Source organism: Flammeovirga sp. OC4 (genome assembly GCF_000812565.1).
Classification (GTDB): Bacteria; Bacteroidota; Bacteroidia; order Cytophagales; family Flammeovirgaceae; genus Flammeovirga.
Genome location: NZ_JTAM01000031.1, coordinates 1 through 57,671 on the forward strand (window position 1 = coordinate 1; position 57,671 = coordinate 57,671).

Genomic DNA, 57,671 nt, shown 5'->3' on the forward strand with positions numbered 1-57,671 from the left:
TCAATTATGAGACAGCCTCTTTTTTTATGAAAATTTTTTAGAGTAAGGTAAATACACTATTCCGTATATTACTGTAAAAACCATAGCTCGTGTTGTAAAACCTGATAAAGTAAGTTCGCTTGATTCAACTACTAAGTATTCTAGTAAGAATGATAGTAAAAAAAGCATTAGCAAATTGGACATGAACGTATTGACTTGTTGGATCATTGAATTAGGGTAAAATTGACGTTAATTAAATATTCATTAATTTATATTTTTTATTGGAAAAAAACAAATAAAAAGCCCCTTCTTACTACATTGTGTTACAAGAAGGGGTTTTATTGATAATGTGATTTTGGAACAGTTAATAGTAGATAGATCTCTCAACTTCTATCTATTTTGTGCGACTCATTCACTAAAATGAAGAATTGTAAATAAAAAAATAGTCGCACGCTTAACTATCTTTAATAATAGAAAATAGACTTTAAATAATGGGTGGTTTAAATTAATTCCAAAATGCTGTTTGTAAAGGACCCTTACTTTGATTTAGTAAAGGCCCTTATATATTATCTAACTACAGCCAATTATTGTCTTGACGCTTTGTATTCGATATCTGTTTCTGAAGATTCAGAGACATTTAAGTTAGTTACTGTGAAATCATCAGCATCACCGTTGTAAGTATTATCAACGTGCTTTAATGTAACATCATGCTCAATAGATACACCAGTAGGGAAACCTTTCACGATTACGTTTTCCATAGTTACTTTAGAACCTACACGGATTTTGAAACCTTGTGAATCAGAACCGTTTTCCTCAGCAATCACAGTGATGTTTTTCAAAGTAGGGTGAGAGTAAGGCGTAGCTTCATGGTTTTGTGAGTTGTTGTCTCCTTCAAAACCACGGTCACAACCTTCTGCTACATGAGCGTAAGCATTTTCTAAAGTACCAGTCCAACCTTCAGTCCAATCAAATTGATCATCTTTGTTATCTGTAGAAACTAAGAAAGAAGCGTTGGCAGTACCACCGAACCACTCAAATCCATCGTCGTCACCTTTGTGAGCTTGTAAGTGATGACACTCAGTTTGGTTACCCACACCGTTAAATGTAAAACCGTTGTGTTCTTTATCTGTAGTGATTTCGTTACCACCAAACTCTAAACGGATATATGATAATGAACCAGAGTCATCGCTAGGGTTATCTCCACCGTACCATAATTCTTCACCATCGATACCAGTACCTACTTCAGGATGTGCCTTACCACCTTCTACATTGATTGGAGCAAGTCCATTGATGATGATACCACCCCATGAACCAGGAATCTGATCTTGAGAAGTAAATACAATCATGTTGTCAGCAGTACCGTTTGCTTCAATTTTGGCACCTTGCTCTACCATTAGGTAAGCAACATCTTCTCCTTCAAGATCTACAACTCTTACACCAGGCTCGATCGTTAACGTAGCTCCGTTTCTTACGTGAACACCACCAGAAAGAATCCATGTAGAGTTTTCTTCTAAAGTAAAATCTTCACTAATGTCTCTTGGAAGAGTACCGTCAGCATTATCTGCAGTTACATCTTCGACATTTGTACCTGGGAAATCTACAGCTACAGCCCAGTCACCTGGAGTCCATCCTGTTGCTTCACCATCGATAGCGATTGGTTGCTGCTCTGTTAATTTCGCTGCAAGGATTTCTCCTTCGCTTTGTGAAGGTCCTTCAGTAGTTTCGTCGTTGCTGTTACATGCAACAAGAACAGAGGCTAACATTGAGATAGCTGCAAATTTTTGTACAAAGTTTTTCATTTGATTGAAAGGTTTTAGAAAAAAGACTTAAAAATTATTTTTATTAAAATGTGTAAGACAATCCTACACCTAGTTCCATTCCTAGCTTATAAGCTGAGACTTGTTTTGTTGTACCACTTTCAAACTTTTGGTAACGTTCGATAGATGGATTTAATAGGTTTTTAGCAGATACATTGAAACTTAATGCGTCTTTGATTTTGTTTCTGACAATGAGGTCCAATGTACCGAATGATTTTTCATAAATATCTCCAGCTCCCATTGCTCCTGCAGCAAAAATTCTATCACCAAATGTGGTATAAGTTAAGGTGAAGATGGAGTTAATATTTCCATTGTTCCAGTCTTGTTGATAACCAATGTTGGCATTAACAATATAAGGAGAAGCACCTTGTAAAGCTCTTTGTCTGTTCGTTACAATCGTGTTGATATCATCAGCAATTGTCATTTGAGAGTACATAAAAGTACCATTCATACCAATTGTAGTATTTCTTAAAGCCTCAGAGCCGTTGTTGATGATCGAACCTAATGATTTTTCGAATTCAATCTCAATACCTGCTACCGTAGCCGTTCCGATATTATCGAAAGAATAAACATTACCTGCAGATGGTCTAGCTACTTTCTCAATCGGATTATCTAAGTATTTACCAAATAAACCTACTGAGAATAATTCACCAGAGTTAGGGAAGATTTCATATTTCAAATCGACATTATAGTTCTGAGCGTTTTTCAAATTAGGATTACCAATAATCGCTTCTCCACCAACAACAGTTTGATATTCGAAAGGAATCAACTCTCTCATTCCAGGTCTTGTGATTGTTTTGCTCGCTGCAAACCTCATATTCGACCTTTCATCCAGAGCATATTTTAAGTTAAAGGAAGGTAAGAATTCAACAGATTCATAACTATCTTCTCTGTAAGGATCAGCAATCAGGTCACCTTGCATTTTATATTTTACATACTGTTCTCCAATTTCTGTTCTTACTCCTACATTCATCTTTAATTTGTTGGGCATGATGTCATAGTCATAACCAGTATAGAAGGAATGTACATCCATTTTTGCCTGGAAGTAATTATTCGGAATTGTAAAAGGAGAGTAGAAGATGGTTTCATTTTGAATCCATTCATTGATTCTTGCATTCGGATCTTCAGAATTGATCCCTCTTACGACTGCACTACTCGATCTCATGTTCGTCTGGAACCACTCAAATTCTCTGTCTTTTGATTTCATTTGGTAACCAAACCTCAAAGTACTTCTAAAGGCATCATGTTCATTATTAAAAGCACCTAAGCCAATTGAAAAATCCGTTCTTGCTGCATATTCTACCTCGTTCATTTCACCCCAATAACGGTGGTTATCAAAAGCATTACGAGAGAATAAATTGACTTCTTTTCCATCTACAGATTTATCAGAGAATAATAATTGTCTTCTATCAGGTTCTTGTGATAGGGTAGCAGTTCTTGAAACTCCCCAAGTGAAATGGAATCGATCGTTCTCCATAAACTTATGATCACCTGAGAATTGATTTACAAATATGGTATTTTGAAGATAGGTATTTCTTCGTGCGAATAATGTTTCAGTATCTAAGTCGTTGTTGTAACCATAGTTCTCATCAACTGAGTTAAATGATTCGTTGACAACAATATTATTGAGTTTGAATTTATGTTTGTTATTAAGCTCGAAAGTGAAGTTCAATAATGCTGAAGTGTTGGTAGAGTAGATCCATTCTTCACGGTCATAATCTACATAAGGAGTGGCTTGGGCATTGTAAGCCGCAAAACGACCGTCTCTGTATTCGTATTTGTTATTGTGAGCTAACGATCCGATAATACCGAAAATACTTTCATCTCCAATATCCCATGATTTACCTCCAGAAGCATTTAAACCAATATTTAATGGTGCTGTTGCTGTTGTTGGAGACCATGATGTATTATATGCTCCTGGCTCACCGTTTGGAGTAATAGTCGGGATTCCACCTTCCGGTCGTTGTCTCGCATTGCCATTAAAGCCAAATGATTCGTATTGTCCGTCTTTGTGCGTTTTAAAATCATTGAAAGTAGCTAATGTATTAAAGGCTCCTGAAATTCCTATTGTAAAGAAAGCATCGTCAGGGTAATCTTTTAAAGTAATATCAATGTTAGCACCTGCAAAGTCTCCGTACAATTCAGGAGTTGCTGTTTTTGATACTCCAATATTTTTTACCAAGTCCGTAGGAAAGATGGATAAGGGAATTACTTTTAAATCAGGGTTAGTAGAGGGAACTGGTAAACCATTCATAGTTGCAATATTATAACGATCTCCGAGACCTCTTACATAAAGTCCTTTACCTCTTACTTTTGCTACACCTGTCATTTTTGTCATGGCACCTTCCACATCAGAAACACCTTTTACAGACATTTCTTCAGCTCCGATAGATTCAATCATGACATCGGCATTTTTACGCTGTACCATTAAAGCTTCAGCACTTTCAGTATTGGCTTTAGCTACAATTTCTACGGCATCAAGTTCTTGTGCGTCTACTTCTAAATTGAATTTTAATTGATGTTTTTGTCCTTCGACCACATTGACTGTTTTGATTACAGTTTTGTAGCCGATGAAAGTAGCTAGGATTTCTTTATGACCAGCTTCTGCTAAAAAAGAAAACTGTCCATATATATCAGTGGAAGCACCGGTGTTGGTCCCTTTGATAATTACACTTGCTCCTATAATTTCTTCGCCAGTGTCAGCATCGAAGACGGTACCTGAGATTGTACCCTTTTGTGCCCAAGATGTCAGTCCAATTGAAGTTAATAAAATTAGGAAAAAAAATTTCTTCATTTGTTAATCGGTTTTATTTACGTCGGCAAAAGTAGACGAAATAGATCTCATCGATTTATACAAAAAATGAAGAATTTATGAATTGAAAAAAATGTGTATGATGTTAATGTTAACCTGTTAAAATGTTGTGATTGTGGTAGTTGTTAATTTATATAATACATGTTAAGTCTAAAAAAAGCTAAATCAATATAACAGTGAGTACATTGATTTAGCTTGTTTTGGAGTATTATTTTACATTTTCGAATACCACTATATCTTTGCTTAATGCTTGACTAATATTACCATTTTCATCTTTGAATCTTACCCAAACATGTTGCCTTCCTCTACCTGCTAAAGTCCATTCGATCTCAGGTTGGTAATTGACCCATTGAGCAGTTGAAAAATCATTTGAGTTGGACAACTGCATTTCTACAGTATCATCGGATACTTTTGTTTTTACAGTTACCGTCAGAGATTCTGTACCCGTTGCACGGTCATTGAACTCCATGTGATGGAGAATAGGGTGGCTTGTATCTAAAATGATAGAAGCAGAAATAGGTTTTGAAACGGTACCTGCTTGATTTTTTACTTTAAAATAAACCTTGGCAACACCGTCTTGGTTATTCAGTTTCCATTTTTTGGTATGTCTGAAAGGTTCCCAAGTAGAAGGTGACGCGAAGCTATAATCGTTACAAATAATCATCTCAGTGGCATGTTCAGCATTTAGTTGGAGTGTCACTTCAACTTCTCCTGTTGATGGCTCATTATTATTAATGCTAATTTCCGTCGCCATTGGGATAGTTCTATCTAAAATGATTTCACTTCTGGTTTCAAAAGATTCATTACCTGCATAATCATAATACTTGGCATATACTGTCTTTTCACCATCACCTTCAGGTAACAACCATTTTATTCGCGAACGGTAATGTGTCCAATAGGCATTAGAGAAGTCTGCATTATTAGATATAACCATAAAATCAGCAGATTCGCAGATTGGGTTGAGTACAACTTCTCTATTGTTGGCCCTTGTATAAAAGTTTCCACCATCAATCACAAGTCTAGGTTTAGATGGAGGATCTCTATCCCAAATAATATCTCTTTTTACAATTCGTGTAACGTTGTCGTGGTTATCTTTAAACTGAATGTAAATTCTCTTCTTCCCTTCTTCGCCCACCAAAGGATAGTTGTAACTTTCTTGGTAAGGTAACCATTCTGCTCCTTCCCAATAAGGGTGATCAGATACTCTCATATAATAGGCTGAATCAACTTTGAACTCCATATCCAACGCAACATCTCTTATAAAGGTAAATTGACTTGGTACAGTAATTTGTTCAGGTAATTCAGGAACATTGATTTTTACGTTAATATCTTGTGGAGAGGTTGCATCAAAATACAGCTTCTCAACAAGAGGTTCTGATATATTTCCCACAAAATCCTTAAAGCGGACATATAAAGTTCTATAACCAATAGGACCACCTTTCACGCTCATACCATAGTAAAATGGAAGTTCAGTATAAGGTTTCCAAGAAGCAGTGTAAAAAGTTGAATCTTCAGTGATTTGCATCGCTACGGCAGTTTCAGCTTTGACTTTTACAACATAATCTTTGGTATAGTAAATACGAGATTCTGTAGGTAATACTTCAAGGTCAATAGAGGTATTTAATGGAGGAGTCTTATCCCAAATGATATGGTCTTTCACAATCTGACTCTCTGTTCCAGTTTCTGACTTAAATTTAGCATAAATAGTTTTTACACCATCTGGATCATGAAGGTAATGCGTTATCTTATTTGTATACTCTTGCCATTCTACACTTTCCAAACTTTCATCAGCACCAACTTTCATGTGAGTAGCATTCAAACAGAATAGTCCTATTTCTACTTTTCCATCTCCTCTTGTATTATATTCATTATTATTATCTAAGCTAATTCTAGGACTAAGAGGTCTTACCTCTTTATAGATAGAGTCTGCATAGATCTCAGAAACATTTCTTGCACGATCTCTAAATTGTACTTTTACTGTTCTATACCCTCCTTTGTTACCAATGAAAAGGTCAAAAGGAGCAGTAGAAAACTCTCTCCAATACGCATTGTCAAACTCCTCTGCTAACCCTACCTTCATCATAAGTGCTTCTTGGGCATTGACTCTTACTCTTACTTTATTATCGGTAGTTTTCCCTCTACCATAGATCTTAATACGACCATGTGTTGGAGGGTCCTTGTCATAGTGTATTTTAGCCATAATTGGCCTTGATTGGTTTTTGGCTCTATCTCTATATTTAATCCATACTTCACGGTCTCCACTTTCACCTTCTTCTAAAGTCCACATTTTTACCTTAGAGAAAGGTTCCCAATCACCTGCTGTATGGAAATCTTTATCATTTGAAATACGCATCTCATGACCATGAGTAGCATGTAATTGTAAACTTACATTTGTAGATTTTGTGTATTCGTCTCCATTATTAATGGCAATTCTTGGATTAATTGGAGGTTTAGTATCGATATAGATCGCAGTATTGATCAGCCCAGACTCATTTCCAGCCTTATCTCTAAATCGGATATAGACTCTTTTATACCCCTCAAATACATCATCTTCCATAGTCCAATCTTCCATGTAATCTCTGTACCTTCTCCATTTCTGCCCATAGAAGTTAGTACTATTACTGATTTTCATATACTCAGCATCTTTTGCACCCATTTCAAGTGCAACTTGTCTGTTATGGGAGTTGACATACTTAACACCTGTTTCCTTGTCTAAAATAGAGTAGTCAGGTACAATATCAATATATTGAGGAATTGGAGGTTTAGTATCTAGTTTAATATGGTCAACGTAAACTTTTGTTTCATTACCCGCATTGTCTTTAAATTTCACATGTACCTTTTTGATACCATCACCGGGTGGTAATAACCAAGTATTAAGATGCTTCCTGAAAGGTCTCCAGTTTTTTTCATTAAAAACACCTGTATTACTTAAATTCATCCAAGTTGCTTCTTCGCACTTGAAGTCAATTTCTACATTTCTATATTTGGTATAATTACCTCTTGAAAAGTTCACTCTACCTCTGTAAGGTGGTTTTGTGTCTAAATGAACAAAAGCCACAAAAGTATTGGTGGTAGTTCCATTTTTTAATTGAAACTTGAAGAAAATTTCTTTGGCTCCATCACCTTCAGAAAGTGTCCAATAATATGTTTTTTGATAGCCAATCCATTTACAATCACTGAAATCAAAGTTTTCACTGATTTTCATTTTGTAGGCTTCAGGAATATTAATATTAAGTTGAACTTTTTTCTTATTCGTTAACTCACCCTCTTCAATACTTACACCAACTTGTGCGATTGAGAAATGTTGCAGGCAAAGAGTGAGTAATAGAAATGAAAAAATATATTTAAGTTGAAATTTCATGACAATCTGGAAAATTTAATATGGCATACTGCAAATATTGGGCAAGAACTTTTTTTCCTTCCAAATCATCTAAGCAGAATCTAAAAAAACGCTATTAAAGTTTAAATCTTAACGCCGCAGCTGCGATAGAAATTGTACTTGAGTTTCCAGAAAGTGAGAAGTAAGAAAGAATATCATGTGTAGATATACCTACTTCATAAAAACCTTTTCTTGCAGAGTAGGTAACACCAATTGGAAGTTTGAATGTGTCGTTGTTTCCTCCAATGTTAAATCCAGTGGAGAATGATAATGTTTTGAAAGGCTTAAAATCACCGCCTATGGCATAAAGAGGTTTTTGTAAGTTACCAGGAGCATCATTTTGAGGTATAATAACGTCTACACCTACATGTACTAAGCGGAAGAATTCATAACTAGCACCAACTCTGATGGTTGTCGGTAAATCCACTCTTTGGTTGCCCTCTTTTTTTTCCCATTCTACAGCTGAGTTACTACCTGCTAATTGAAAAGTACCTTCATTTTGTATAAAAATATTATAGTTGTCCACACCCTGACCATTTACTCTACCTAAAGTAAGGTCACCTACTGAGTAAATTTGACCAGTCCAGTTCATTTCCCCGTAGTTATTGAGTGCTACACCAATTTTTAAATTTCTTTTGATGACAAAAGTAAGTCCAAAATCAAGTCCGAATCCTTCACCAGCAGGTTTTGGATTGACCAACTTTTCCGAAAGAGGTCTGCTGTCAAAATCATCTTCGACTAATCCATTAGTTAAAACATCAACAGGGTTTACAAAAGAAGAGGAGAATACCGGACTTTGAAATTCACCGTTTTGATTTACATCAAAATCCATAATCAATAAACCTTGTAAATAGCGAATGCCGAAACCTCCATAAATGGATAAGTCATAAGTTTCAAGTAATTGTCCACCATAAGAAAAATTGAATTCACGAATCCAAGTAGATTTCATTTTTGTACCATCCAAGACCGAAGAAAAAGATTGTTCATCGTCAGGATTTTCAAAAAAACCAGCTTGAACTTGATCTAATTGATCATCTGTCAATGTACCTCCAGTGTGTCTAGGGTTATCGATGATATCACCATTTGCCATTTTTAATTTTGGAAAGTAGCTACTTGCAGCTCCCATAAACATCAATTCGGCAGTAAATGGATTTGTTACGGTATATGTACTTACTCTGTCTCTAACGCTAAATGCTATACCTCCATATTTCTTGGGCATTCTCCAGCTAAAACCAAAGAGCATCACATTGGCATCTACGTTGGTACTATTATTACTGAATTTATTGATAGCTTCTTCTCTTTTGGCGTAATCAAAACGATCTGTTCTGAAGTTGGTCATTGCACCCAACAATTCATTCGTGTTGATGGCTTCCGAACTAAACGCAACATTTCCTTCTAATAATCCGAAAGTGAATTTTGGATCTCTATAGTTTTTTTTGATTCCGATGTTGGCAGGGTTAATACCAATAGCTTGATAGTCAGTTACGAAAGTTGTCCCCACGCCACCACGACCAGTCACTGAGTAAACACTTCCTTCACTTTGAGCGTAGATTTGATTTGAAAAGAGCAATAATAAACTGAAAGTGAGTGAAAAATATATATTTTCTTTATATGATTTCATAAAAGTCTGAAGATAGTTTTTTGGCCTATTTAATAGTAAAGTACCAAGAACACTGTGAACAGTAGTGTTAAGAAACGTAAATATAATTAATCGAGCAATATTTTTTAAACAAATGTGAAAAATATGTACTGACTGAAGTTACTTTGCACTAATTCTATCTTTATTTTGTTATTGATAATCACTTTACTACTGATAGTGGACTTACTTTTTGGATAGAACTCACAAAAAATAAAAAATAATTGGATAAAATTTATTTTTGGCTTAATACTTAATTCTATATTTCTTAACTTAAATTAGTTGATGAGTATGGAGAAATTTTTGGTAATAAAGTTTTACTTTTGAAAGATAGAGTAAATTCAAAAAATTACTGCTATTGCTATCTTCCCTTATCTATATTAAAAAGAATCATCAAAAATGAATAAAAGAAAAAAGTTTGTTGTTTTTGCGGGCATTAGTTTTCTAGCACTTTTTTTCTTTTCTTTTTCAAGTAACAAGGTTAGTAACCATTACTTTGAAATAGCGAAGAACATGAAAATATTCGCTCAATTATACCAAGAAGTCAATACCTACTATGTAGACGATGTTAACCCATCGGAGATGATGACTACCGGCATTGAAGCAATGTTGGCTACTTTGGACCCTTATACCAATTATATTCCTGAAGATAAAATTGAAGATTACCGTACAATGACTACTGGTGAATATGGTGGTCTTGGCGTTGTTGTTGGAAATAGAGGAGGCAATATTACCGTTTTACTCCCTAATGAAGGTTACCCAGCTTATGAGGCCGGTCTTCAAATTGGAGATATCATAGAAAAAGTGGACGGTGAAGACATGAAGGGTAAAGGTACTGAAGAGATCAGTAAGTATTTGAAAGGCCAAGCAGGAAGTGAAGTAGTTTTGACCATCAAAAGATATGGAAAGGAAACCTCGTTTGATGTACCAGTAAAAAGAGAAAAAATTCAAATTAATAATGTTCCTTATTATGGTATGGTAACAGATGATGTTGGATTAATTCAATTAAGTGATTTTACTAGGAATGCCAGCCAAGAGGTAGGAGATGCATTAACAGAATTAAAAGATAGAGGTGCCTCAAAAGTGATTCTAGACCTTAGAGGAAACCCTGGAGGTTTATTGAATGAAGCAGTAAACATTGTCAACTTATTTGTTCCTAAAGGTTCTGATGTAGTGTATACTAAGGGACGTATTGAGGATTGGAATAAGACATATAAAGCTATGAATGCTCCTTTAGATACAGAAATTCCAATTGCTGTTCTGATCAATGGAGGAAGTGCTTCAGCTGCAGAAATTGTTTCTGGTTCAATTCAGGATTATGACCGTGGTGTTTTGTTAGGATCAAGGTCATTTGGTAAAGGTTTAGTACAGGCTACTCGCCCATTAGATTATAATTCTAGATTGAAAGTAACGGTTGCTAAATATTACATTCCAAGTGGCAGATGTATTCAAGCTATTGATTATAGCCATAGAAATGAAGAGGGTGAAGCAATTGTAGTTGCGGATTCTTTAAGAGAGCAATTTACAACAGCAAATGGAAGAGTAGTTTTAGATGGTGGTGGAGTTGCTCCAGACATTAAAGTGAAGCCTTTTAATTTCGCTCAAATTTCTATTAGTTTGATTTTAAAGGGGTTGATTTTTGATTATGCTACAAAATACCATTATGAGCATGAATCGATCGCACCTGCTAGAGATTTTGAAATCACAGATCAAGAATTTGAAGACTTTATAGCTTGGTTGAAAGACAAGGATTATGGCTACAAAACAAAAGTGGAAGTTTCTGTAAAAGAACTTGAAGAGAGTGCTAAAGCAGATAAATACTATGATGATATTCAAGAAGAAATTGAAACGTTAAAGAAGAAAATTTATCATAATAAGGAGTCTGATGTTATAAAATTCAAATCTGAGATTAAAGATGTTTTACAAGCTGAAATTTGTAAGCGATATTATTTAGAATCAGGTGAGATCGAATCTACATTCAATGCTGACGTAGATGTTATTGAAGCAGTGAAAGTATTGAATGACAAAGAAAGATATCAGAAGATTCTGACATCAAACTAAAAAAAGATTCTTTTTGAAAGAAGGTTATCAGAAATGATAGCCTTTTTTTATATTGTGTATTCTACAAAAGTTACTTTGTACTATTTTTGATGGAGTAATATAAGCTATTGCACATTTGAAACTGGGATAAGTTGAATTATTATTTTGCCTTATTATAGTAGACAAGAAGATCCAAAACATCCGATTTTAATTGTTCAATTGCTTATACAACAACAAGCAAATGGATTGTGATTTATAGCCACTCTTAAGTTTATCATTGTTACGATCAGTGTGGTCTATTGGGACTTATCCAATCCTTTTAGATGAAATTTTATAATTCTAACTATTATGTTCGCTAACAATCAGTTTATAGATAACATATTAAAAATCTTCACATATACATTTGAAATTGGAGGCAAAACATTTACTCCACTTTCTATTTTACAGGTTATTTTTTTCATCGTCTTGGTATTCTACTTGTCCAAAAAATTAAGAGACATATTAGTAGATAAAATCTTATTAAAATACCATGTAGATGAAGCCATCAGTTATAATATAGGAATTTTAGTACGGTACTCCACAATAGTGGTTGGTTGTGCTATTATCATTCAAAGTACCGGAATAGACCTCAGTTCTCTGCACGTTTTGATTGCCTCTCTAGGTGTAGGTATTGGTTTTGGTTTGCAGACGATTGCAGATAACTTTTTGTCGGGTATTATCATCCTTTTTGAACAACCCATCAAAGTAGGAGATATGGTAGAAGTGGGTGATGTTAGAGGACGTATAGTTGAGATTTCATCTAGATCATCAACGATAAGAACGAATGATAATATTACCGTAATTGTTCCTAACTCTCACTTTATTTCTAATAATGTAGTGAACTGGAGTTATAATGAAAAAAGTGTAAGATTAAGAATTCCAATTGGAGTGTCATACAAAGAAGATCCAGAAAGAATTAGAAAAATAGCATTGGAGGAGGCACATAAGATTGAAGGAATACTTCAATTTCCTACCCCGGATTTGGTTTTTACAGAATGGGGAGACAGTTCCATTAATTTTACTTTGAACATCTGGACAGTCAATTATTATTCGAAGCCAGATATCCTGAAGAGTCAAGTGTATTACGCCCTTTTCAAAAGATTTAGAAAAGAAAATATTGAAATACCATTCCCTCAAAGAGATTTAAACCTAAGAGATGGTTGGGAACAATTAGAATCAGTAAAAAGTTAGATATCATACTAAAATAGTGATAATTTGATATACATCAATCATATTTTGATAGTCTTGAAGAAATGTTTGCCGTTGAACAATCTATAGTTTTCAATAAGAACAAATCAACTCTAATCTAATATGAAAAAGTTACTTCTTGTTTTCCATTTGATCGTATTTTCATCTTTTACTATTTATGCTCAAACAGCAACAAATACTTCAATTGCCAAAAGTTTAGGCCTTTTTGTATTTCCTTCTGATGGGCAAGATCAAGCAGCTTTAGATGCTGATGAAATGGCTTGTTATAAATGGGCCATTCAACAAACAGGTTATGACCCCATGAACCCGACAAAAGTAGAGGCAAAACAGGCTGATACTTCTGCAGATGGATCAATGGTTGTTGGTGCAGCAGGAGGAGCGGCAGCAGGTGCGGCAGTTGGTGCTATTGCTGGCGATGCAGGAAAAGGAGCAGCGATCGGGTCTGTTGTAGGAGGTTTGAAAGGTAGAAGGGCAAAGGTGTATGGCGATGCAAAAGAACAAGCTCATAATAATGAAGTAGCGGCTCAACAGGAAAAAGAATTAAAAGATAATTTTAATAAAGCATTTACGGCTTGTATGAGTGGTAAGGGTTATACAGTGCAATAGCACAAAAAAAAATGAATGTAAGAATTAAAGAGTGATGAGAAATGAGTGTGATGTATAGCACCTTTCTACATCACTCTTTTTTTATAACGTACTAAATTTTTTGAAATCTGAAGGTAGCAACAGCAGGTGTTACTTCAGTACCATTTCCTAAAGGAGCCGATGTAATTTCGAATATATTGACTACTGGATCAGATGGAGCATTGGGTGATGTAAAGGTTTCACCATCATCAGTCCCTGAATCATAGTGTATAGGTGTGATGGTCACATCATCGACCCACTCATTATTGGCATAAAGGTTTAGGTTTTCTACAGCAACAAACCAATCAGGGCTTGGGGCAATCATAGAAACTAAACTCACATAACTATGGTCACTACTTACTGTAATTTCAAATTCAATTTTTCCAGTTCCAGAAGATAATCCTCCTTCACTAATTAAGAAATCGGCTTTTCCAGTAGAAATAATATCATTGATCTCAGTAGTGAGAGGCGATTTTCCTCCTGTTTCTGCCATTACCTTGATGCCATTAGTGGCTAATGTATTTTCTTTAAAAAGTGTGGTGTCTGCCGTATGTGCCATTCCAATAACACCTGAAAAATGAGAATTACTCGGATAATCTGTTGGATGAGAACTTGAAGACCAAGTCCCCTGATAGGTAATTTTATAGGTAGCGGTTGTTGGATCATTTCCACCAGGAGGTTGTACATTATCATCATCATCCGAACAGCTAAATAAAATTCCGATGAGTAATAGAGAGAGAATTCGTAGGTTTTTCATAATATATTTTTGTGGCAATTTAAATTTTGTTGATATAAAGATACTTTATTATAAACCCACGAGATGTGAAGAAGTTCACATTTAAAGAAAAACTTTCTTTAGTCCTTTTGTACTTAATATAAATACAAAGGGAAGTACAGGAGGTAAGAAGCGTCCGTCCCAGTTTTCACTTGTGATACTTATTGTGAACAACTGCAAGAGAAAATAAATCAATCCCCAAAGCTCAATTTTGGTGAGATTACTTTTCCTAATTCCTACTACCGCAAAGATGTAAATGGGGTATAAAAATAGAATACTATATAGGTTATGTGAAAGAGAGTAGTAGGGCTTGATGTGCGTCATAAAGAGACTGCCTTTTACAATACTTATTTTTAAGAAGTAAGGGAAGTTTTTAAAGGCGAATAAAAACAATTGAGTAATTACTCCAAGCTCTTTTGAAGGTAAATAGGGGTTGTCTAATGGCTTGATTTCAAGTGTTTCTTGAAAATAAATAATCTCAGGAAGTAAGTAGCCCTCGATCATTAAAGGCCCATAGTAAGCGAGCATTTCATTGATAAGCAATCCCAAAAAAAGAAAGGCAATCAAAAATACATATTTGTAGTTGGTTTTTCGTTGAAGGATAAAAAGTGTGATACAAAAACTGAGGAGAAATAAGATGCCGTTTGGGCGAGTAAGAATACATAAAATACCAACGACTATTCCGGCCCAATACTTCTTCTTTGAGATGAAATAAATTGTAATAATACTCAAAGAGGTAAATATTGATTCTGTATAAAGTATAAAATTCCATTCATGTAAAGGAATCCAACTTAAATACATGAGTACACCACAAAAGGCTAAAAATTGATCTTTGAAATTATAGAAAAGTAAACGAAAGAAGAAGATCATACTGCAATAGGCAATGATCAATTGTCCAATAACGATAACCGTAATTGAATCTGTAAATAGTTTGATGAAAGCGATGTATAGACAATATCCTAAATACCAAATTCTTCGATCGGCTATAAATGTGCCCTCTATTAGATCTTGGCCTGCTTGTAAATAAAGAGGTGAATCAGCCCCTTCTTTTATATGAAATTTTTGGAAACAGATCCATTGTACACTCATCCATAACAGTGATACTATCAGTTGTAGACTGAAAATATTTTGTTGATTGACAAAATCTCTAAGCCGCCTGATCATCTAATCGTTTAATATCAAAATTATTAAATCCTTCATGTACTACGATTGTGATTTTGTTTTGAGAGAGAAGTTCGAGTACGGCCAGGAAATTAAATACAATGGAAACATTATTGAAGTCTTCCTGAATAAGTTCCATAAATGAAAATTCTTTACGAGTTTCCAATCTTTTGATGATTGTATCTTGGCGTTCTTCTTGAGAATAAGGATAAGGGACTACTTGATGTCGAGGTGCATTTTCTCTAGCTTCTGCTTTTCTTAAAGCAGTTTGATAAAACTTGAGTAATTTAAAGAGGTCAATATCTTGTAACTCTTGTTCAACACCTATTTCCTCTTCAAGCTGTTTTACTTCTGTCTGAATATTTCCTCTTTTCTCACGGTCCAACATGTCTGCTTCCCATTCTTCTAGAGTGTTCAGAACAGATTTATATTTCATATATTCCAAAAGGTGTTTCACCAATTCATCTCTAGGGTCAATGTCATTTCCCTCTTCATCTTTTTCCACTCTAGGTAATAGCATCTTTGCCTTGATTCTCATCAAGGTTGCTGCTACAACTATAAAGTCGCTGGCTAGTTCTATATTCAATCGTTCCATTTCCGCCATATATTCCATAAAGTCATTAGTGATACTGTAGATAGGAATATCATGAATATCCAATTCATCTCTTTGAATAAAGAAAAGTAAAAGGTCAAAAGGACCTTCGAAAATGGGAAGGTTGATTTCGAAACTCATGAAAAATTATAAATGTAAGTGGATACGGCCAGACTCATTCAATGACAGTTTGATTACTTTTCCAAAGTGAAATTGAAGTCTGAATATATTTTTAAGTGGCATTTCTAAAAAATGAGCTAAAAAGACTCTCATGACTACACCATGTGCAACTAAGGCAATTTTTTCTCCTTCTTTATAATTATTGATTTCATTCCAGAAAGAAACCAAACGCTCTTGTACCATCTCTAACGATTCTCCATTTGGAGCAGCAACCTCATCAAATTCTTTTGACCACTGTGCTAGTTCAGTCTTAATGTCGGCAAACTTCTTCATTTCCCAATCACCATAGGAAATTTCCATCAATCTTGGTTCACATACTTTCATATCACACCTCAAAGTTGTAGCAAGTAGCTTACACCTTTTAAGTGGACTGTAATAAACCGAGTTGAATTGTACGTCATCAATGGTTTCTTTTATGGTTTTAACTTCTTCTTCAAAAGTGTCCACCACATCTAAGTCTGTTTGTCCGTAAAGTACTGTGTTAGCATCAATATCAGGAGTTGTGTGCCTGATAAGATAAATTGTCATGCTCATAGTTTTAAGCTTTATTGCATTGCCGATTGTAGGTACTGTGCAGTGTAGCCTTCTTTGATTTTGATAAGATCATCTGGTTTTCCCTCAAAAACAATAGTACCACCATTTTTACCTCCTTCAGGTCCAATATCAATTACCCAATCTGCTGTTTTGATCACTTCTACATTATGTTCAATGATAATTGCAGAGTGTCCTTTATCAATTAGTGCATTGATAGACTTTAAAAGCTTATCAATATCATGGAAGTGAAGTCCTGTAGTCGGTTCATCAAAGATAAACAATACTTTTTCACTTTCCTTTAATGTTCCTTTGGCTAGGAAGGAAGCTAATTTCACCCTTTGTGCTTCACCTCCACTGAGTGTGTTGGAAGATTGTCCTAGTTGAACATAACCCAGACCAACATCAAGAAGAGGTTGTAAACGTTGGATGATTTTCTTTTGATCACTGAAAAATGCTACAGCATCATCCACACTCATGCGTAGTATATCTGAAATACTTTTCTCTTTATACTTAACATCAAGAATTTCTTTTTTGAAGCGATCTCCATTACAGCTTTCACAAGGAAGATAAATGTCAGCCATAAACTGCATTTCGATTTTGGTGGTTCCTTCACCTTGACAAGCTTCACATCTACCTCCATCTACATTGAAAGAGAAAAAGGCAGGTTTGTAACCTCTTTGAACAGATAATTCTTGTTTGGAGAATAGTTCACGAATAGCATCATAAGCTTTGACATAAGTGACCGGGTTGGACCTTGAAGATTTTCCGATTGGATTTTGATCTACAAATTCTACTCTATTAACGGATGAAATATTCCCTTCGATTTGATCAATCTTTGGTTTTTCCTCTGTATGCTGTCCTAGCGCTCTTAGTAAAGCTGGTGTAAGACATTTTTTTACTAAAGTAGATTTTCCTGATCCCGATACTCCCGTGATACAAGTAACGGTTCCTAGCGGGAACTTTACATTTACATTTTTGAGATTATTCTCTCTCGCTCCTTTAATTCCAATAAACTCCTTCCATTCTCTACGTTTTTCTGGAGTAGGTATGCTTGATTTTCCACTCAAATATAAAGTAGTGTGAGAGGTATCAGGATGTTTTATAGCTTCTTCAATAGATCCTTGAAAACGGAGTTCACCACCATAGGTTCCAGCATCGGGGCCAATATCAATAATCTGATCTGCAGCTTTCATGACTTCCTCTTCATGTTCTACAACAATTACTGTATTCCCTAATTTTTTTAATTCTAAAAGTACAGAAATTAAGTTTTGAGTATCTCTAGGATGCAGTCCGATACTTGGCTCATCCAGAATGTACATAGAACCCACCAAGGCACTACCCAAGGAAGTGGCTAATTTTATACGCTGATATTCACCACCGGATAAAGTGGAAGTAAGTCGGTTGAGCGTCAAATATCCCAAACCAACTTTATTCATATATTTTAGACGGTTTTTAATTTCCGCCAATAAGCGGTCCGCAATTTTGTGATCGTGCTCACTGAGGTTGATAGTATTGAAGAAGGTTTCACTTTCTGCAATCGGCATCAATACAACATCTACAATAGATTTGCCATCTACTTTTACATAAGAAGCATCCTTTCTTAATCTCGAACCGTGGCATTCAGGACAAGTTGTTCTACCTCTATATCTAGATAGCATCACTCTGTACTGAATTTTATGTTTTTTCGATTCTAGATGATCAAAAAATGCGTTGATTCCTTTAAACTTTCCTTTCCCTTTCCAAAGAATATCTTTTTCATCCACAGTCAATTCACTGTAAGATCTGAAAATAGGGAAATTGGTTTCGTGTGCAGTATCTAAAAGAGGCTTTAACCACTTTTTCATTGTCTCCGTTCTCCATGGAATAATGGCATCATCAACAATGGAGAGTGATTTATCAGGAATGACCAAGTCTTCATCAATCCCCAATACTTTACCAAACCCCTCGCATCTTTTACAAGCACCATAAGGGTTGTTAAAACTAAATAGGTTGACACTCGGCTCTTCGAAAGTCATTCCATCAGCCTCAAATTTATCTGAGAATGTTTTGATGATACTCTCTTCTCCTCTTCTTACAAATTCGATTTTACATTCTCCACGACCTTCAAACAATGCAGTTTGAACAGAGTCAGCAATTCGGAATTGATTTTCTTCATCTCCTTGCTTTACCGCATTTCTATCAATCAACATTTCAAGGTCATCTAAAATGATTTTTTCGCCTTTTTCCAGTTGATCAATCAGTTCTTCGATATAAACAATCTCACCTTTAAGAATAACTCTTGTAAATCCTTGTTGGAGGAGGAGTTTTAAGACTACATCAATTTCTCTTCCTTCTTGTAAACCCAAAGGGCAGGATACGATGAATCGACTTCCTTCTTCAAAAGAATAAATGTAATTGACAATATCTGTTACGGAAGATTTGGCGACTTCTTGCCCTGAAACAGGAGAGTAAGTTTTACCAATTCTTGCAAAGAGGAGTTTTAGATAATCGTAGATTTCAGTGGTAGTTCCTACAGTAGACCTAGGGTTTTTAGTAGAAACTTTTTGCTCTACAGCAATGGCAGGGCAGATTCCTCTGATATATTCTACCTCAGGTTTTTCCATCCTTCCTAAAAACTGTCGAGCATATGAGCTCAAGCTTTCTACATACATACGTTGACCTTCAGCAAAAAGAGTGTCAAAAGCCAAGGATGATTTTCCTGATCCAGAAACACCTGTAATGACTACAAAACTGTTTCTTGGAATAGCAACGTCAACACTTTTTAGGTTGTTTACTTTTGCCCCTTTTACAATAATAAAATCTTTAGGATTTAATTGATCTACCGACTGCATATAAGAATGGATATTTACTGAACTACAGAGTATAAAATTAAGCGATCTATCTCTATTTTTGACTATGAAAGAGGAAATATCTACATCATTTTTTGAAAAAGCACCTTAATTCTGTCACCGAAAAAAAAAAGTAATAAAAATCATGTCAGTTTTTTTTAAATGCTAATTGTTTTCATGATTTTTGAACGGTTACTTCTGCAATTGAGTATGCGGAATACAAAATTCAATTGTTTATTTTGTAAGGTAGAAGCTTAAATCTACTCTTAAATTAAATTACTATATACACTCGGCGAGAAATATTTTTTTCCTATTTTTAGTTGGTTTTAAGAGCATGTTTTTCGTGACGTCAAACACGCTTTTGTTATGATTTTTTAAAATGGCATTTATTCTAAAACTATATTTGATTTGGGGACTCAGTATGTTTGCATTGGGTTTGATACTACTTTATCCATTTTTTGCTATCATTATCTGGTCTTCCAACAACAAACTGCTTAAAGCGACTTATTATGTAAATAGATTATGGGCAGTATTTACCTATGTCATGATCTTGGTTCCAGTAAAACGTATCAGAAAAACAAAGCTCAATAATTCTGAGCCTTATATATTTGTGTCTAATCATTCTTCTTTTTTAGATATACCTGCAGTTCAGCTGATTGTTAATCAATTTGTGATTTTTCTAGGGAAAAGAAGTTTAGCAACTGCTCCACTATTTGGCTGGATGTTCAGAAATCTGCATATCTGTGTGGATAGGGGAAATCCTGAAAAGACCGAAGAAATGTTTAGAAAGTGCCTTACCAAATTGGAGCAAGGGTTTAGTATTGGCGTATTTCCAGAAGGAACACAAAATAGAACTCCACCTACATTGAATAAATTTAAAGACGGAGCATTTATTCTCGCCATTCGTGCTCAGCGTCCTATCGTTCCGGTTACCATTGTGAGTAATTGGAAAATATGGCCTGCATTGGCTCCAAGACTTTCATGGTCTCCTTTAATTCTGGTTCAACATGAACCCATTCCTACCAAGGGAATGACACTCAAAGATGTAGCAGAGTTAAGAGTAAAGGTGAAAGAAGTAATCGAAACAGAACTAAAAACACGTTATCCCAAGGAATATAATTTGTGAAATATTAGTATAAATTTTATAGAATTATTAAAAAATGACGTACTTAGTGTTTTAGAGTGAAAAATTAAGCTATTTATTTTATGATTATTGATAAAGAAGCTATAGAAAAAATTGCTCATTTGGCTCGCCTGGAGATGGATGAGAAAAGTGAGGAGAAAATGCTGAAAAGCATGAATGAAATTGTGGAGTGGGTAGCAAAATTGGAAGAGGTGGATACGGAAGGTGTAGCACCTCTAACTCATATGACACAAGAACAAAGTGTTTGGAGAGAAGACGAAGCTAAATATACACTTAGTCATGATGATGCACTGAAAAATGCACCGAAAAAGGATGCAGATTTTTTCAGAGTGCCTAAGGTATTAGATTAATAGTCGACAGGAATGTAATTAGTACAAACAAAAATAAAACTTCTGAAGTGTGAAACTTGAGAAGTTTTTTTATTGTATAAAGCTCGAAACGGACTTCATATTTTTAAGAAAGAATCTCTACTAAACAGAGGATTAGGATATTTGTAGAAACCCTCTCCTGAAATCATTCCCAGCTTTCCCTTTTTTATATATTCGTTTTGCACAAACTCTGCGTTGGAGGTACGTTGATGATCATTGTCCTTTTCTCCCCAATATTTCTCAATGTTATAGACTGTATCTAAGCCAACTGCATCTATTATGATAAAAGGTCCATATTTATTTCCAATAGCCATCCACGATTTATCGATGTCCTCAAAAGAGGCAATTCCTTTCCGAAGCATAGTTAATGCAGTAGAAAGCATTGGAATAAGAAGTGAGTTTAAAAGGTATCCACTGTTTTCTTTTTGTAATACAATAGGGAGAATGTTTAAATTTTTGATGAAGTGAATTAATGATTCAATTATCAAAATATCAGTGTCTGGGTGACCCATTATTTCTACAAGCCTATTTTCCCAAATCAGATTTGTAAAATGAGCACCTACAAATTGCTGTGGATACTTGAAATGTGGTGCGAAATCACTTGGAATAAACGAATCACTATTTGAAGCAACAATTGTAGTTGGGGAGATGAACTGGGAGATGGTTTTATAGAACTCGATTTTTGCTTCCATTTTCTCAGGAATAGATTCTATAAACAAATCACATTCTTGACAGGCTTCTTCTAGATCACTGGTGTAATGAATATTTTTTAAAGCGGAATCAACTTGATCTTTGCTGTTGGTAAATTTCTCCAAAAATGAGGCAGCGAACTTTTCATGAAGCACCTTACCAATTTCTAAACCAATATCAGAGGTGTCGTATAATTTTACACGGTAGCCATTAAAGGCAATGTACCATGAAATTTCTGAACCCAAAGTATCAGCACCTGCGATAGTGATTGATTTTAAAAGCATAGAATAAAACGAAGTTACAGCTTAATTGGTATTAAATATACTTCCATAACTCAGAGTATAAATAATAGCTTTCACTTTCCCTCTTTTTGTAAGGAGTACGGAAGCGAATTTGATCTTAATTTAATCAAATATAAATAAATTTTAAAGGATAAAATAAGGCAGCTGAAAAGAAAATTTTATCTCTTGGGAAATCAAAAATAGAAAACATAGCTAAAAAAGAATGGAAGTTTTAGGGTAGAAGACTTACAGTTAGCAAGTACACAAAAAAAAGTCATTCCCTTTCAATATGGAATGACTTTTTTTGATTAATGTATTACGTTGTTTTAGCAACGGAAATTATCTATAAATTATTGACTAAAGGTAGCTCTTGTGTCATGCTTAAGTCAATGACAGTATTGAGTTGTCCCATGATTTGAACAAAACGGGCCGCTGTCTGTGTAGATACCACTTTTTTCATTGCTTTAAAATACTTTTGGTTCAAAGCAATTTCCTTTTTATTAAGTTTGAAGCTGGTATTCATCAACTCTTCAGTTCTCTTCTCATCCAAAGTTTCAAAACTTTCTGCATATTCTTTTAATAGTGCATACTGTTCATTTAATAATTGACTTTGCTCATATTCATATTTATCATAAACAGGCCAAAATTTGTCAGCTTCAGCTTCTGATAAGTTCATATTCTCTTTAAGAACTCCTCTTTTCTCAGCTTTGATTAAGGTTTTAATGGTTTCAAAGTCCATATTTTGACCTTGAACTTTACTTGTTAATGAAGGATTTTGAGCGAACAAGTTTAAGCATACAAAAAGAGCGAGTATAGTACCAATAAGTTTTTTCATAATATCTTGTTATCTTATATTCAAGTTTTATCAACGTTAGAAAATGAGCTGAGTTCTTAAATGAGTATTAATAAAGGTAAATGCGTAAATAAATATCTAAAAAAGAATGCTAAAAAATAAATTATAGTGTATTCTAATACACCTTTATTTGTAGAGTTTCACTATTCAAAGATCAAGCGGTATTCTATCCGAGTAGATTTACTTTTTAGTGTATTTATTTTCTATTCTTTTTTACTCAACCATTCCTCTGGATCTAATTTTTCTCCATCCATATTCCATATTTGAAATTGAATCTCATAGGTTCCATCTGCATTTTGACCTGCATTTCCTAGCTTAGAATTAATAGAAACGATATCACCCACTTTTACATTTACTTTATTCAATTTAGAGTAAACAGTAAAAAAGTTATCGTGCCTCAACATTACTACATTTTGAAGGTTGGGAACTTTGGTTACAGCAGTTACCTCTCCACTGAAAACACTTTTAACGACAGCATTTGGTTTTACTCGAAGGTCTATTCCATGGTTTTCGATGTTAACACCCGATAGGATGGGATGAGGGCGTACTCCAAAGTGGTTGGTGATCATGCCTCCTTCTACGGGCCATTTGAGACTTCCTTTGGTTTCCTGAAAACTTGTGGTCGTTACATTCTTATTATTGATTTTATTTTCCGTTTTATCGGTAATTTCAATTTCATTTTCGAAAACATTTCCTTCTTTAGAGACATTAGAAGTCAATACTAGCATTTGCTTCTGAAGTTCGGCTAGGGCTTTTCTCTCTTTTTCAAGTTGTGCTATTAATTCTCTTTCCTTGAGTTTTAGATTGCGGACTACTTTAGTTTGTCTTTCTTTTAATGATTTCAATTGAGCCAATTGTACCTTTTCTTCTTCGAGTAAAGCAAAGGACTCCTTATTTCTAGCTTTGATTTCTTCTTTCTTATGAAGCAGGAGTTCTTGAGATCTTTCAATTTCTAAGATCTGTTTTTTTCTGACGTCCTTATAATGTTCAAGGTAATTGGCTCTACGTACAAACTGAGTAAAGTTTTCGCTCGAGAAAATATAAGCCAATTGCTGGAAATCACCTCCTGTTTTATAAGCAGCGTATACGAGTTCAGCATATTCCTCTTTTAATAACTCAATTTTTCTTTGTAGAGAATCAGCGACAATGATGGCCTCTTTCTCCTCATTTTGAGCTTCGGTGATTCTATTTTGAATTTGACGAAGATAATGTTCACGTCCTTCAATCTGAGCTTCAATATCATTGAGTTCACTTAATGAAGCCTCTTTTTTATATTGGGTATCATCTAAAATAGCCTTAGTTTTTGCAATTTTGTCTTTTGCTAATTTAATGTCCTTTTGAGCAAAAAGGGAATGGGTAATAAATGTGATTAAAAATATAAAAGCTATTTTTTTCATTAATTGATTTATATGCAGAACTAAAAAGTGAACCCATAAGTAATATTTACCCCATCAATTACCAATAAATTGATCAAGTTATTTTTGTTTGGTTACTTATTATCTTTATTGAAAATAATATTTTAAGTACTAAGTCAAAAATAGTTTACATAAAATAATTTTGAACTTAAGTACTAAGTCAAAAATAAATCATAGTTAATTCTAATTTATTTTTTGTGAGTACAACGCTAAAAAACGTATTAATAGTGGTTCTATTGAAAGTTTTTTGAAGGAAGTAATCGCAAAACAATAAATAGAATTAGTATTAGATAATTTTGAATTTGTACTTAGTACTTACTTATACATAAAAAATCGTACCTCTATTAATAATTCACAATTGAAACAGGATTTTAGAATCAGGAAATACATTGCATCAGACCATAAGCAATGGGATAATTTTGTTGATGAATGTATGCAACCACACTTTTTCTTCCATAGGTCCTATATGGAGTACCATAAAGATCGTTTTACGGATGCAAGTCTTATTGTGGAGGACAAAAATGAAAATATTGTGGCTCTTTTTCCTTCTTCATCGGCAAACGGAGTAGTTTCATCTCATGCTGGGCTTACTTTTGGTGGATTGTTATATAAAAGAAGAACTTTTGTTCAGAAGATAATAAAGATCTTAGCGTTAATTGAAACCTATTACGCCAACTTAGGTGTTCATAAGATGACCTACAAAGTGATGCCTTATATCTATAAATCGGAGCAGGGGGAAGAAGACCTTTATGCTTTGTATATGAATAATTGGAAGTTGGTGAGAAGAGATTTTAGTACAATCGTAAAAAAGGATTCCTCTTTGATTTCAGATAGGTCAAGACGTAAAAACAATACAATTGCCCTTCAAAATCAAATTGAAGTTTTACCATCAGAGGATATTACTGCTTTCTGGAATCTTTTAAATCAGAACTTAAAGGATAGGCATAATGTAAATCCAACCCATTCCTTAGAAGAACTCCAATTATTGATACGACTTTTTCCTGATAACATTAAATTAGTAGGAGGTTTTAAGGATGGAGAAATGTTGGGTGGAGCCTTATTATTTTTAACTCCTTATGTTTGTAAAATTCAATATTCTGTAAACTCTTTGAAAGGAAGAGAGTTTAAAGTATTAGATGCAGTTTTCTTGTCAGTTATAAATGATAATCAAAGACCTTATGTTGATTTTGGGCATTCCTCCGAAAATGAGGGTAAATTTCTTAATGAAGGTCTGAGTAAGTTTAAATTTTATTTTAAAGGCGAAGCATCTGTCTGTGATTTCTATGAGAAAGATCTCTCAGCAAATTTGTAGACTTAATCGAAACTATAGAACTTTGTATTTATGGATGAAATAGTAAACAGAGTAGCACAGAGTGCACTGATTTCTTTTGACTTGGAAGATATTCGAGCAGAAGGAGAGCGCGTGCTAATTGATATAAAAGAACAACTTTTTCAAGGTTTGATCTTAAAGGAAAAAGACTTTCGAGCGTTTATCAAGGAACATGATTGGTCTCAATATCAAGATAAGCATGTGGCGGTAACATGTTCGGAGGATGTTGTAATTCCTACTTGGGCTTATATGCTTTTAACCACAAGGTTGGAAAAATATGCTTCAACAATTGTTTTCGGAGATTTATCTCGATTGGAAGAAAAATTATTTGAGAAAGCAATAGCAGAATTAGATACTGATCAATTTATTGATAAACCTGTTGTTGTAAAAGGGTGTAGTAAAGAAGATGTACCTGTTACCGCTTATGTGGATATTACAGAAAAACTTCGCCCTATAGCGAAAACAATCATGTATGGTGAGCCTTGTAGTACAGTACCAATTTACAAGAAGCCAAGAAAAAAATAAGGTAAAAAGAGAGGAGTGAAGAATGCTGAGTTTTCCCAACATTTTTCACTCCTCTTTTATAATTGCTTAAAACGAATCAAATACGTAATTGTAATTGTGTCACGAACAATCCTGCATGATGATCAACAACGTTCTTTCCTAGGTCATTAATCATATACACTGGACGAAGTTGGTAAGCTGCTGTAAGTTTGACATTTTGACCAATGATAGCCCAGTTAACACCAAAATCACTTTGGAAAGAAGTCTCATCTAAGCCTTCAAGGTTTTTATAGGAAACAGAAACATAAGGCTGGAGTTTCTTCTCTGAATTATAAATAGTTTTAGGCAATGTATAGCCTAACTCTGTATGGAAGATATGCCCAGTACCATGAGAATATTGAGAAAAACCAGGTCCTTGTGGTGAAGATGGAGCATTAGGATCTGTTCCTGCAAAACCACCCATAACATGTAAAGTTCTCAAGTAATCATTTCCGTATTGGTAGTTATAATAAACTGCATATCCTGTAAATCCACCGCCATTATTCCCTAATGGAGTACTTAAAAATACATCCACGGCAAACTTCTTAATGTCATTTTCTTGAATGTACATGTCCCCATTTATATCTTCCTTATAAGTACCAGTTCCTCCAGGTTGATATTGGAAACCAGCACCAATGTTGAATACTCTTTTTTGTCCGAAGTAGTTCATTTGACTTGCTCCTGAAACAGATTGAGCTTCTACATCCCAGAATTGCCAGAAGAAATAACCATTGTAGTTATAGTTTGTTTGCTTTAATAGATAGGTGCTACCTACGGTTGCTCCAGGATGACCATTTTCAGCAAATTCTAACATTTCACTTTTAGACATTGGTCTACCTCCAACAGTAGGATCGCCAGCAACAGTAGAGATGATCGGTTGGTTGACCGATACCTGATAACCCAATTTACCTAAAACATTACCTCTTGCAAAAACACCCATTTGTCTTACAATAGCATCAGTACGGTTTACCTCAGGATAGTTGAAGTAAGGGTGATCGACAGTTAGATAGTTGTTTGATCCCACACGAGAAAGACGGGCTAAGCCTTGCCAGAAGTGAATACCAGCACCAATGTAGTTTTGATCAGCAATTTTTATTTGTCCTTGAAAGTCATGGACATAAACGTTATTGTTGATATTAGAATTGGTAGCATTACTCGTTGCACCGATATGAGCAAAAAGTAAATACTTATTTTCAATATTAGCATAGAACATCGTACGAATACGACGCATCGAAAAATCACTATAATTAGAGATTGGCTCTCCAGTTAATGCATTCGTAGTACCTGGGTTTGTTTCACCCGCTCTCCACCATGCTTGAATACCTATTATTGTTTTGAAATAAGAGGTCTTCTCTTTATTAAGATCCAATCGTAAGCCTCTTTTGAAAACATCTACAGATTTTTCATAAGGTGTCTTTTCCTCGACAGGATCATTGTTTTTCTCTTGTTCTGATTGAGCAAAAATTGATAATGAGACAAAAGTTAACAATAGCGTGGATAAAATTCTTTTCATTTTAAGATAGAGTTCATAAACATTCGTGCAAAGATATTTCACAGGCGAATGATAAAAAAGGTGAAGAATCTCTATCTACACTTTTATTCTAATGATTTCTATCATAAAAATTACTAATTTCCTTCTCAGCGTGTGATAATTTGTATTTAAGAATCTGATTAGTATGAATGTCTACCCAGCTTTCTAAGGCTATGTAACTCTTCTTACTACTGTTTGCATAATGCGTATAAGAAAGCCCTAATTTTTGAAACTCTTGATAAAAGAGGTCCTCAATCACAGCAAAATTAGTGATAAGGTCACTACTAAGTTCTCGAACTTCTTGCAATTCCTGTCGTACACTTTCCTGAATAAGTTTTCTTATTTTTTGAATTTCTTGTTTTTCTTGTTCAATTTTTTGTTGAGAATAAACGTTGTTATCCTCACTTAAAGAATTCCAGTAAACATCGAAAGCTTCTTGGGTGATATTATTTTGTGAATAAACATTCAATAAAGAAACGAAAGTCAAGATAATTGATAGTAAAATTGTTTTCATGATACAGTTTTAATTATAAAGGGTATGTTTTTGTAAATGGCTTTTACCCTTAAATAGTTCACGTGGCAAAGCTACATTTTATGTAAGAAAATGCTTTATAATTCTTTTTTTACTCCAAATTATTATTCAGATAAATCAATTTACTTGACTAGTAATGAGAATTTTTTAATAAAAAGAGTCTCTTTTTAATTTTTAGAAATAGAAAAAGAGTACATCTGTAGGATGTAATTTCCATTAAAAATATGTCATTTTTTAATAACTTATTTTGATTAGAAGTTAATTAAAAAAGCCACCAAAAACTTTCGTCCTTGATGGCTTTTAGAAATTGACCTTTTACAAGATCAATCTATATCTTATAAGTGGATACACTCATCATACGCTAAGGCAGCAGCCTCCATTACCGCTTCCGATAATGTTGGGTGAGGGTGAACCGCAGTGATGATTTCGTGACCAGTTACTTCTAATTTACGAGCTACAACCGCTTCAGCAATCATTTCAGTAACGTTTGAACCGATCATATGGCAACCTAACCACTCACCATATTTCGCATCAAAGATTACTTTAACGAAACCTTCTTTATGACCTGCTGCAGATGCTTTACCTGACGCAGAGAATGGGAATTTACCCACTTTGATTTCATAACCAGCTTCTTTCGCTTGCTCTTCAGTCATACCTACTGATGCTACTTCAGGAACAGTGTAAGTACAACCTGGGATGTTACCGTAGTTCATTGGCTCTGGAGTTAAACCTGCGATTTTCTCAACACAGATAATACCTTCGTGAGAAGCAACGTGCGCTAAAGCAGGTCCTTTCACGATGTCACCAATTGCATATACAGAAGGGATATTTGTTTGGTAGTAATCGTTTACTAAAACTTTACCCTTGTCATGAGCAACACCAACTTCTTCTAAACCGATACCTTCAAGGTTCGTCTCTACACCAACAGCAGAAAGCACTACATCACACTCGATAGTAGTTTCTTTACCTTTTTTGTTGTCAGTGATTTTAACTACACAACCATCGCCAGAAGTGTCCACAGTTTGAACAGCAGCGTTAGTCATTACGTTGATACCTTGTTTTTTGAAGTTACGCTCTAATTCTTTAGAAACGTCAGCATCTTCGTTAGGTACGATACGAGGTAAGTATTCAACTACAGTTACTTCAGTACCGATTGAGTTATAGAAATAAGCAAACTCAACACCGATAGCACCAGAACCCATTACAACCATTTTCTTAGGTTGCTCAGGTAAAGTCATAGCTTGACGGTACCCGATTACTTTCTCGCCATCAATTTTGATATGAGGAAGTTCTTTCGCTCTACCACCAGTAGCAAGGATGATGCTTTCAGCGTCATAAACTATAGCGTTACCATCAGCGTCAGTTACTTCAACTTGTTTAGGTCCCACTAATTTACCGAAACCTAAAAGTTTTTCAATTTTGTTTTTCTTGATCAAGAACTCAACACCTTTACTCATACCAGCGGCTACGCCACGGCTTCTTTGTACCATTGCTGAGAAATCAGCTTCAGCTTCACCTGCTACATTAATACCATAGTCTTTTGCATGGTTAATGTACTGGAATACCTGACCACTTTTCAAAAGGGCTTTTGTAGGGATACATCCCCAGTTCAAGCAGATACCGCCTACTTCTGCTTTCTCTACTACGGCTACTTTCTTACCTAGTTGAGAAGCGCGGATTGCTGCCACATATCCACCGGGTCCACTACCGATGACGATCAGGTCAAATTTTGTTGCTGACATAATTAAAATGTTATAATATAATTTTTCGTTTTCTGTTTGAGCGGCAATTTCGTAAAAATTCCCACACAAAAATAAAAGTTCATGGATAAAATAAAAACGTATAAGGGGTACACTTTTTATATTAAAGTATAATCAGGTAAATAATTGATGGAATTTTATTGTGTTTCTATTAAAAATCAAGAGGGAATAGCAGGCGATATTATCAAAATGTCATCAATAGTTCTTTAAAATGAAAGAATGAGAAAATTTTAGGAAGGCAAGATCTTATTAAAAAAATAAAACAGAGTACATTTCTATCTAAACAAAATAAAATCAATCAATTAAATAAGCAGAAGATTATGTATTTTTGTTTAATGGCACTGTCTGATTTTTTTGTCAAGGTGCCGAAAATGTGGTAAATTATCCATAAATAAAGACAAGAATGAAAAGAGGAGCATTTTTTAAGTTGTTGCAACACAGAACGTTTGACTTTACGCCACGTTACTATGATGCAGAAAAAGAAGAAAGAGATGCCAGGATAAAGGCACTGTATGAAAAATACGGGAAAACAGAGGAGAAAAACGAAGAAAGTGCCGAAGGTGTAAGAAGGAGTATTTCTTTTTCGAGAGAAAGAAGCCGGTCTACGGAGAGAAAACCCATCATGATTAGAGCTGCTGTAATGGTGGGGATATTCGTACTCTTATATGTTCTTTTTAAGTAATGATAACTAAAAGAGAATCAACAGGTTCAAACTCAAAATACTAGATAATCGTTAACTTATTACTTAATATTATATTGATAATCAGCCGTTAATAATTGTTCAAAAGCTTATTAACAGTCTTTCTCTACTTTTAGGTAAAGAAGCGATTATAAAAACTATATATTTGCAGGACTTCGCTAATATCAGTTAGCAAGTTAAACTTCAATTACTTCAGAATCAATTTTCATGTATATTGCAATAGCCGGAAATATCGGATGTGGTAAAACCACTTTAACACGTTTGTTATCAGAACGTTTTGGATAGAGAGCTTTGTTTGAAAGTACAAGCAACAATCCTTACTTAGAGGATTTTTATGAGGACATGGAGAAGTGGGCATTTCACTTACAGACCTATTTCCTAAACCATAGATTTGAACAAGTTCAAGACGCTACAGTTGATAATCCGGTAATTCAGGATCGTAGTTTATATGAAGGAACGTATGTGTTTACTGAAAACCTACGTCGTTCTGGAATGATGCATCAACGCGATTTTGAAAACTATTCTGCTTTATCAAAATTATATGAAGCAAAAGCTACACCTCCACACTTGTTGATTTATTTAAGAGCCGATCTTGAAAAATTAAAATCAAACATTGAGAAGAGAGGTAGAGATTATGAAAAAACTATTCCTGACGAGTACTTGTTAAACTTGAACGAGTTGTACGAGGAGTGGATTTCCAATTATGAGAAAGGCGGTTTATTAGTGGTAGATGTCAATGATGTAGATATTGTCAATAACCCTAATGATTTCGAGCGAATTGCATCTGCGATTGAATCTGCAATGCGTATTCGTAAAAATGTAGGCGCTACAGTCTAATCCTCTTTTGTTATTAATCTTAATCTGAAAATATTTTTATCGTATGTATATAGCGATAGCCGGAAACATCGGTAGTGGCAAAACAACTTTAACAGGTAAACTTGCTGAACACTTTGGTTGGGAACCAAGATATGAAAGTGCGGACGACAATCCTTACTTGGAAGATTTTTATGGTGATATGTCTAGATGGGCGTTCCCTTTACAAATCTATTTCTTGAACAGCCGTTTTCGTCAAGTGATGGAAGTATCAAAGACACATACTCCAATCATCCAAGACAGATCGATCTATGAGGATGCTCATATTTTTGCTCGTCAGCTAAATCAAGATGGACATCTTTCCGACCGTGATAATGAGGTCTTCCAAAATGTATTTTCATCTGTAGCGGACCATGCACCTGCTCCTGACCTTTTGATTTACTTAAGAACAAGCGTTCCACAGCTTTTAGATCACATTAGAAAGCGTGGTAGAGAGTACGAACAAAGTATCTCAAGAGCTTATTTGACAGGTTTGAATGAGTTTTATGAGGAGTGGATCTCCAACTATGACAAAGGTAAATTACTAGTCATCGAGATGGAAGATTTAGACTTTGTAGAAAACGAAGCCCACTTTGATCAGATTGTGGCCAACATCGATGCGGAGTTACAAGCGGCAAAAGCACGCGTTTAATCTAAAGAGATAATAAATAAGAAGTGTTTGTTATTTCAGTAACAGACACTTTTTGTTTGTCCAAAAATCAATCAATTCTATTAAACTACCCCATTTAGGATCAAAAAAATATGCAATACGTAGCGATAGCAGGGAATATTGGGTCAGGGAAAACTACTCTAACAAAAATGCTTTCAGAACATTTTGGATGGAAAGCGGAGTTTGAGAGTACTGCAGATAATCCTTATCTAGAAGATTTTTATCAAGACATGAAGCGTTGGGCTTTTCATGCTCAGGTGAGATTTTTAGATAATAGTTTTCAGCAGATGTTGGATATTAATGCTTATGGTAAGCCAATTATCCAAGATCGTTCTTTTGATGAAAACGCTCATATCTTTGCTAAAAATTTGCATGTGTCAGGCCAGATGGACGACAGGGATTTTGAATCGTATTGGAAATTATTTTCCTCCCTATCCTCCCAGTTGCCAAAGCCTGATCTATTAATCTATTTAGATACTGACTTGGATCGCTTGAAAACTCAGATTCAAAAAAGAGGTAGAAGCTATGAACAAACTATTCCGGAAGAGTATTTGAGTAATCTCAATAAGCTTTATAACGAATGGATTGATGCTTATGAAGGACCACTTTTAAGAATCAAAATGTCAGAGCATGATTTTGTAGAAGAGAATGCAGATTTCTACAGCATTGTGGATAAGATTGACAATATGTTGAGCGTAGAAAAGTAGGTCTAGAAAATATTTTTGAAGAAGGCTTTGGTTTTAATTATAAAATCAAGGCCTTTTTTTATATTTAGTTAATCAATCAAACTTTCAGCTAACTAATAACATAACCAAAATGATGAACACAGGAATCGTGCACTTTGAGGCATTTATCATTACCGCATTTCTTTTTATAGCATCTCCAGGTATTGACACCATGTTTATTATCAATAAGTCGCTCACACAAGGTAAAATTGCAGGAGTGTTCTCTACATTCGGAATTAACGTAGGTGTTTTCATTCATACCTTCTTCGCTGCTGTAGGGCTTTCATGGGTATTAGCACAGTCTGCTATGGCTTTCATGATTGTAAAGTATTTGGGAGCAGCATATCTTATCTATTTAGGTATTAAAAGCATTCTAGCCAAAGAGGAGGAGGATGAAAATGTAGCGTTGTCTACTGTTGAGATGAAGAGGAGAAAACATTTTACAAGTGGCATTATGACGACTTTGTTCAACCCTAAAGTCGCTTTGTTTTTTCTGTCATTTTTTCCTCAGTTTATAGCGCCTTCAGCTGTAGAAGATAAAATGCCTTTCTTACTTTTGGGAGTTGTATATGCTGGGATTGCCATTTTGTGGTTTTTATTATTGACTTTTCTGGCTTCTACCTTTTCTTCAAAAATTCAAGGAAATAGCACTGTCAAAAAATGGATGAATAAAGGTGCAGGTGTTGTTTTTATTCTGATGGGGTTAAAGGTGGCGTTTTCTAAGAAATAATTTTATTATCAATTACATTTTCATAGGTGTGAATATCTTTTTTATCAAAAGGTAAAGATCCTGTTGATTTCTTTTTTCTATTCAAAATCTATCTCAATTAGAAATGGATTTTGTGAATAACTTGTGGAGTTGAAGATTTTCTTGTGTAAAATCTTTGATTTATCAACATGTGTGTGAATAAAATGAGTATAAAAACGTATGAAAATATAAAAATAACATTAAAATGATGTTGATAAGTGATAGAATACTGTAAATGAGAGAGATTAAATTGTGAATAATTTCTTCTTTCTGTGAATTATTAGAGAATAAAGAGGGAAAGATTAATAAAAACCGTATCTTTGCATTCGAATTTTACTGATGTATCCATTTTTACAGAGAATACTATACTTGTTATAGGGTTGATTTTGAAAGGTATATCACTGATAGTCATTACATTTTTATAGTTTGAAAACTCAATTTTCAACACCTTTTAAGGTACTATTTAAGTGTTAATGCTGTTAATACTTTTGAAAATTTAATGTAATTCATGGAAATATAGTGATAGTCAGCTAAATTCGGCTTGTAGTTTAGCAGAAGTATGCTTACTTTTGCAAGCCGAAAAATTCTAATCTTACATAGTACGATGAAAAGAACATTTCAACCTTCGAGCCGCAAGAGAAGAAACAAGCATGGTTTCCGTCAACGTATGCTTTCAGCAAACGGACGTAACGTTCTTGCAGCAAGAAGAAAAAAAGGAAGAAAAAGCCTTACAGTTTCTGACTCTAGAAAACACAAGGCGTAGATAGCACCCTAAAGTAGGGTGTGTTTCAGAACACTAAAAAATTATTGTGATGAAAACTCGTATCGCAAAAAAGATCTTGAAAAATCAAGACAAATTGAATTACAACAAAGGTCAAGTTCAGAAAGCTGAGCGCCTTGTTGCTAAAAAACAAAAAGCTGCCGCTAACGCATAATTGACACCAATGTCTTGCAGCTTTTATCTAAGCGTCTCTGCGGGGTGCTCAGATAGTACCCCGCGGAAGCCCGCACAAAGAAATAAAAGCTGAAGGTTCGGCGGCAGCAACTGCATCGAACCTTCACTTTTTTTTTATCCAAAATTTTATGAAGCCATCATCAACACCAACTTTTGATAATGCCACTTTCCCCAAGTGTGAACATCTAAAAAGTAAAAGCAGCATTGATAAAATGTTTGCCAAAGGAAAATCTGTATTTGTGTTTCCTTGCAAGGTGTACTATACTTTATCAGATGATATAGAACAGGCTTCAGTTCCCCCTCAAGTTTTATTTTCAGTCTCTAAGAGAGGCTTCAAAAATGCCACTGACCGCAACAGGATCAAAAGACAGCTAAGAGAGAGCTACCGCTTGAATAAAAGTATTCTTATGGCTGAAAACCCTAATGCGAGAGTGGAGAGTATTGCTTTTGTGTATGTTTCTAGGAAAAAAGAACCCTATGCTTTTATTGAAAGGAAAATGAAGGCAGTTCTTTATAGATTGAAGGAACAGTATACAGATAGTGAAGCATAAAAAAAAGACTCGGAAATCTTCCAAGTCTTTTATAATACATCAGCTTAAAAACTAATTTTCTACTACCTAATATTCATTTATCAAAACTCATAATATTCATCTGCTACTACTCCTTCAGGATACTTTGTGATCTTTACACCGATTCCTTCAGGACTTGCATTAAGGTTGAGAGTAATGCCGTTTTTGCAGTCAATAATATTTTGGTAAACATATCCCTCACTAAAAAGGGCATTGAAATAAGGAGTGAACGTTTGATCTGACATTTGATGGTATAACCCTTCCGCCAATTCTAATGCGAGGTATTCATAACTCTCTATATTTTCTAAAGCTCCATGATGGTCATTAAAAATGACTGTATTTTCTTCTATAGAAACCTTTGTGTGTTCTTCAGTTCTTAGTGCCATGATGGCTTGTTCTTTGGTTTGAGCGAATAAAAGGGTATTGAAAAGGATAAAGGCGAAAGTAAAAGCGATTTTTTTCATGATTTTTTGATTAGTGGCCAGCCTTTAAATAAGGCTGACCTGATGGATAAATAAATTGTTGTAAGGCTGTTTTTATTCTTCTATGTTATCAAGTTTATAATCTCTATTCTTGATGAAATTTCCATCCTTATCGAAATCTGTTCTTCTTCTCTTCATTGAAGAAGGAATTTTTTCTATAGGAACAAAGATGGGTTTGTCTGAAGGCCATACGTAAGTCAACTCAGGTTGGTATCCTTCAGGATAGTATTCTTCTGGTTTGTACTGCATATCTCTGATATACTGATTTTGCATGTCCTCTCTTTTCTTTCTTGGTACTGGTACAACCATACCTCCATTTTCAGCAACTTGAGATCCAGCTTGTGGAGGTGTTGCGTTTGGGTAATCAGGTATTTGACCATCTCTAACCCAAATCTTATCCTTCGTTACATTCACAACTACACCGTCAAATCCAAAGTGGAAAGGTCCATTGTAATGCTCTCTTACCTCAGCTACCATTTCATTGTTAGCATATAAATCATCGGTAGTATGCGTAGCCATGGCTAATCTAGGATTAGCATCGCTGTATAATTTACCGGCTGCATAAGCAGGGTTATGGTGTGTATCAATTGTATATCTAGTCAATACAGCAGGAACACCGTAAACTTGAGATGATATCGCTACAACTTCTACCTGCATCTCTGTAATTAATACATCTGCATCTTTACCATATTTGGCGGTTAATTTGTTGGGTCTACCATCACCAGAGAAAACGACAGACATTCCTTTGTATTCCACTCTGTAAGCTGAAGCACCGTCTTTACAGTGTGCTTGTTGCCAGTGAATCACTTTTATTCCATCTTTGTCGTATACAACACCACCATCATCAGTAAAATCAAATTCGTTGACTTCAATTTCCCATCCTCTACCAATAGGGAATACATCAAAAGCATCTCTATGCCATTCGGTCATCATTTTCATACCTTCTACCATGTGGGCTGTACCGTATTTTGGTTCAGACCCTGAAGGTCCAGTTACTCTTAATGGCTCATTCCATCTACCATTCCAAGCGCCAAACATATAAACATAAGGCAATGCACCATAGTGATCCACGTGTAAGTGTGTCAAGAAAATATCGTTGATTTCATTTAATGCTAGACCTGCTCCGACAAAATTGGCTACAGAGCCTTCTCCGATGTCAAAAACGAGGTTTTTACCATTCCCAAACTGTATTAAAATAGAAGTGTTGGCTTGTCCGGGACGAATCATTGGGGAAGATCCCATAAATATGATTCTGATTTCATCTTCTAATAAGTCTTCTGTGTTGGGGTACCAATTGGCAGCGGATACCATATGACTCATTGGTGCAATTCCATCAAACATTAATCCTTCATTCCATCTTCCTAATGGAAGACCAGCCGTTAAAGCAACTTTCAATTGAGTAGTATCTGTTTGGAAAACATCTTGTTGATTTTTTAAATCATTGATATCTTCAGTAACAACAGATTCTTTATTGTTAACATAACCAGCAGCTTTAGTACCGGTTCCTTTGTAATCACCTTTATATTGATTTGGTCCTTGATCGTCTTGTGCATTGATAAATGGGATAAAGCTAATACTTAAGATGACTAGTTGTAGCAAGAATTTATTTTTCATGATTGTAGTATAAGAAAGTAAATTATTATTTTAACTTTTAACCAAATGGTTAAATTCAGGATCTGAAGATCGAATATTAGAAATGTATTTTTTTCTAATCTGTTTTATCATTTATTTTTCGAATGATATAGTTAACCAAACGGTTAAATTTTAAATAGGTTTCATATTAAACGAATATTTAATCTCTTTAACAGCTTTGTTATTACATATCGTCTAATTGATATAACTGATATCTTTCTATTAAATCAATGATTTTTTGGCTGTATTGGGGGTCTGTAGCATATCCGGCTTCTTGTAAACCTATTGCCCACTTTCTATAGTTTTTTATATTGATTTTAAACAAATGAAGATACCAAGGCCTTGAAGTAATGAAATGGCCATAATCCCAAAAGGATGTTTTTACTGTTGGATAAGCACGGAAACATTCTTGATATTTATCGTCGGAGTGTTGTACACGGTGACCTTTCCAATCTTCACCACACTTAATTCCGAAGTGATTATTGGATTTCTGAGAGAGTGTACTGTTACCGAAAGAAGTTTCAAGCATAGCCTGTGCTAAGATAACACTAGCAGGGATCTTAAATTCTTTCATGGTTTGAACCGCTAAATACCCATAAGAGACTACATACTCATGGTAAGTATATAGTTTTTGAGGTTGTTCGTTTAATTTATATTGTTTTTGATCTAGTTCTCTATTTTTTGTGAATGAAGTAAGGACAATCGAACATAAAACTAACATCAAAAACATCTTCTTAGATGTAGTCATAAAATTGTGGTGCAGTAATTTAAGCAGGTGGTTCATTGCTCCACATGCTTCACGTAATTGATATAAAAAAAGTCTAGTGATAAGGGGAAATCACTAGACTACAAAAGTATTACAATTTTTAATATTATTTCTAAGTTGCAATTTCAATCACTCGTGCTTTGTGTTAAATGATTGATGTAAAGCTCCTTATTTTTTACGTCTGAACTTCTTAATTTTCTTCGCAAACTCTAGTAAACTATCTTTTCTACTGGCTCTATATTTCCAAACTACATCAAAAGGTTTGAGTTCTGGAGCATTCTCAGGACCAAAAGTAACCGCAAAGAATCGGCTGTCTTTCGATTGTGCTTTTCTTAGTTTATGAAGTACCGGTGTTTCCAAAGGAGGTATTTTACCATCAGTGATCAGCATCAAATCAGCTTTCCTGTAATCTTCTGATTGCATAGATTCAATAGCGGCTTGTAAAGCAGGACCTGCATTCGTTCCTGCACTAAATGACATCGATAAGAATTCAATCAATGGCTCTAATCCATTATGAAGGTTGCTTAAGTCGATGGTTTTGATTTCATCTTCCGTAGCACCAAAAGAGAAAAGCAGGCACTTCCTTTTGTTCTCAAGGGCCATTTTCATGACTGCAAAACATAACGTCTTAGCAATCTGTTCTGGTTTACCAAGCATAGAAGCACTAGTATCAATACACAAGAGCATCGGCCCCATGACGTCTTCTTTTGTGCTAGCCTTCTGCGTTTCTTTGCTTTCGTCTTTTTGAGGTGGACGATCTTCTGCTTTCAGCTCAAAAGTTTGTAGTTTATGTTCCACAAACTTTTTATAGAAAAGCAGTTCAGTGTCTTCATTACCCAGTAAAGCAGCTTCAGCAGGAAGGATTTGAGAAAGGTCGTCACTTTCATGTACACCTATCAAAGATTCTTTACCATGAGTGAAGGTTCTTCTAAAAGGTTTGATGGTGATTTCCTGTAATTGTTCTCTTTCTTCCTCCAGTTCTGCACTGGCATATCGTCCCAACAGATCTACCAATTCTTTGAGCATTTCCTCATCTTCCAACAATCGGTCATAACGAGATAGAACTTCAAAGCCCGTATGTTGCCACTGTCCTTTGGCTTTTTCAAAACCAAGCCCAAGGTGGTCCATCAATTGGCTCACCAAGTGTTGTGATTTATCAAACTTATTGGCGTTGTCGCTTAACTTCTGACGGAGTTGATCTTGTCTTTTTTGTGTTTTACCACTCAAGATTTTACGCATCGTTTCCATCAGTTTGTTCATCACACCTTTGGAATTATGCCCTTTGTCTCCTTTTGCATTGCCAGAACGCATTCCGAAAGGTAAACTCAAACGCTTTTTCTGTCTTTCGATTTGTGGAACTTCTGAAGAACTTTCTGCAATTTCTTCTATATGCGTGACAATCTCTTTGATCACATGTTCACGCAATGAGGTATGTCTTTGGATGGATTCCCTGAGACCGGGAGTGTCAAGGATATCATCAATGACATCTTTATAACCAAGGGCCATATCTGAGAAATTAGAATTCAAAATCTCAGGTTCATGACCCTTGGCAATTTCTGAAAGGTATGTGGCTAAAATCTCACGATCTTCAGATTCACCCAGGGAAGAAAACATTTTAAATTTTTCTATTTCCTCAAAGGATGTTCTAGCCTCCATAGCTTCGTTTTAATTTTTCGGTTTGTAGTTTGTAGTTCAAGACCAATTTCCATAAGTCATTCAAACTTTCGTCAATCAATGATCTCCAGTTTTCTGAAAGGAAAATATTCTTACCTACACCTTCTTCTCTACTATGTCTTACCTCTTCAATTTCACGTGAAATCTTATCAAGGTATTTCAATAATAGATCCGCTTCTTTATTCAATTGTTCTCTTACATCTTCTGTAATCGACTTAGAAACTTTACCGATTCTATGTTCTTTAGAAGACTTCAATTTATACTTATGATAGTCGTGACCTAATCGTACTTCAATCTCTGTATCTGAGACTTTTCCGATGGTAAAGCTCTCACTTCTACCTGTATTGGTATATAAGTTCACTTCTGAAGAGCCTCTGCCCATCATGGCAAAATCATCTGCAAGGATTCTATTATTCATACTTGAGAAGCCTTCAATAATATGGTATTCTCCATCTACAACTGTAGGAGCTTCCATATACAATTCTTTCTCCTCTTTCGTTTGATCCTCTACATCATTTGTGAAAGTTTCTAATTGGGAGCGAACCGTTTCCATACTGTATTTCGCACTCCAACCGTATTTCTGTACGGCTCTTGTTACCCATTGTCTCACCATATCAATTTGGTCCGGTGAGTGCCAGATACAGTTGGCAATCAAGAAACAATCTGAAAGGTCTACTCTTTCTCTACCATTCATAAAGGCAGAAGTACGGATCAGACGAACAATTTTGTGCCATCTACGGTCAGAAACATAAATGTTTTTATCAACTTCCGTACCCGTAGATTGATTAAATCTTTCGATATATTTTCTGACGATAGAAATCACGCTCAATACTTCCAAAGGTACTTTGACTGAATCAATCAGTGGACTCCAGCTGTCGACCTCTGTTTCATCAAACTTCAATTCTTCTCTAACTACCGGATTCGTTAGTTTTGAAGAAGTGATCATATCAAAGAATTTCTGCTCATCAATGATTCTATCCACGTATACACGAACCAGAAAACGGTCCCATATCGCTTCCAGTCCTTCGCCCTTGGCAGGCAACTCATTGGATGCAGAAAGTAATGCGTGTACTTTTACCTCAATTTCTTGCTCACCATTTCTAAATACTTTCTCATTCAAAACAGTCAATAACGCATTTTGAATGGATGGACCTGCTTTCCAAATTTCATCTAAGAATACGACTGAAGAGCCAGGAAGATAGTTGTCAGTAAGACGTTCGTACTTATCTTCTTTACTTAACTTTGAAATGGAAATAGGACCAAAGATTTCGTCAGGTGTACTGAATCTATTCATCAGATACTCAAAGGAATCTCCTCCTTTAAAAGCATATTTCAAACGACGAGCAATCATACTTTTACCAACACCGGGAGGGCCTAGCATAAAAATACTTTCGCCAGCAATTGCACTCAACAAGGCGAGTGACAGAACATCTTCTTTTTCGTGAAGATCTTCTCCCAATAAGGATAGTAGTTTCTTAGAGCGCTTTCTTACATCAAAAGCTACTTTCGAGAGTTCGTCCATCTGTTATTCTATGAGATAAAATATAATCGATTCTGATAAAAACGACATGCGTTATTTATGCGTGCGTTAAAAGGGCCTCTTAATTTATAGTTTTTTTTCTACAAATCAGGGGACTTGTACTGTTTATGGCGAGAAATTTAGAAATTGAAAGGGTACTAGAATATGATATAAACTACTTTTTAAGTGTTGTTTAATTAAAAATTGTTATAGAAAATGTTTTTTGAAGAATGTTTTATTGGATTTAGTTAAAACTGATAGCATAACATTTCCTTGTGCTTTTAATACTGACTTAAGTCGTATAAAGTTTTAATTAGAAACAGAATTAAAATAACATTGAAAAAAGCTTTTACCCTTTTGGGATCTACTTTCATGACGAGTTCTGCTCCTATCCAACTTCCTGTAAAAGCACCTACAATACCTACTAATCCAAAATCCCAATAAACTAATCCTTCTATCATGAAAAAAGATAAAGCAGCTGTAGATGAAATCATGGCAAGGCTTTTTGAAAAGGCGACATTGACCATAACGGGTATATTACTAAAGAAGGAAAGAATAAAAAAGCAGATGACACTTGTTCCAGGGCCAAAAAAACCACTGTAAAGACCAATAAAGAATGCCGTAGGAAAAACTACTTTAGAAGGTACACTCTCATCATACTTCCCTTCAGGTTTGGGGTGTTTTCGGTTATACCACTCGAGTAGAAATAGAAAGAGGATAATGGCTAACAGCAGGTAAAGCATGAATTTAGCATTCATCATTTTACTGAGCTTGGCACCAAAAATAGCCATCACCAAAGAAATACAACAAGCTATGATTAATTGTCGGTTGATTTTTAATAAACCCTTCTGATGGTATTTAAAGGTTGCTGTAATTGAGGCAGTGGTAAGGATAACTTTGTTTGTCCCTAAAATAAATGCGTCAGGTAAACCTAAGTAAATTAAGGCAGGTAATGATAGCATACCGCCTCCACCTGAGATTGATGTAATGACAGATGAAAAACAACATACCACAAACCAAAAAATGTATTTGTAAACCTGCTCGTCCATTATAATAAAAATAGGCTATAAAAAGGAGAGGTTGATTTGTCAATCGCACATAAAATAATCTCTCCACTGAAGCTCTAATATAGTTGATAGTAGAGTATTATGAAAATAATGCAGGTAGTACAATAAATCCCCATCAATGGAAGGCCAACTTTCATAAAATCTTTCGTTTTATATCCACCTGGACCATAAACTATCCAGTTCGTTTGGTAACTGACGGGAGTTAAAAATGCAGCAGAGGCAGCAAAAGCGATGGCCACAAAGAATGGAGTACTTGGTAGCATTAGCATTTCGCTGACAGAGTATGCAATTGGAAAAACAATGGAAATGGCAGCAACATTGGTCACAAATGAGGTGAGTAAAACGGTGACTAAGAATAACCCAATTAGAACGCCAATAACGCCAAAAGGTAAAAAGATCGTAATGAACATTTTACTGACAATTTCAGATGCTCCAGATGAGATAAAGGCATCTCCTAGAGTGAGGGCAGACATTAGTAGGATGATAAGGTCTAAATCAAGTTCTTTATTGACTGCATTAAAAGTGGTGGCTTTAATCACGAGTAAACCTGCAAATGCAAGAATTGCTCCCGTAAGAATTGAAATAATACCCGCAGCTACTGAAAAAGCAATTGCCATTAAAACACCAAGGTAGATGGCTTTGTTGAGATCTTTAACGACAGGTCTTTGACTTTCAATAGTGGATAACACGTAAAATTCTTTATACGACTTCATGTTAGAAAAGAAGGTATCACCGGCAGATAGCAGAAGCATATCCCCCGCCTGAAGACTGATATTTTCTAATTCACCTGTTACTTTTTGTCCATTTCTATGAATAGCGATCAATTCAACATCATATTTCTCTTTAAAATTGATCTTGTTGATGTATTTCCCATCTAAAAATGAGTTGGCAGGAATTACGGCTTCCACAATTTCAGAATCATCCTCATGGTTGGGTACATCTAAACCAAGGTCTGAGTTGACAATATTCATGATATTTTCAGTTTGTCCCATGAACATCAACTGATCTTTATATTTGAAATTATAATCTTCGGGAATTGGTGTGATGACTTCTCCGTTTCGGTGCACCTCAATTAAGTAAGCACCTTCAAACTTTTTAAGTTCTGAATTTGCTACTGTTTTACCGATCACTTTTGATGACCTATGTACTTCAAGTGCCATTAGGTATTCAGGAGCAATGGCTTTTGCATCATCAAAAACCTCTTTATTTTCTGGAAGTAGGTTATATCCAATCGTAACCAAATAGAGTATTCCTAAAAAAGTCACTAAAATACCCAAATAAAGAAAGTCTGAATAGGCTAAAAGGGGTAAGTTGTTCGTTTCTATAAAACCATTAAGTACTAAATTGGTTGACGTTCCGATAATTGTAATCATACCTCCTAAAATGGTACTGAAAGAAAGAGGTATTAATAGTTTAGAAGGATGTGCTCCCATTTTTTTACACCAATTGTAAACATATGGAGTGAGACCCGCCACCACGGGAGTATTATTGGTAAATGAAGATAGAAAAGCTGCAAATGAAATGACTTTAAGTAAAAAGAATTTTGGATTTTTTGATTTACCTATCATTCTATCCAAAATAGCTTCTAAATTAAAGGTATGATAAAGGTTAGTCGTAACAATAACTAGCACAATGATTGTAGCTATTGAAGGGTTACTCATAGAGTGCAGAATGTCGTTTGCAGAAATTATTCCAGTAACTAAAAGCACTATGACGCCCATAAAGAAAAGTAACGATGGTTTAATACGTTCTTTCAAGAGTCCTACAACAACTAAAGAAACCGTGATTAAGACAATCCATTTTTCTACTTCATGGGGTAAATAATGACTTATGTATAGGGTGGGATGTAGAAACTTAGGCATAGATTTGGGTTATAGGTTATAACCAATATAGACTTTTAGAGATTAGAAAAAAGTGATGATTATCAACGAAATATTGATAAAGATTAAAAAAAAATGCTTTTTCAAGAAGTAATGTAATCACTTGATTTGAAATATTAAATTCATATAGGAAAAAATCCTATTTTTTAGAGATATAAAGTATGAGAGTAAGCCCAGAATTCAGAGGTACAGCAACTATTGTGGTAGTAAGTTTATTACTACTGATGAGTTTTGTTTCTTTCTTGAGGTCTTCACAAGTAGAAAAAAGAGAGGTGTCAGAGATTCTTTTGAACCAAGAATACAAGATTGCCAATTTCCCTTTTCATGCAAGAGAATATTACAGAACTGATGATAGGAAAACATTATTAGGTCTAAAACAAGAAGCAGATAAGGTACTATCTCAAATCAATGCAATGGAGAGTGGAACCCAAAAGTTATCTTCAGACGAACAATCTTTTTTAATACTGACTTCCCTTGGTGATGATGATCTATCCCATGCTTTGGAATTGTACCGAAAACGATTTGAGGATTATTATGCTCAAATTGATATCATGTGGGATGCAAGTATTAAATCAAATTCTACTGTAGAAGAACTACAATATGGAAGAAGATCATCTGGTTTTTTTGCAACAAAAACTCAAATGGTAGAAGAGGGAGAAGGAAGTGATGTAGTAGGCAAAGCATTAGATTTTTTGGAGAGAAGAAATTCTTCTTTACTCTTACATAATAGAGAAACACGTTTTCGTTTAGAGGAAAATATTAGACGAACAAAATCCACTAACTTAGTTTTTAATGGTCTATTAGTAGTTATTGGTGTGATCCTTTTGATTTCTCAAGGTGCTTTCTTTAGAAATAAGTTGTTGGTGCCAATGAACTTATTAAGAAAAAACTTAGAATATTTTACCTCTGAGAAAGGTGCCGAAAATGTTTCTGATATCAATGTGATTGAGGAAAAGGTGAATCATTTGGAAGATGACTTTGAGCGTATCACAAAAATGATTGAGCACCTAGGAGAAAAAGATTTTGAGGCAAATACCGACGGATTAAACCCTAGGCTTGAAGAGTCTTATGAAAAAGCACGTAACACTCTAATGCAGCTGGCCAATGAGGAGTTTGTAAGTAAGTGGATTACGGAAGGATTAGCAAAAACTACAGAAACATTAAATGGAGAACATTTTGATTCCATTACAGATATGAGTTTTGCCTTTGTAAGGTTTGTCACCCGCCACCTTGGAGCCCTTCAGGGAGGAGTATTTTTAAGGTTAGATCAAAGTAGTGATCAAGTTGTGAATCAGGTGGCGAGCTATGCTTACGGAAAGAAACGTTTTCCTCAAAAGAAAATCTCAACAAACGAAGGTCTTGTTGGACAGGTTATGTTAGAGAAACAATATATCTATGTTGAGGATGTTCCGGATCACTATACTGCCATCTCTTCAGGTTTAGGAGAAGCGGCACCTACAAGTATTATCATTATTCCAGTTGTACATGGATCGGATGAGGTGTATGGTGCGGTAGAAATTGCTTCTTACAAAAAGTTGGCAACTCATGAAAAAGAATATGCCAATGCCGCTTGTGAACGTTTTGCATCTGCAATTGCCGTATACATGATGAATGAGAATACTCGCCGTTTGTTAAAAGAGTCAATGCAGGTCAATGAAGACTTGAAGAATAAGGAAGAATCATTGCTTTCTAAAACCAAAGAAATGCAAGGTTTCCAAGATGAATTGAATGTAAAACTTCAAGAACTTTCTAAGGAATCTAACCTGAATAAAAATATTCTAGACGCTATTGGTAAAACAATGGCCATTATAGAGTTTGATCTAGAAGGAAGAATTCTGACGGCAAACGAAATGTACCTTTCTGTAATGGGGTATAAACTAGAGAACCTAACAGGAAAGTATGAGAGAGTACTTGTCCCTTCTGAAGAGGTGAATTCTATGCGTTATAAGTTACTATGGGATAGTTTAAATAATGGTTCTTATATCTCTGGTGAATATTGTAGAATTAACAAAAGAGGACAAGAAATATGGATGAACGGTACATACAACCCAATTTTCGGATTGGATGGAAAACCTTATAAAATCATTCAATTTGCCGAATTTACGACAGAACAAAAAGCAAAGGACCTCACCCACTCTGAGAGGTTACATGCTTTTGGAATGCATTTCCCAGTTTTGGATCTTGATTTAGACGGTAAAATTAAATCTGCAAATAATAGCTTTACTGATGTACTAGGCTATAGAAGAAAAGAATATAGAAATTTGGCTTTAGTAGAACTTTTTGAAGATGCGAAAGAAATTAGATCTTTCAAGAGGATTCTAAGAGATATCAAAGCAGGGACAGATGCAGTGGCTACTTTCAACTTTATGTCGAGAGAAGGACATGTGAGAACGATGGAGGTGAATTTATTTCCATTGAAAAACTTATCAGGAGATGTTCAGAAAGTAACACTTTTTATGGTGGATAAAACAGAAGAACGTTTTATTAAAAAAGAATTGAAAACAGAATCTGAATCTCTAAAATTATTAAAGAATGAAGTAGCGTCAAGAACGGCTATTTTGGAAGGGATGTCTATGATTTTGGAAGTGGATCTTAATGGCCGAATTCTATCAGGAAATAAAAAGGTACAAGAGTGGACCGGAAAGTCACAAGAATCACTGATAGGTCAGCCTATTGCAGATATGGTTACCACTTCATACCAATCTGTTATATCTACATTATTAGCTGATGATACAGAAAAAAATGTAAAGATTAGAACGTTGGAATATTATACCACAAGGAAAGGGGCATTGTGGGGAGAAACTAGCGTGAGAGCTGTATTCAATGAGGATGTGCCTGTCAAGTTTACTTTTATCATTTTTGATGTAACAGAAAGAGTGGAGCGTGAACAAGGTTTGACAAGACAGATTGAGCGTCAAAAAACGAAGAATACGCTTTTCAGAATGCAGCAAAATGAGAGCAATAAAGAAAGTGGTTTTGCGGTCTTAGAACAAATATTCCAAGATAAAGAAATCGATTTATCTACTAACGAGTGGATTGATAAGTTGTCACTTCCTTCTTTATTATTGGATGAAGATGGTAAAATAGAAGCAGATAACTTGGCTTTTCAAGCACTAAATATTAGTGCAACTAAGATCTTGAATGTGCCTGATTTCTTGTCTGAATCTCAAAAAGAGAAAATAACACAATCAGTTAAAAATGCATCTCTTTTAGAAGAGTCTTTAAAATTAAAAGGAGAAGAAAGGTTGCTACTTTCAGTACCATTATTCCAGGAAAATACACATAGAATATTGGTGATGTTTGCTTAGTCATTTACATTATAAAAAGGATAAGGGAAGATAGGGTATTTTGAATACTAGCTCTTCCCTTTTTTATATCAACCTTTCTTTTTCTTTACAATAGCCTCTGCTAACCATAGATATTCTTCTACAAAAATATCAACAGCACCTTCAAAATCTGGGTTCAATAGAATTCCTTCTGTATCTACTTGATTTTGGACATTTGCGACCGTCATCATTCTGTAAATAGGATAAGCCATCAATGCTAATACTTGCAGTTGCATTGCTTGAGCAGCTCTTATGCCACCCAAAGGTCCAGCCGAAATACTGATTACGCCAATAGGCTTTTTTTGATAAGTACTTTTAGGGAAGAAATCAATGGCGTTTTTTAGAGCAGAAGAAAAACTACCGTTGTATTCAGGAGATGCTAATAAAATACCATCCGCTCCATCTAAGATTTTTCCCAGTTTTTTAACGTTTTCAGGAGAGTCATCATGTAGTGTATTGGTCAAAGGAGGTAGTGCATATTCTTTAAGATCAACCACTTCAACATTGAGTGAAAATTGTTCTTTCATCCTATGTGCAATATAAAGTACTGCACCATGAGATTGTCTGTCATCTCTTACACTTCCAGAGAGTAGTACTAGTTTCATTTTTATTGAGTTTTAAAAGTATATTTTAATTTATAAAACCTTCTTTAAAAACAAGCACTTTTACTAACAAAACTTAGCAAGGCTAAGGAGAGGTAAGATAACTTGTCAATATTTAATAACCTTTTCTCTAACTTTGTGCTTTTCTATGTTATTTACCCAAGGCCTCTTTTTGTAGAACTATTGACAAAAGAGAACTTTCAATTATTGACTTCCATTTAAGTAAGAAATATATAATGAAAAAGACATTAGCGAGTGATAACTATTCAGGGACAAATCCTGAAATTATTGAAGCATTGAGTAAAGTAAATATCGGACACCAAGGGTCTTATGGAGCAGATGATGCTACAGCTGGAGCCATTGCAGTTTTTCAGCAATTATTAAAAAAAGATATTGATGTTTATTTCACGATGAATGGTACAGGAGCCAATGTGACTGCTTTGTCTTCTGTTTGTCCATCTTACGGTGCTATTATTTGCTCTTCAGTGGCACACATTAATGTAGATGAATGTGGTGCACCTGAGAAATTTGGAGGATTTAAGTTACTCACTGTTGAAAAGGATAACGGTAAATTAACTCCGGAAGATATTGCTCCTTTTTTAGTGAATTTGGGTGAGCAGCATTGGTCACAACCTAAAGTAGTTTCTATTACGCAAGCAACTGAGTATGGCACTGTTTATACTTGTGAGGAAATTAAAGCGATTGCAGATTACGCTCACCAAAATAATCTACTATTACATGTTGATGGTGCTAGAATCAGTAATGCTGCAGTTTCATTGGGGGTTTCTTTCAAAGAAATGCTAGTGGATACAGGTGTTGATTTTATCTCATTTGGCGGTACTAAAAACGGTTTGATGTTTGGTGAGGCAGTCATCTTTTTGAATACAAAGATCTCAGAAAACTACAAATTTGTTAGGAAACAAGGGATGCAGCTATTATCTAAAATGCGATATATAGCAGTTCAGTTCGAAACACTTTTTGGTTCTGATTTATGGAAAACAAACGCTTTACATGCCAATAAAATGGCTAAAAAATTGGCTGATGGTTTAAGTAAAGTACCTGAAGTCACTCTTACACAAGAAGTACAGGCAAATGGTGTTTTTGCTATTTTACCAAAAGAAGTGATACCGGCAATGCAGGAACAATCTCCTTTCTATGTTTGGAATGAACAAACAAACGAAGTCCGCCTGATGTGTTCTTTCGATACATCAGAAGAAGAGATCAATGCATTTATTGAAAAATTAGAGGCTCTTACTGCTACTACGGCTTAAGCACCTATTAAAATAAAGAGTACTAATTTTGATAAACTACTTTATAGATGAAGCCATGTATTTTACACAAAGTACATGGCTTTTTACATTTTGTTGAAACAATTATTACTTGAATTGGTTTATTGTTTATTGAAAACTCCTAACTATCTCCTCATTATGAAAATCATTATTAAATACTCTTCTCTCATGTTCGTTGGATATTTATTATTATTCCTCATCATGAGGTTCCTAAATCTATATCATATTATAGAGCTGAGAGCATTAAATTTTGTGATTCATGCCGGAGGTATCTTTTATGCATTTAAAGCATTACAAAAAGAAAACCCAAGTGACTTTGGGTACCTGTCGGGGTTTCTCAATGGCATGAGAATATCACTTTTCAGTGCTATACCTTTCGCCATCTTTATGATGTTTTATCTGACTTTCATAGATCCTGAATTTTTACAGTATTTAAAAGAATCAGCGCTTTCAGGAGCATACATCACAAAAGGAAAATTATTTATTGGTTTATGTGCGGAAGCCTTGGGTTCAGGGATTCTGATATCATATATAGCGATGAGATACACTTTACTACTTTCTTCTTATCGCTCATAATTAAGATTATCAACTATAGACAAATTAGACCTACAAGCTGGAAACCTCATGGATTTAATCCGTGAGGTTTTTTATTTTTTTAAGTGATAAATGTTAGAGTGAAGTGTTCAAAGTGTAAAAATGCTCTTCTAGCATAAGATGTAATTTTTTGTAGGCTATAAGTATTTGTAGATGTGTGGTTTATTTTGTGTTTAAAACTGATGGTGAAGTAATGAAGTATTGAGGATGAAAACTTGAAGTATTGAAATCTGACGTGATTTTGTGCTGTTTCATTAGATTTCGAAATGAATGTTTAGTGCCTGTAAAGAATAATTATGATGGACTAGGAAACTCGTTATTCCTCATCAATGTCAAACAATTATTTCTACTTTTTGCAGGCTTATTATTCACTAACCGAATCATAACAACTGATTTCAAACCAGCAGAAATCAGTAAAATTAAATGAACAGACAGATGAAAAAGATATGCTGCTTAACGCTATTACTTTGGGTATATAGTGTTCAGTTCATACATGCTCAATGTTTACAAGATTTGACTCTTGGAGCTTTTAATAACTATTACCTTCCATCGGATTATAATCTATGTTCTGATTTGCGTGCTGATTTATCAGGAGCAAATGGCATTACCAGTGCAACAGTACCTGCTTCGAGTTTAACTATTCCATCAGGTTCAGACATCACCATTACTGCTACTACTTTTTCAATTTTTTACCTCAATTTAATTATTGAAAAAGATGCAATTCTTCGTATCGAAGGAAACATGCAGATTGAAGATGCGGATGTGTATGTTTCGAGTTATCAGATTGATGGGCAACTCATAGTAAGTGGAGACCTATCAACTAGCGCTTGGAGTTTTGAAAATAATGGAGTTGGAGAAAACATCATAATCAATGGAAATGGTTCTGTTCAGGTGGGAGGAAACTTTAATAGTGGAACAATTAATCCAGATAATGTCTCAGATGGAATCACTTGGGATCTTGACTGTGATAAAGTTGATGGTCTTTTAAACTGTTCCGATCTCCCTGTAGAGCTTACTTATTTTCAAGCTTCTCCAAAAGAAGGATTAGTACTTTTAGAATGGGAAACTGCTACTGAAATAAATGCCTCTCATTTTGAAATAGAAAAATCTTCGGACCGAAAAGTATGGGAGAAGATAGGAACCCTTAAGGCTTCGGGAAATTCTCAAGTACCGATTACTTATCAATTTGAAGACAGAGTACCTTATTCATTGACTTATTATCGTTTGAAACAGATAGATTTTGATGGGACTTTCGCTTACTATGGTCCTATATCAGTGATGTATCATGCGGAGCAACAACTTTTGAATGCGACAATCATTCCCAATCGTATTACTAATGGAGAAGAATTTCAATTGAGTATATCCGGTTTAAGAAAAAGTAATGATATGCAGATTCAAATTTATAACAGCCAAGGTCATCAAGTATATTCTGAGAGAGTTCAAAGTATCAAAGCTCACAATTTATTAAAGACCATCAACTTTACAAGCCAATTAGCATCAGGAATGTATTACGTTATCATCAAGTCGGGAAAGGATAGTACCACCAAGAAACTTATGGTTAATTAGAACACAAATTGGCAATTACACATCATAAAATCGAATGTTATAAATACAAATCCGAATAGGATTTTACGAAGTGAAATAGATGTTTATGTATAATAATTGTAATTATTACGTTGTTAAACTAAGAAGTGCTTTAAAATTAGACTTTATGAATAAAAAATTGCATTTGTTAAATGTTATAGAACAATTTTGATGTAAATATTGTTTTTATATATTTGTCTAATAATCTATGAGTTAGACATAACGGACAAGTCAAATTTTTACGTTAGGCTTAGTATACTATTGTAATTGTGCGCTTATATCTACTTTTTAATATTATTTTTTGAAGCTCTAAATTAACCAAAACAACCAACCTCAATCATGCTGTAGTTGGTAAAATAAATAGACTTACTTATGAAGAAATTATACTTATTATCATTGATGTTATTTATATCAATAGTTGTTGTTGGTCAAGTGGTATGTACAACACCTAATGATGGAGTAGTGTATACTTCTGATTGTTCATATACAAATAATACAGATGTTAATATTGGATCAGGTGACGAAGTCACTTTGTCACAAAATGCTGATCCAGATATTACAACTAATGTAGTTTGGACAGTAAACTCTTATACTATTGATGGTAATTGGAGTTTGTTTGGGGGAACTGATTATGGTAGATTAACAATAGATGAAGGTACAACTTTAACAATTTATGGTAATTTAATAATGTCTGAATATGGTATACTTACTGTTAATGGCACCTTGAATATTTATGGAGATGTATCACATACTGTTGGGACTTCTTTTGGAGACCGTTTACTTATTGGTGAAAATGGTACCATGAATGTAAATGGTAACCTTGATTTAACAGGGCCTTGGGGAAATGGAATATTGGGTATAGTAGAAGGAGAACTGAATGTAACAGGAGATGTAGCAGGAATAGGTAATCTTCCCGTAGAACTCACTTATTTCCAAGCATCATCAAAAGAAAAAACGGTTTTACTAGAATGGGAAACAGCTTCAGAGATCAATGCCTCTCATTTTGAAGTGCAAAGGTCAGCAGATAGAAAAACATGGGAAACGTTGGGGCGTGTACAAGCAAGTGGTAATTCACAAATGGCTATCTCATATAAGTTTGAAGATAATGACGCATTACCAACAGCGTATTATAGACTGAAGCAAGTTGATTTGGATGAAGCCTACGAATTTTTTGGACCTGTTCAAGTAGCATTAAGTGGAGTAGATATTCCACTATCGTTACTAATTATGCCTAACAATATAAGTAGTGGGGAAAAAATACAGTTTAGCCTTTCAGGTTTAAATGTGGGTAGTAATGTTGATATATCAGTGTATGATAGTCAAGGTAACGTACTTTATTCTGAAATAGAAGAAGACATAACCTCTGAAGTTTTATTGAAACCTATGGATTTCACTTCTTCGTTAGGTTCAGGAATGTATTATGTCGTTGTAAAATCAGGAAAAGATATCGTGAAAGAAAAACTCTTAATCAATTAATCATCGCAACATGAAGTATTGAGCGATTAAAAATAAGATAATCCCATAGTTTTGTTGAAGCTATGGGATTATTTTATGCTTGAATTTTCCTTAAAAATTGACTTCTAAAACATATTTTAAGAAATGTAAGAAAAAAGTTAAGCTGAGCATGTATTTCCCTTTAAAACCATAAATGCATGGATAATAGCTTCTTATTTTCATTTTTTAGGATGTATGATTCTTTCAAGAAAGGCTACAACTACCTCTTTTTTTTATCACTAAAACCTAAGAAACATACGGTTTCAAATTTCTCTCATATCAACACAATAAACACTATTGCGTTAGACATTACGACCACTGCAATGATTTAAAATACAATGACTAATCGTTTAATTAAAATTAACTATTTCTTGAGAAAATTTCTTTACTATGAGAACTATTTACCCCTTACTACTAGCTGGTTTTCTTGGATTCATAACGATGGAGAGTTATGGACAGTGCGAAACTAAATGGAATTCATCATTATCTATAAGTGATAATGATACCTTGACTTCAAATGGATCCTGTGTTTATGGAACTGTAGGAACTGATTTAACTTATTCTTTAGCGAATTTGGGCAGAACCTTAACGGTTGAAAATGATGTGACAATCAATGTAGGGGATGAAAATACCTTTGCAATTACAGGAAGTAATATTGCTAGAAATTTTATACTTAAAGTTGAAGAAAATGCCACATTAACGATCAATGGTAATTTTAGGATGAATTATCATTGCGACTTGAAATTAGATGGAAAACTAATCGTAAAAGGAGATTTAAATACAGCAGGTTGGGATTTCTTAATGAATTTTGATTTAGGTGATAATGCCATATTAGTAGTAGAAGGTGATGCTAATTTTAATAGAAGTTATGGCAGTAATACAGACCATATATATGTTTTAGGGCAAAGTAGTAGTGAATTAAATAATTTTACCACGGTAAACGTCGGATCAGATCCTTTCTCCAATACTAAAGCATTAGATTTTGATGAATCGAGTACATCTATTGACTTTTGGGACGATACCAAATTGGTTGCTTCAGATAGATCGTCCAACAAGGTTAGTGCTTATTTGTTAAGTAACTTGACCATTAATTCATCATCAGGTTGGTATGGTAAGTATTTAAAAGTAACGGCTTATGGTTTTGATGCAGATGATATAGTAATGCCGGATCAATCTGGAGGAGCAATTCAGTCAATACAAGAATTAAAAAGTAGAATAGGAAAGGTAAAATGGGATGTTCAAAACGCTACCGTAAAAAATAAAATTGATCGCTATCATGTCAATAAGAATAATGGAGGAGGTAATAATGGAGATTTATCAGGAGAAGGAGACGCAGAAACTTATACTTATCTCACCAAAAGCAGAAAAATTGTAATAGAATTTGTAGACACTTACGCAGAAGTGGTGACAACGTATCCAGAATATTTATCTGGAGGAAGATTGAATGGCATAATGTCTATCGATGAAATTGAGGTTTCAAATAATAATGTGGGTGATTTACCCATTGAGTTGAGTTCGTTTACCGTTGGATCTACAGATCAGCAGACTGTGACATTAAGCTGGACTTCAGCGATGGAAATCAATAATGATTACTATGAAGTATTTCGTTCTGTAGATCAAACAAATTGGGAAAGTATAGGAATAGTAGCAGGGGCAGGGAATTCAAACTATGCAATTGATTATACTTTTATCGATGAGGAACCACTTCGAAGGGCTTATTATCAATTAGTACAATATGATTTTGATGGAGGAAGTGAAGCATTTGGTCCCTTGTTTATTTCTTTACAAAAAGGAGATATTGACAATTTTCAAGTCAAGACCTATCCTAATGTAATTCATGATGAACCTATAAGTCTTTCTATTCAAGACTTATCAACTACCAATGCAATTATGGTCCAAGTCATAGATAATATGGGAAGCATAGTTTACCAAGAAGAAATTGAAAATTTAGCAAAGAAATCAATCCTGAAGCCTGTTCAATTACCGTCTAATTTACCATCAGGAATGTACTATATGATTGTGAAAGCAGGAAGACAGGTGGCAAAGAATAAATTGATTTTACAATAGTAAGTACCAAGACAAAATTATTTAACACTAATTCTATTTATTGTTTTGCGATTACTTACTTCAAAAAATGCTTAATAGAACGAACCACTATTCATACGTTTTTTAGCATCGTACTCACAAAAAAAATTAGAATTAACGATGATGGCTTAGTCTTAGAAAAATAATAATTAGGTAAAGAGTATATATATAACGAGTGAAATTAATGAAGCTGTTCCACGAGTATCTTGTGGAACAGCTTATTTTTATTTTTTAGCATCAAAGGCTTCAATAGGAAGGTCGGTTGCAATAATATCTACACCGAGATCCCAAGCATCTTGATATTCTTTAGTTCTATTTTGAGCATCCTGTACTTTATCAGTGGTGTGGAAAGTAGCAGAAATACAGTAGATTCCTTCTTTATGTAATTTTTCATAAAGTGAGGCATCCTGAAGTTTCACACCCGTAAAAGCGATCATTCTATTAAATGGAATACCAGAAGCTTTAGCTTCTTCCCATCCTTTTTCATCCATTATAGTCACTGAAATCATTAATTCAGGTGCTAATTGATGAACGAGTTTTGCATCTTCCCAATTATAAGTGATTACTACAGCATACTTCTCAACACCTGCATCACGGATGGCTTTTGTGATTTTTTCAAAAGGAACGCCACGTTTTACATCAACGGTCAAAAGTGCTTTGCCTTTTTTAGTCCACTTCAATACCTTTTCAAAAGTATCAAATTTATATTTTGTCAAATTACCTTCATCGTCTTTCAAACGAATTTTCTGTAATTCTTTCCAAGTATAATTTCTGACAGAACCGCTACCTGTAGTAGTTCTTCCTAACTCGTTGTCATGCATTAAAAACATCACACTATCCTTGCTCATCTCAACGTCTAACTCAATCACGGGAACGTCTACATATTTGACAAGATGCTTGAAAGTGGGAATACAGTTTTCTGGGTAACCTATATAAGGGCCACCACGGTGAGCACTAACTAATTGCTTAGGTTCAGAAGCATTGTAATCAAAAAAGGAATAAAGATCTTCAACACTTTTAAAGTCTAAGGATTGTGCATGAAGTTGGAATGTTCCTAGGAAAAGGATAATGGAAAATAGGGTTCTCATTTTTTCTTAGGGGGAAAATAAAATTAAGTGGATGAGAAAATTAAAACGTGCGTCTATAAGCCGAGTTCTGTACCTCCATTGTAAGCAATGTGGTCCCTGTCATTTATCTAGGCCTGCAATCGCTCACAGGCTCCATCGACCTACCCATCTTATCTGTCTGTGAAGACAATGAAGCGAGCCACCTCATTCCCGAAGGACAATAAGACCTATTTGGTCTTTCATCTCACAAGGTTTACCATGCCGTTCGTGTTGCCACCAACGCGGTGAGCTCTTACCTCACCCTTTCACCCTTACCCGAAGGCGGTATACTTTCTGTTGCACTTTCTGTCACTCATTACTGAGTGCCTTCCCGTTAGGAAGTGTGATGCTCTGTGATGCTCGGACTTTCCTCTTCATTACTGAAGCGACAAGGCAACGCACGTTTGCTGCAAAAGTAAGAAGAGAAAAATTAATAACTAAGGATTAATAACTAATAATTGCCAATTCATAAGTAAAAATTAAATAAGTCGATATTTTTCACTTTTGGCTTTAAAATGGGCGATTAAATGAGAAATTTTAGAAAAAAAGGCACTTTTAATGATAAATTATAAAAAACTTCACCTTTCATTTATCAAATTGTTGGTGATTCAGTGATTTAAATACTACTTTTATAACTTTAGTACTAAGACAAATGTTATTGAATATTTGAAACTGACTTTTTTATCTATCTTTTGTCGGAATTATCATTGCATATTTTCAAGCTATGCATTCCTATTTCGATGCAGTTAGATGAATCATTTTCATTCATAAATACGATGAATTTGCCTTAGCATTTCAATCGCAAATTTTGCGAATTGTTTATACTTATGGACTAGCAAACAGGAAAAGGATGAAAGTACTCAAGTTTGGAGGTACATCAGTTGGAAGTGCGAAAAATATCCAACAAGTGGCCAATATCCTTTCCGATTACCAACAAAGCGGACAAAGAGTCGCAGTAGTGGTATCGGCGATGAGCGGGATAACAAACAAGCTCATAGAAGTAGGGAACAGAGCAGCGTCAGGTGACGAAACCTATAAGTCATTATTGAAAGATATTGAGTCTACTCATTTGACCGCGATTCGTGAGTTAATTGAAGTACGTAGACAAAGTAAAACCATTGCGTTCGTGAAACTTCAGTTGAACGACCTAGAGGACATTTTAAGAGGTATTTTCCTTTTGAAAGAGTTGTCTCTACGCTCATTGGATATTTTACAGTCTTTCGGAGAGCGCCTTTCATCATATATTATTGCTGAGTTCTTAACACAAGAGGGCGTTCCTGCTGAACAGTTAGATGCACGT

Annotated in this window: 46 protein-coding genes and 1 other RNA gene (1 of these 47 running past the window's edge); 22 read left to right on the forward strand and 25 right to left on the reverse strand. The window is 34.8% G+C overall.

The genetic code is table 11. From position 1 onward, the window contains the following. Window positions 1-563 precede the first annotated feature (563 nt). The 4 genes from PL77_RS17260 to PL77_RS17275 all read right to left on the reverse strand — a co-directional run bounded on the left by PL77_RS17260 (window position 564) and on the right by PL77_RS17275 (window position 9,608). Window positions 564-1,778: a hypothetical protein gene (locus PL77_RS17260; protein WP_052444511.1), complete on the reverse strand. Its 1,215-nt coding sequence runs from the start codon at window positions 1,776-1,778 to the stop codon at window positions 564-566. 43 nt (window positions 1,779-1,821) lie between these two features. Continuing rightward, a complete protein-coding gene (locus tag PL77_RS17265) occupies window positions 1,822-4,590 on the reverse strand; it encodes a TonB-dependent receptor (RefSeq protein WP_044208022.1) in 2,769 nt (922 codons plus the stop codon). 226 nt (window positions 4,591-4,816) lie between these two features. Continuing rightward, window positions 4,817-7,969 (reverse strand): hypothetical protein, encoded by a 3,153-nt coding sequence (locus PL77_RS17270; RefSeq protein WP_044208024.1) that lies wholly within the window; start codon window positions 7,967-7,969, stop codon window positions 4,817-4,819. Window positions 7,970-8,063: 94 nt separating this feature from the next. Beyond that, on the reverse strand, window positions 8,064-9,608 hold the full coding sequence (locus tag PL77_RS17275; RefSeq protein ID WP_044208026.1) for a DUF5723 family protein: 1,545 nt from the start codon (window positions 9,606-9,608) through the stop codon (window positions 8,064-8,066). 528 nt (window positions 9,609-10,136) lie between these two features. On the opposite strand from PL77_RS17275, the gene PL77_RS17280 reads away from it, so the two are divergent. The 3 genes from PL77_RS17280 (at window position 10,137) to PL77_RS17290 (ending at window position 13,517) form a co-directional block, all read left to right on the forward strand. Next, a complete protein-coding gene (locus PL77_RS17280) occupies window positions 10,137-11,684 on the forward strand; it encodes a S41 family peptidase (RefSeq protein WP_253273996.1) in 1,548 nt (515 codons plus the stop codon). 327 nt (window positions 11,685-12,011) lie between these two features. After that, the gene (locus PL77_RS17285) at window positions 12,012-12,893 is read left to right on the forward strand and encodes a mechanosensitive ion channel family protein (RefSeq protein ID WP_044208031.1); all 882 of its coding nucleotides are present in this window, start codon (window positions 12,012-12,014) and stop codon (window positions 12,891-12,893) included. Between the two features lie 120 nt (window positions 12,894-13,013). Next, window positions 13,014-13,517, forward strand: coding sequence for a glycine zipper domain-containing protein (locus PL77_RS17290; protein WP_052444512.1), 504 nt, complete (start codon window positions 13,014-13,016; stop codon window positions 13,515-13,517). 91 nt (window positions 13,518-13,608) lie between these two features. Here PL77_RS17290 and PL77_RS30730 read toward each other — a convergent pair whose 3' ends face one another. The 5 genes from PL77_RS30730 to uvrA form a co-directional block, all read right to left on the reverse strand. Next, a complete protein-coding gene (locus PL77_RS30730; RefSeq protein WP_052444513.1) occupies window positions 13,609-14,292 on the reverse strand; it encodes a spondin domain-containing protein in 684 nt (227 codons plus the stop codon). Window positions 14,293-14,373: 81 nt separating this feature from the next. Then, window positions 14,374-15,474 carry a hypothetical protein gene (locus PL77_RS17300; RefSeq protein ID WP_156152409.1) on the reverse strand — a complete coding sequence of 367 codons (1,101 nt, stop codon included), beginning with the start codon at window positions 15,472-15,474 and terminating at the stop codon, window positions 14,374-14,376. Next, window positions 15,458-16,204 carry a ScpA family protein gene (locus tag PL77_RS17305; RefSeq protein ID WP_172665889.1) on the reverse strand — a complete coding sequence of 249 codons (747 nt, stop codon included), beginning with the start codon at window positions 16,202-16,204 and terminating at the stop codon, window positions 15,458-15,460. Before PL77_RS17305 ends, PL77_RS17300 begins: the two co-directional genes overlap by 17 nt. A gap of 6 nt (window positions 16,205-16,210) precedes the next feature. Further along, window positions 16,211-16,771: an alpha-ribazole phosphatase family protein gene (gene cobC, locus PL77_RS17310; protein ID WP_044208037.1), complete on the reverse strand. Its 561-nt coding sequence runs from the start codon at window positions 16,769-16,771 to the stop codon at window positions 16,211-16,213. A gap of 17 nt (window positions 16,772-16,788) precedes the next feature. Beyond that, window positions 16,789-19,608, reverse strand: a complete 2,820-nt coding sequence (uvrA, locus tag PL77_RS17315) for an excinuclease ABC subunit UvrA (protein WP_044208039.1) — start codon at window positions 19,606-19,608, stop codon at window positions 16,789-16,791. 376 nt (window positions 19,609-19,984) lie between these two features. Between uvrA and PL77_RS17320 the strand changes: the two genes are divergently transcribed. Together PL77_RS17320 and gatC are read left to right on the forward strand one after the other, a co-directional pair. After that, window positions 19,985-20,731 carry a 1-acyl-sn-glycerol-3-phosphate acyltransferase gene (locus PL77_RS17320; protein ID WP_044208042.1) on the forward strand — a complete coding sequence of 249 codons (747 nt, stop codon included), beginning with the start codon at window positions 19,985-19,987 and terminating at the stop codon, window positions 20,729-20,731. Window positions 20,732-20,811: 80 nt separating this feature from the next. Further along, on the forward strand, window positions 20,812-21,099 hold the full coding sequence (gene gatC, locus PL77_RS17325; RefSeq protein ID WP_044208046.1) for an Asp-tRNA(Asn)/Glu-tRNA(Gln) amidotransferase subunit GatC: 288 nt from the start codon (window positions 20,812-20,814) through the stop codon (window positions 21,097-21,099). 95 nt (window positions 21,100-21,194) lie between these two features. Here gatC and PL77_RS17330 read toward each other — a convergent pair whose 3' ends face one another. The 3 genes from PL77_RS17330 to PL77_RS17340 all read right to left on the reverse strand — a co-directional run bounded on the left by PL77_RS17330 (window position 21,195) and on the right by PL77_RS17340 (window position 24,338). Next, window positions 21,195-22,091 (reverse strand): 3-hydroxyacyl-CoA dehydrogenase NAD-binding domain-containing protein, encoded by an 897-nt coding sequence (locus tag PL77_RS17330; protein WP_044208049.1) that lies wholly within the window; start codon window positions 22,089-22,091, stop codon window positions 21,195-21,197. 340 nt (window positions 22,092-22,431) lie between these two features. Next, window positions 22,432-22,923, reverse strand: a complete 492-nt coding sequence (locus tag PL77_RS17335) for a hypothetical protein (RefSeq protein WP_044208051.1) — start codon at window positions 22,921-22,923, stop codon at window positions 22,432-22,434. Window positions 22,924-23,144: 221 nt separating this feature from the next. Then, window positions 23,145-24,338, reverse strand: a complete 1,194-nt coding sequence (locus PL77_RS17340; protein ID WP_044208054.1) for a murein hydrolase activator EnvC — start codon at window positions 24,336-24,338, stop codon at window positions 23,145-23,147. A 376-nt stretch (window positions 24,339-24,714) separates the two neighbouring features. Between PL77_RS17340 and PL77_RS17345 the strand changes: the two genes are divergently transcribed. Both PL77_RS17345 and PL77_RS17350 read left to right on the forward strand, forming a co-directional pair. Beyond that, window positions 24,715-25,668, forward strand: coding sequence for a hypothetical protein (locus PL77_RS17345; RefSeq protein WP_156152410.1), 954 nt, complete (start codon window positions 24,715-24,717; stop codon window positions 25,666-25,668). 30 nt (window positions 25,669-25,698) lie between these two features. Continuing rightward, window positions 25,699-26,211 (forward strand): DUF2480 family protein, encoded by a 513-nt coding sequence (locus PL77_RS17350; protein WP_044208057.1) that lies wholly within the window; start codon window positions 25,699-25,701, stop codon window positions 26,209-26,211. 76 nt (window positions 26,212-26,287) lie between these two features. Here the strand turns inward: PL77_RS17350 and PL77_RS17355 are convergent, their stop codons facing one another. From PL77_RS17355 to lpdA, 3 genes are all read right to left on the reverse strand, one after another. Next, complete coding sequence (locus PL77_RS17355) at window positions 26,288-27,742, reverse strand: hypothetical protein (RefSeq protein WP_044208058.1); 1,455 nt, start codon at window positions 27,740-27,742, stop codon at window positions 26,288-26,290. 88 nt (window positions 27,743-27,830) lie between these two features. Further along, window positions 27,831-28,274: a hypothetical protein gene (locus tag PL77_RS17360; RefSeq protein WP_044208060.1), complete on the reverse strand. Its 444-nt coding sequence runs from the start codon at window positions 28,272-28,274 to the stop codon at window positions 27,831-27,833. Between the two features lie 353 nt (window positions 28,275-28,627). Continuing rightward, window positions 28,628-30,034 carry a dihydrolipoyl dehydrogenase gene (gene lpdA, locus PL77_RS17365; RefSeq protein ID WP_044208162.1) on the reverse strand — a complete coding sequence of 469 codons (1,407 nt, stop codon included), beginning with the start codon at window positions 30,032-30,034 and terminating at the stop codon, window positions 28,628-28,630. A gap of 421 nt (window positions 30,035-30,455) precedes the next feature. Between lpdA and PL77_RS17370 the strand changes: the two genes are divergently transcribed. The 8 genes from PL77_RS17370 to rnpA all read left to right on the forward strand — a co-directional run bounded on the left by PL77_RS17370 (window position 30,456) and on the right by rnpA (window position 35,253). Further along, a complete protein-coding gene (locus tag PL77_RS17370) occupies window positions 30,456-30,734 on the forward strand; it encodes a hypothetical protein (protein WP_044208062.1) in 279 nt (92 codons plus the stop codon). Window positions 30,735-31,043: 309 nt separating this feature from the next. Then, window positions 31,044-31,589, forward strand: a complete 546-nt coding sequence (locus PL77_RS17375) for a deoxynucleoside kinase (protein ID WP_371199240.1) — start codon at window positions 31,044-31,046, stop codon at window positions 31,587-31,589. 43 nt (window positions 31,590-31,632) lie between these two features. Beyond that, window positions 31,633-32,256, forward strand: coding sequence for a deoxynucleoside kinase (locus PL77_RS17380; RefSeq protein WP_044208064.1), 624 nt, complete (start codon window positions 31,633-31,635; stop codon window positions 32,254-32,256). Between the two features lie 110 nt (window positions 32,257-32,366). Next, window positions 32,367-32,981 (forward strand): deoxynucleoside kinase, encoded by a 615-nt coding sequence (locus PL77_RS17385; protein WP_044208066.1) that lies wholly within the window; start codon window positions 32,367-32,369, stop codon window positions 32,979-32,981. Between the two features lie 109 nt (window positions 32,982-33,090). After that, entirely contained in the window at window positions 33,091-33,729 is a 639-nt protein-coding gene (locus PL77_RS17390; RefSeq protein WP_216595917.1) for a LysE family translocator, read from the forward strand. A gap of 622 nt (window positions 33,730-34,351) precedes the next feature. Further along, the gene (gene rpmH / locus PL77_RS17395) at window positions 34,352-34,510 is read left to right on the forward strand and encodes a 50S ribosomal protein L34 (protein WP_044208068.1); all 159 of its coding nucleotides are present in this window, start codon (window positions 34,352-34,354) and stop codon (window positions 34,508-34,510) included. A 49-nt stretch (window positions 34,511-34,559) separates the two neighbouring features. Further along, window positions 34,560-34,682, forward strand: a complete 123-nt coding sequence (locus PL77_RS32490; RefSeq protein WP_256380344.1) for a hypothetical protein — start codon at window positions 34,560-34,562, stop codon at window positions 34,680-34,682. A 148-nt stretch (window positions 34,683-34,830) separates the two neighbouring features. Next, on the forward strand, window positions 34,831-35,253 hold the full coding sequence (rnpA, locus tag PL77_RS17400) for a ribonuclease P protein component (RefSeq protein WP_044208069.1): 423 nt from the start codon (window positions 34,831-34,833) through the stop codon (window positions 35,251-35,253). 80 nt (window positions 35,254-35,333) lie between these two features. On the opposite strand, the gene PL77_RS17405 is transcribed toward rnpA, so the two are convergent. The 7 genes from PL77_RS17405 to PL77_RS17435 form a co-directional block, all read right to left on the reverse strand. Then, window positions 35,334-35,735: a hypothetical protein gene (locus tag PL77_RS17405; RefSeq protein ID WP_044208071.1), complete on the reverse strand. Its 402-nt coding sequence runs from the start codon at window positions 35,733-35,735 to the stop codon at window positions 35,334-35,336. A 72-nt stretch (window positions 35,736-35,807) separates the two neighbouring features. Continuing rightward, the gene (gene gntH / locus PL77_RS17410; protein WP_052444516.1) at window positions 35,808-37,367 is read right to left on the reverse strand and encodes a guanitoxin biosynthesis MBL fold metallo-hydrolase GntH; all 1,560 of its coding nucleotides are present in this window, start codon (window positions 37,365-37,367) and stop codon (window positions 35,808-35,810) included. A gap of 202 nt (window positions 37,368-37,569) precedes the next feature. Further along, window positions 37,570-38,133, reverse strand: a complete 564-nt coding sequence (locus PL77_RS17415) for a glycoside hydrolase family 73 protein (protein ID WP_172665890.1) — start codon at window positions 38,131-38,133, stop codon at window positions 37,570-37,572. Between the two features lie 186 nt (window positions 38,134-38,319). Next, window positions 38,320-39,807 carry a VWA domain-containing protein gene (locus tag PL77_RS17420; protein WP_044208074.1) on the reverse strand — a complete coding sequence of 496 codons (1,488 nt, stop codon included), beginning with the start codon at window positions 39,805-39,807 and terminating at the stop codon, window positions 38,320-38,322. After that, the gene (locus tag PL77_RS17425) at window positions 39,797-41,347 is read right to left on the reverse strand and encodes an AAA family ATPase (protein ID WP_044208075.1); all 1,551 of its coding nucleotides are present in this window, start codon (window positions 41,345-41,347) and stop codon (window positions 39,797-39,799) included. The genes PL77_RS17420 and PL77_RS17425 overlap by 11 nt, the downstream gene beginning before the upstream one ends. A 278-nt stretch (window positions 41,348-41,625) precedes the next feature. Continuing rightward, window positions 41,626-42,393 (reverse strand): sulfite exporter TauE/SafE family protein, encoded by a 768-nt coding sequence (locus PL77_RS17430; RefSeq protein ID WP_044208077.1) that lies wholly within the window; start codon window positions 42,391-42,393, stop codon window positions 41,626-41,628. A 74-nt stretch (window positions 42,394-42,467) separates the two neighbouring features. Beyond that, entirely contained in the window at window positions 42,468-44,273 is a 1,806-nt protein-coding gene (locus PL77_RS17435; protein WP_082026609.1) for an SLC13 family permease, read from the reverse strand. Window positions 44,274-44,452: 179 nt separating this feature from the next. Between PL77_RS17435 and PL77_RS17440 the strand changes: the two genes are divergently transcribed. Continuing rightward, the gene (locus tag PL77_RS17440; RefSeq protein WP_044208081.1) at window positions 44,453-47,599 is read left to right on the forward strand and encodes a PAS domain S-box protein; all 3,147 of its coding nucleotides are present in this window, start codon (window positions 44,453-44,455) and stop codon (window positions 47,597-47,599) included. Between the two features lie 68 nt (window positions 47,600-47,667). Here the strand turns inward: PL77_RS17440 and PL77_RS17445 are convergent, their stop codons facing one another. Then, on the reverse strand, window positions 47,668-48,222 hold the full coding sequence (locus tag PL77_RS17445) for an NADPH-dependent FMN reductase (protein WP_044208083.1): 555 nt from the start codon (window positions 48,220-48,222) through the stop codon (window positions 47,668-47,670). A gap of 233 nt (window positions 48,223-48,455) precedes the next feature. On the opposite strand from PL77_RS17445, the gene PL77_RS17450 reads away from it, so the two are divergent. The 5 genes from PL77_RS17450 (at window position 48,456) to PL77_RS30735 (ending at window position 55,247) form a co-directional block, all read left to right on the forward strand. After that, a complete protein-coding gene (locus PL77_RS17450) occupies window positions 48,456-49,490 on the forward strand; it encodes a low specificity L-threonine aldolase (RefSeq protein WP_044208086.1) in 1,035 nt (344 codons plus the stop codon). A 156-nt stretch (window positions 49,491-49,646) separates the two neighbouring features. Continuing rightward, window positions 49,647-50,084 (forward strand): DUF4199 domain-containing protein, encoded by a 438-nt coding sequence (locus PL77_RS17455; protein ID WP_172665891.1) that lies wholly within the window; start codon window positions 49,647-49,649, stop codon window positions 50,082-50,084. Between the two features lie 453 nt (window positions 50,085-50,537). Then, window positions 50,538-51,668 (forward strand): T9SS type A sorting domain-containing protein, encoded by a 1,131-nt coding sequence (locus tag PL77_RS17460; protein WP_172665892.1) that lies wholly within the window; start codon window positions 50,538-50,540, stop codon window positions 51,666-51,668. Window positions 51,669-52,058: 390 nt separating this feature from the next. Further along, window positions 52,059-53,162: a T9SS type A sorting domain-containing protein gene (locus tag PL77_RS17465; RefSeq protein ID WP_082026610.1), complete on the forward strand. Its 1,104-nt coding sequence runs from the start codon at window positions 52,059-52,061 to the stop codon at window positions 53,160-53,162. A 408-nt stretch (window positions 53,163-53,570) separates the two neighbouring features. After that, window positions 53,571-55,247, forward strand: a complete 1,677-nt coding sequence (locus PL77_RS30735; protein ID WP_052444518.1) for a T9SS type A sorting domain-containing protein — start codon at window positions 53,571-53,573, stop codon at window positions 55,245-55,247. A gap of 242 nt (window positions 55,248-55,489) precedes the next feature. On the opposite strand, the gene PL77_RS17475 is transcribed toward PL77_RS30735, so the two are convergent. Together PL77_RS17475 and rnpB are read right to left on the reverse strand one after the other, a co-directional pair. Further along, window positions 55,490-56,353 (reverse strand): glycerophosphodiester phosphodiesterase family protein, encoded by an 864-nt coding sequence (locus PL77_RS17475; RefSeq protein ID WP_052444519.1) that lies wholly within the window; start codon window positions 56,351-56,353, stop codon window positions 55,490-55,492. Between the two features lie 40 nt (window positions 56,354-56,393). Further along, window positions 56,394-56,776, reverse strand: an RNA gene (rnpB, locus tag PL77_RS30750) — RNase P RNA component class A. A 445-nt stretch (window positions 56,777-57,221) separates the two neighbouring features. Here rnpB and thrA point away from each other — a divergent pair. Next, window positions 57,222-57,671, forward strand: partial view of a bifunctional aspartate kinase/homoserine dehydrogenase I gene (gene thrA / locus PL77_RS17480; RefSeq protein WP_044208092.1) — the 5' end (the start) only. Its footprint extends 2,013 nt past the window's final position; only the first 450 of its 2,463 coding nucleotides appear in the window; it begins with the start codon at window positions 57,222-57,224; its stop codon lies off the right edge, out of view.

Excerpts from the sequence above, each read along its gene's own strand:
- PL77_RS17335 (WP_044208051.1), bottom strand. The coding sequence starts at position 22,923 with ATGAAAAAACTTATTGGTACTATACTCGCTCTTTTTGTATGCTTAAAC.
- gatC (WP_044208046.1), top strand. The coding sequence starts at position 20,812 with ATGATTATTGATAAAGAAGCTATAGAAAAAATTGCTCATTTGGCTCGC.
- PL77_RS17475 (WP_052444519.1), bottom strand. The coding sequence starts at position 56,353 with ATGAGAACCCTATTTTCCATTATCCTTTTCCTAGGAACATTCCAACTT.
- PL77_RS17420 (WP_044208074.1), bottom strand. The coding sequence starts at position 39,807 with ATGGAGGCTAGAACATCCTTTGAGGAAATAGAAAAATTTAAAATGTTT.
- PL77_RS17440 (WP_044208081.1), top strand. The coding sequence starts at position 44,453 with ATGAGAGTAAGCCCAGAATTCAGAGGTACAGCAACTATTGTGGTAGTA.
- cobC (WP_044208037.1), bottom strand. The coding sequence starts at position 16,771 with ATGACAATTTATCTTATCAGGCACACAACTCCTGATATTGATGCTAAC.
- PL77_RS17260 (WP_052444511.1), bottom strand. The coding sequence starts at position 1,778 with ATGAAAAACTTTGTACAAAAATTTGCAGCTATCTCAATGTTAGCCTCT.
- PL77_RS17430 (WP_044208077.1), bottom strand. The coding sequence starts at position 42,393 with ATGGACGAGCAGGTTTACAAATACATTTTTTGGTTTGTGGTATGTTGT.
- PL77_RS17435 (WP_082026609.1), bottom strand. The coding sequence starts at position 44,273 with ATGCCTAAGTTTCTACATCCCACCCTATACATAAGTCATTATTTACCC.
- gntH (WP_052444516.1), bottom strand. The coding sequence starts at position 37,367 with ATGAAAAATAAATTCTTGCTACAACTAGTCATCTTAAGTATTAGCTTT.
- PL77_RS17385 (WP_044208066.1), top strand. The coding sequence starts at position 32,367 with ATGCAATACGTAGCGATAGCAGGGAATATTGGGTCAGGGAAAACTACT.
- PL77_RS17405 (WP_044208071.1), bottom strand. The coding sequence starts at position 35,735 with ATGAAAAAAATCGCTTTTACTTTCGCCTTTATCCTTTTCAATACCCTT.
- PL77_RS17390 (WP_216595917.1), top strand. The coding sequence starts at position 33,091 with ATGATGAACACAGGAATCGTGCACTTTGAGGCATTTATCATTACCGCA.
- PL77_RS30730 (WP_052444513.1), bottom strand. The coding sequence starts at position 14,292 with ATGAAAAACCTACGAATTCTCTCTCTATTACTCATCGGAATTTTATTT.
- PL77_RS17275 (WP_044208026.1), bottom strand. The coding sequence starts at position 9,608 with ATGAAATCATATAAAGAAAATATATATTTTTCACTCACTTTCAGTTTA.
- PL77_RS17280 (WP_253273996.1), top strand. The coding sequence starts at position 10,137 with ATGAAAATATTCGCTCAATTATACCAAGAAGTCAATACCTACTATGTA.
- PL77_RS17305 (WP_172665889.1), bottom strand. The coding sequence starts at position 16,204 with ATGAGTTTCGAAATCAACCTTCCCATTTTCGAAGGTCCTTTTGACCTT.
- PL77_RS17300 (WP_156152409.1), bottom strand. The coding sequence starts at position 15,474 with ATGATCAGGCGGCTTAGAGATTTTGTCAATCAACAAAATATTTTCAGT.
- PL77_RS17320 (WP_044208042.1), top strand. The coding sequence starts at position 19,985 with ATGGCATTTATTCTAAAACTATATTTGATTTGGGGACTCAGTATGTTT.
- rpmH (WP_044208068.1), top strand. The coding sequence starts at position 34,352 with ATGAAAAGAACATTTCAACCTTCGAGCCGCAAGAGAAGAAACAAGCAT.
- PL77_RS17270 (WP_044208024.1), bottom strand. The coding sequence starts at position 7,969 with ATGAAATTTCAACTTAAATATATTTTTTCATTTCTATTACTCACTCTT.
- PL77_RS17360 (WP_044208060.1), bottom strand. The coding sequence starts at position 28,274 with ATGAAAACAATTTTACTATCAATTATCTTGACTTTCGTTTCTTTATTG.
- PL77_RS17465 (WP_082026610.1), top strand. The coding sequence starts at position 52,059 with ATGAAGAAATTATACTTATTATCATTGATGTTATTTATATCAATAGTT.
- uvrA (WP_044208039.1), bottom strand. The coding sequence starts at position 19,608 with ATGCAGTCGGTAGATCAATTAAATCCTAAAGATTTTATTATTGTAAAA.
- lpdA (WP_044208162.1), bottom strand. The coding sequence starts at position 30,034 with ATGTCAGCAACAAAATTTGACCTGATCGTCATCGGTAGTGGACCCGGT.
- PL77_RS17460 (WP_172665892.1), top strand. The coding sequence starts at position 50,538 with ATGAAAAAGATATGCTGCTTAACGCTATTACTTTGGGTATATAGTGTT.
- PL77_RS30735 (WP_052444518.1), top strand. The coding sequence starts at position 53,571 with ATGAGAACTATTTACCCCTTACTACTAGCTGGTTTTCTTGGATTCATA.
- PL77_RS17450 (WP_044208086.1), top strand. The coding sequence starts at position 48,456 with ATGAAAAAGACATTAGCGAGTGATAACTATTCAGGGACAAATCCTGAA.
- PL77_RS17340 (WP_044208054.1), bottom strand. The coding sequence starts at position 24,338 with ATGAAAAAAATAGCTTTTATATTTTTAATCACATTTATTACCCATTCC.
- PL77_RS17265 (WP_044208022.1), bottom strand. The coding sequence starts at position 4,590 with ATGAAGAAATTTTTTTTCCTAATTTTATTAACTTCAATTGGACTGACA.
- PL77_RS17370 (WP_044208062.1), top strand. The coding sequence starts at position 30,456 with ATGAAAAGAGGAGCATTTTTTAAGTTGTTGCAACACAGAACGTTTGAC.
- PL77_RS17285 (WP_044208031.1), top strand. The coding sequence starts at position 12,012 with ATGTTCGCTAACAATCAGTTTATAGATAACATATTAAAAATCTTCACA.
- PL77_RS32490 (WP_256380344.1), top strand. The coding sequence starts at position 34,560 with ATGAAAACTCGTATCGCAAAAAAGATCTTGAAAAATCAAGACAAATTG.
- PL77_RS17355 (WP_044208058.1), bottom strand. The coding sequence starts at position 27,742 with ATGAAAAGAATTTTATCCACGCTATTGTTAACTTTTGTCTCATTATCA.
- PL77_RS17290 (WP_052444512.1), top strand. The coding sequence starts at position 13,014 with ATGAAAAAGTTACTTCTTGTTTTCCATTTGATCGTATTTTCATCTTTT.
- PL77_RS17330 (WP_044208049.1), bottom strand. The coding sequence starts at position 22,091 with ATGCTTTTAAAATCAATCACTATCGCAGGTGCTGATACTTTGGGTTCA.
- PL77_RS17380 (WP_044208064.1), top strand. The coding sequence starts at position 31,633 with ATGTATATAGCGATAGCCGGAAACATCGGTAGTGGCAAAACAACTTTA.
- PL77_RS17455 (WP_172665891.1), top strand. The coding sequence starts at position 49,647 with ATGAAAATCATTATTAAATACTCTTCTCTCATGTTCGTTGGATATTTA.
- rnpA (WP_044208069.1), top strand. The coding sequence starts at position 34,831 with ATGAAGCCATCATCAACACCAACTTTTGATAATGCCACTTTCCCCAAG.
- PL77_RS17415 (WP_172665890.1), bottom strand. The coding sequence starts at position 38,133 with ATGACTACATCTAAGAAGATGTTTTTGATGTTAGTTTTATGTTCGATT.
- PL77_RS17350 (WP_044208057.1), top strand. The coding sequence starts at position 25,699 with ATGGATGAAATAGTAAACAGAGTAGCACAGAGTGCACTGATTTCTTTT.
- PL77_RS17425 (WP_044208075.1), bottom strand. The coding sequence starts at position 41,347 with ATGGACGAACTCTCGAAAGTAGCTTTTGATGTAAGAAAGCGCTCTAAG.
- PL77_RS17445 (WP_044208083.1), bottom strand. The coding sequence starts at position 48,222 with ATGAAACTAGTACTACTCTCTGGAAGTGTAAGAGATGACAGACAATCT.